Genomic DNA, 56,052 nt, shown 5'->3' on the forward strand with positions numbered 1-56,052 from the left:
TTCCTGCGTCTGGATGACAGCCGCACACGGGCGTCGGGCGGGCATGGGCTGGGTCTGTCGATTGTGCGGCGGATCATTCACTGGCATGACGGGCGGGCGCTGATCAACAAGAGCAAGAGTCTGGGTGGGGCCTGTTTCAGTCTGAGCTGGCCGAGGAATCAGGAACGCCGCTGAGTTTTGTGCTGGTTTTGCCGGCCCCCATCGCTGGCAAGCCAGCTCCCACACTGTCCGGGGGCAGCACAGATTTTGGATACACCCCTGAAACCTGTGGGAGCTGGCTTGCCAGTGATGGGGACTTACCGGCGCTGAAAAATCTTCAGGCAGGAATGCTGACCAGACTCAACAACTGCCCATCCTGCACCCCGAACTGCGCGTCCAGCTCGGTGCCATGACGCCATTCACCTGAAAGATCGGTCAGCAAGCGCAAGCGAACCTGACCCTGCTCCGTCCACTCCAGCACCTCGGCGTGCTCGAAATAAAAGCGCTTCTGCACAATCGGGTACAGCGCCTTGAACAGGCTCTCTTTTACCGAAAACGTCAGGGTCACCCACAACCCCAGTTGCTCTCGCGAGCCGGCGGCCATGCGCTGCAATTCCGCTGGCGTGAGGATCTCCCCGGCCAAGCGTTCGGCACGCTCGGTCTCGAGCAGGTTTTCCAGATCCATGCCCAAGCCGCGCCAGTGCCGCTTGTTGGCGACAATCGCCGCCGCGTGTCCGGTGCTGTGGGTGATCGAGCCGCAGATGTGCGCCGGCCACACCGGCGCCCGGTCTTCGCCAATCGCCGGAATCACATTTGAGCCTTCCAGTTGCTGCAGCGCAGCCCGGGCACAAATCCGCCCGGCGAGAAACTCGGCCTGCCGTTTGGCCACCGAGCGCTGAACGCTCGGCGGCGGCTCGATGGCGCTGCGCTGGAAGTCATCGCCGAGCAGTTGCTTCGGATCGAAACGGGTGCTGAGCAGGACAGTGTCGGGCAACACGTTGGGCAACGGCCAATGGGCGTCGAGCGGGGTGCAGCAGGCGGGGAGGGGCGGGCTGGAATTCATGACGAGCATTTTGCCGGTTGGCGCGGATGCTGGGTAGAGCCAAAACCTGTATCAGGCGTCGCTGACCCTGTAGGAGCTGCCGAAGGCTGCGATCTTTTGATCTTGCTTCTTAAGATCAAGAACAAAAGATCGCAGCCTTCGGCAGCTCCTACAGGGGGCGAAGTGGGTCAGCTGAAGATTTTCTGGAAGAACGCCTTCATGTCCGCCCAGGATTTTTCATCGGCCGCTTTGTTGTAGCCGATATCCGGGCCACCGTGATCGCCGTGGCTCAAGCGATCGGCATCCGGATTGGTGAAACCGTGCTTGGCGCCGTCGAGGCTGACGAATCTGTAGTCGGCGCCGGCCTTGTCCATTTCAGATTTGAACGCGGTGACGTTGTCGGCAGTGACCATGCTGTCCAGCGCGCCGTGTTCGACCAGAATTTTCGCCTTCACACTGCCGGGCGTCGCCGGGGTGGTGGTCGCCAGCGCACCGTGGAAACTCACCACGCCCGCCAGCGGCTCGCCCTGACGCGCCGCATTGAGCACCACGCCACCGCCGAAGCAGTAACCGATGGCGGCGATTTTATTGACGTCGGTCTGCGGCTGCTTTTTCAGCAGATTCAACCCGGCCTCGAAGCGCTTGCTGGAGGCCGCGGTATCCTGGGTCGCGGCCTGCATGAACGCCATCGCATCTTTCGGGTGCTCGGTGTTCTTGCCCTCGCCATACATGTCGATTGCCAGGGCGCTGTAGCCCAGTTCGGCGAGATCGCGGGCGCGGCGTTTGGCGTAGTCGTTCAAGCCCCACCATTCATGCACCACGACGACTCCCGGGCGTTTGCCCTTGATCGCGTCGTCGTAGGCGTAGTAGCCGATCAGCCTGGTGCCGTCGGCACTCTGGTAGGGAATCTCCTGAGTCTTGATCGCGGCGTTGGCCAGACTGCTGGCGGCGAGCAAGGCGAGGGCGAGGAACAGGCGCATGGTCGGTCTCCTTATCGAAAGTGGTCAGGACAGCCTAGTCGATTTGATTCAGCGCAGGTTCAGAGAGTGTTCAGGGCAGGTACAGGGGCAGGTCAGTAACCTTGCGCCATACCCAAACAGCACTGTGATAGAGGAAACGCGATGAATCGTCTGAACAAACTGCTGCTGGCTTTTACCTTGTTGGGCTCCAGCCTTGCGGCACATGCCGATGACACCAGCAACTTCGCCGGCCTGACCTTTGGCCAGACCAGTGACAAGGTCAAAAAGTCCCACGCGCTGAACGACAACCTTGGCCACCCGGACGCCAGCGGTGCAATCGACGGCAACAACACTTACGGCGTGCGCCTCGGTCAGCAAAACTCGCAAGGTCGCTACTACGCCACCTACGACAACGTGTCCGGTTCGCACAATGGCATTAAACTGCGCCAGGAAAATCTGCTGGGCAGTTACGATCTGTTCTATCCAGTGGGCGGCAGCACCAAGCTGTTCGGCGGCGCCACGGCCGGTTTGACCAAGCTGACTCAGGATTCGCCAGGCTACAGCCGTGACAGCGATATCGGGTACGCCGTCGGTGGCCAGTTCGGTGTGCTGCAACAGGTGGCGCAGAATGTGTCGGTCGAACTCGGCTACCGTTACCTGATGAGCAACGCCAGCACTGAAATGAAAGAGAGCGGTGGCAGCAAGCAAGGCTCGCTGGACTTGACCAGCAGCGCCCAGACTTACCTGTCGGCGAACTACGCTTTCTAAAGCGCGGTTCGTTCTAGACCCTGTGGGAGCGAGCTTGCTCGCGAAAGCGGTCTATCAGTCGACAACACTGTTGGCTGATACATCGCCTTCGCGAGCAAGCCCGCTCCCACACATGCGTTGTTGGAGTTTTTGATTTACCCGGGAGAGCGTTATGAAGCTGTTGGTCGTCGAAGATGAAGCGCTGTTGCGCCATCACCTGCAAACCCGCCTGACGGAGAGTGGCCACGTGGTCGAGTCCGTGGCCAATGCCGAAGAGGCGCTGTACCAGACCGGACAGTTCAACTTCGATCTGGCGGTGATCGACCTCGGTCTGCCCGGCTTGGGCGGTCTGGACCTGATTCGCCAGTTGCGTTCGAGCGGCAAGACCTTTCCGATCCTGATTCTCACTGCCCGTGGCAATTGGCAGGACAAGGTCGAGGGCCTCGCCGCCGGTGCCGACGACTACGTGGTCAAGCCGTTCCAGTTCGAAGAACTCGACGCGCGCCTCAACGCCTTGCTGCGTCGCTCCAGCGGCTTCACCCAGTCGACCATCGTCGCCGGGCCGTTGTTGCTTGATCTCAATCGCAAACAGGCGTCGCTGGATGAAGAGCCGCTGGCGCTGACCGCCTACGAATACCGCATCCTCGAATACCTGATGCGCCACCACCAGCAAGTGGTGCCCAAGGATCGCCTGATGGAACAGCTCTATCCGGACGACGACGAGCGTGATCCGAACGTGATCGAAGTGCTGGTCGGCCGCTTGCGCCGCAAGCTTGAAGGCCCGGGCGGGTTCAAGCCGATCGATACCGTGCGTGGTCTCGGCTACCTGTTCAATGAGCGCTGCACTTGATTCGTTCTCTTCGCGTTCGCTTGATGCTCGCCGCCACCACGTTGGCGGTGTTGTTCATGCTCGGCTTGCTGCCGGCCATGCAGGGCGCGTTCAGCCTGGCACTGCAGGACTCGATCGAGCAGCGCCTGGCGTCGGACGTCACCACGCTGATCTCGGCGGCACGCGTCGACAGTGGTCATCTGGTGATGCCGGCGCAACTGCCGGATGAGCGCTTCAATCTCACCGACAATCGCTTGCTCGGCTATATCTATGACCGCGAAGGCAAACTGGTCTGGCGCTCGAAAGGTACGCAGGAAGAGCAGATCAACTACAAGCCGCGTTACGACGGCATGGGTAACGAGTTCGCGCGGATCCGCGAGAGCAACGGCCAGGAGTTTTTCGTCTACGACGTCGAAGTCAAACTGCTCGGCGGCAAGAGCGCAGCTTTCAGTATCGTTGCGCTGCAACCGGTGCGCGAATATGAAAACACCCTTGAAGGCCTGCGCGAAAACCTCTATCTGGGCTTCGGCGCTGCCTTGTTGGTGCTGCTGGCGCTGTTGTGGATCGGCCTGACCTGGGGCCTCAAGGCGCTGCGTCGGCTGAGTCAGGAACTCGACGAAATCGAAAGCGGCACCCGCGAAAGCCTCACCGAACAGCACCCGCGCGAACTGCTGCGCCTGACCGGCTCGCTCAACCGTTTGCTGCACAGTGAACGCCAGCAACGCAGCCGTTACCGCGACTCTCTCGATGACCTGGCGCACAGCCTGAAAACCCCGTTGGCGGTGTTGCAAGGGGTCAGTGAAGACATGGCCCAACGCCCGGAAGATCGCGATCAAGCCTGGGTGCTGCAAACCCAGATCGAACGCATGAGCCAGCAAATCAGCTATCAACTGCAACGGGCCAGCCTGCGCAAAAGCGGTCTGGTGCGCCATCAGGTGCGGCTGCGGCCGGTGCTCCAGAGCCTGTGCGATACGCTGGACAAGGTTTACCGCGACAAACATGTTCGAGTGGCGTTCGACCTGCCGGAGCAATGTTATGTGCCGATCGAACAGGGCGCGTTGCTGGAGATGATGGGCAACCTGCTGGAAAACGCTTATCGCCTGTGCCTGAGCGAAGTGCGCATCAGCGTGCGCGAGAGCCTGACCGGTATCGAGTTGTGCATCGAAGACGACGGCCCCGGCGTGCCGCCGAATCAGCGCGCGCGAATCCTTGAGCGCGGCGAACGACTGGATCGTCAGCATCCGGGGCAGGGCATCGGGCTGGCGGTGGTCAAGGACATCATCGAAAGCTACAACGCCAAGCTGATGCTCGGAGATTCGCCGATGGGCGGGGCGGCATTCAGGATTCAGTTTCCTGCGGTTTAGGTGTTGGTCTTTCGGGCGCCATCGCTGGCAAGCCAGCTCCCACAGTGTCCGAGTCGTATACAAATTCCTTGAACGACATCAACACCTGTGGGAGCTGGCTTGCCAGCGATGAGGCCAGTCAAGGCGCCACAGACGGCGAGCAGATCACTGCTCCTGCGCCCGATAAGCCCCCGGTGTCAGCCCCGTCCATTTCTTGAACGCCCGGTGAAACGCCGACGGTTCGGAAAACCCCAACTGCTCGGCAATCTGCTGCAACGACAGATCCGCCCGGCCCAGGTGATAAATCGCGATGTCGCGGCGCAACTGATCCTTCAATTCCTGAAAACTGGTGCCTTCCTCACGCAAATGCCGACGCAGGGTTTGCGGGCTGATGTGCAACTGCGCAGCTACCGCTTCCAGGTCCGGCCAGTGCGCGCTGTCGCGGCTGAGCAAACGGCGCAGGCGGCTGCTGAGGCTGTCGCCGTCGTCCGGGCGCGACAACAGGTCGGCGGGGGAGCGTTCAAGGAAATGCTTCAAGGTGCGTTCGTCCTGCAACAGCGGCATGTGCAGGTAGCGGCTGTGAAACAGCAGGCTGCTCTGCTCGGCGCAAAACACCAACGGACAGGGGAACAGCAGGTCGTACTCGGCACCGTGCGCCGGTTTCGGGTAACTGAAGGTGGCCTGCTCCAGACGAATCCGCTGGCCGATCAGCCAGCTACCGAGGCGATGCCAGATCACCAGCAGGCTCTCGCTGAGAAAGTGATCCGGGTCCCATAACTGCGCATCATCGAGGCTCAGGCGCACCCATTCGTCTTCGCGGCTCAGGCTCAGGCGCGGGGCCGCGGGGAATAGGCTATAAAACAATAAACCGCGTTGCAGTGCCTTCTCCAGATTGCGGCAGTGGATCAGCGCGTGGCACATCATCGCGAAGCTGCCGGGTTTGCTTGGCGCGTTGCCAAAGCCCAGGTATTCGTCATCCAGCGCGAGCCACAGGCTCTGGATCAGTTGGGTGAATTGCTCCGGGGCGATGCGCGCCCGTGGCTCGTCGAGCAACTCGGGGCTGATGCCCAGTTGCTGCAGCAGCGGCGCATAGTCGAATCCCGAACGGCGTGCGCCACCGAGGGCGGCGCGGGCGAAATGACTGGCGATGGTGCGTTCGCGCATAAGCGGCTGATCCTTCCTCAGGCGCCGGATGGTAGCCGGGGCAAGCGCAGGGCAACAAGGCGGATTTCCGCCAAATTGTAGGACGGGATTCGCTGACTTGGCGGAAATCCGCCACGCCTGCGTCACCGGGCAGTGACAAAAAATACCCTGCATACCCTGATATCAAAAGGCTTGCAGCGATTCGCACCAAAGTGGCACGGCGTTTGCGATAAGAGCGACAGAAGTGTGCGTCTTTCCGCTGGAAAAGCGCTGCTCGACACAACAAATCCCTCCAGTGCAGGAGGGTTCGCAATTCAGGTTCTGCGCTCAACAGATGGATGTTGCCCGCGGGACGCTTGAGGACACTTGCAATGACGACTCGTCAGCCACTGTACAAATCCCTGTATTTCCAGGTGATCGTCGCGATCATCATCGGTATTGCCCTTGGTCACTACTACCCGCAGTTCGGTGTGGCGGTTAAGCCGCTGGGCGACGGGTTCATCAAGCTGATCAAAATGATCATCGCCCCGATCATCTTCTGCACCGTGGTCAGCGGCATTGCTGGCATGCAAAGCATGAAATCGGTCGGCAAGACCGGCGGTTACGCACTCCTGTACTTCGAAATCGTTTCGACCATCGCCCTGCTGGTCGGTCTGATCGTGGTCAACATCGTGCAGCCGGGCAACGGCATGCACATTGACGTCAGCACCCTGGACGCCTCGAAAGTCGCCACTTATGTGCAGCAAGGCGCAGACCAGAGCGTTGTCGGCTTCCTGCTCAACGTGATCCCGACCACCATCGTCGGCGCGTTCGCCACCGGTGACATCCTGCAAGTGCTGATGTTCTCGGTGATCTTCGGTTTTGCCCTGCACCGCCTGGGTGACTACGGCCGTCCGATCCTCGACTTCATCGATCGTTTCGCTCACGTGATGTTCAACATCATCAACATGATCATGAAGCTCGCGCCAATCGGTGCCTTCGGTGCGATGGCGTTCACCATCGGTGCCTACGGTGTCGGCTCGCTGGTGCAGTTGGGTCAACTGATGGCCTGCTTCTACATCACCTGCCTGGCCTTCATCCTGATCGTGCTGGGCGCCATCGCCCGTATGCACGGCTTCAGCGTGCTGAAGATGATCCGTTACATCCGTGAAGAGCTGCTGATCGTACTGGGCACTTCCTCGTCGGAATCGGTACTGCCACGCATGCTGATCAAGATGGAACGTCTGGGCGCGAAGAAATCCGTCGTGGGTCTGGTGATCCCGACCGGTTACTCGTTCAACCTCGACGGTACCGCGATCTACCTGACCATGGCCGCCGTGTTCATTGCTCAGGCCACCGACACGCACATGGACATCACGCACCAGATCACCCTGCTGGTGGTATTGCTGCTGTCGTCCAAAGGCGCCGCCGGTGTGACCGGTTCGGGCTTCATCGTGCTGGCCGCCACCCTGTCGGCGGTCGGTCACCTGCCGGTGGCCGGTCTGGCGCTGATCCTCGGTATCGACCGCTTCATGTCCGAAGCCCGCGCCCTGACCAACCTGGTCGGCAACGCCGTGGCGACCATCGTGGTTGCCAAGTGGGTGAAAGAGCTGGACACCGACGTGCTGCAATCCGAACTGGCTTCGGGTGGTCGCGGTATTGCTGACACCCGTCCGGAAGACGACCTGGGTGTGGCTGAAGGTGCTACCCCGAGCAACGTCAAGTAATCTGAATTGGCTCCAGTGTAATGCTGGAGCCTGATAACCCTTGTGGTGAGGGGATTTATCCCCGATGGGTCGCGAGGCGGCCCCTTCTTAGATAGAAGGGGACTGCTGCGCAGTCCATCGGGGATAAATCCCCTCGCTACAGGGGTTTTTTATTGCCTGCGATTTGAGCATTACGGTCACTGCCGCTGATGCATCCGGTGATTGCCGTGCGCGGCATCGCTGCCTAGTCTGAGTGCATCGCCCAAGGAGTTCGCCCATGTCCGCACCGCTGGCCTCACTGAAGATCCTGGATTTCTCGACCCTGCTACCGGGGCCATTCGCCTCGCTGTTGCTGGCCGACATGGGCGCCGAAGTGCTGCGCATCGAGTCGCCCACGCGCATGGACCTGTTGCGGGTGCTGCCGCCGCACGATCGAGGGGTGTCCGCCAGCCACGCTTACCTCAATCGCAACAAGCGCAGTCTGGCGCTGGATCTCAAGCAGCCCGAGGCACTGGAAGTGGTCAAGCAGCTGCTGACCGATTACGACATTGTCCTGGAGCAGTTCCGTCCCGGGGTGATGGAGCGTCTGGGTCTGGGTTACGAGGTGCTGAAGGCGATCAACCCGAAGCTGATTTACGTGTCGATCACCGGCTATGGCCAGACCGGCCCGTACAAGGATCGCGCCGGGCATGACATCAATTATCTGGCGCTGGCCGGGCTCTCCAGCTACACCGGACGCACCGACAGCGGGCCGTTGCCGTTGGGCATGCAGGTGGCGGATATCGCGGGCGGTTCGCTGCATGGGGTGATCGGCCTGCTGGCGGCGGTCATCGCCCGGCAGCAGAGCGGGCAGGGCACGCATCTGGACGTGAGCATGACCGATTGCGCCTTCAGCCTGAACGCCATGGCCGGTGCCGGGTATCTGGCCTGTGGCGAGGAACCGCACTGGGAAGACCAGATGCTCAATGGCGGCAGCTTCTATGACTATTACCGCTCGCGCGACGGGCGCTGGCTGTCGGTGGGCAGTCTGGAACCGGGGTTCATGCAGCAACTGTGCGCGGCGTTGGGCCGGCCGGAGCTGGCGGCGCAGGGCTTGTCGCCGAAACCCGAACACCAACGGTTATTGAAGGATGCGCTGAAAGTCGAGTTCGAGAGGCACGACTTTGCCGAGCTGTGCGAATTGTTCGCCGGAGTCGATGCCTGTGTCGAACCGGTCTTGAACCTGAGCGAGGCGGTGCAGCATCCGCAATTGCAGGCACGGGAGCTGGTGACCCAGGTGCCGCGTGGCGACGGTACGAAACAGGCGCAGATGGCCTGTCCGCTGAAATTTTCCGAGCCACTGCCGGCGCCGCGGCATGTTGGCGCGAAGTTGGGACAGCACACGGAGCAGGTGTTGGGGGAGTTGGGGTTTGATGCTGAGCGGATTGCTCAATTGCGGGCAGCCAAGGTGATTCTCTAGCGTTGGTGCTGGCCTCATCGCTGGCAAGCCAGCTCCCACAGTTTCTTTGGGGTGTTCACAGGCTCTGTGTTCGGCACAAAACCTGTGGGAGCTGGCTTGCCAGCGATGAGGCCCTCCAATGCAGCAACGAACCGCCTATTCCACCCGCATCTCACCACTGAACACCAGGGTGTTGCGACAACGCCGGCACAAATACCGCCGCCCCTGGCGCACCAGGCTATGACGTTGCGCCGAAAACGGAAAATCACTGTCGGCGCACGGGCATTTGTAAATATAGCGGGTCACGCTGCGGCGTTTCACGGCGTAGGTGTGGCAACGATCCGGTGGCAGTTCATAAACCCCGCGCATGATCAGTTGCCACTCCTCGCCGTGCGGCTGGATGCGGTCGCCGAACAGTTGATGGGCGATCAGGTGCGCGACTTCATGGGCCACGGTCTGCTTGAGGAAGTGTTCGGTGTTTTCCCGGTACAGCTGCGGGTTGAAGCGCAGCAGGTTCTCGTGCAGATGCGCGACACCGGCTTTTTGCCCGCGCAGCTTGAGGCTCACGACCGGGCGTTGGAAATGACGTTTGAAAAAGGCTTCAGCGAGTTGGTAACAGTCTTCGACGCGGGTATTGAGTTGCTCGGGCATGCTTGATGGATCTCCAGAGGCGTCGAGTATGCCGCAACCTCCAGGACTTGCGAATCGTTGACCTGCCGAATGGTCATGCGCGAAACGAGAAGGCCGCCTTGCGGCGGCCTGTATTGGCAGATCTTGTTTTTCTCGGGGGTTGAAACCTGTCAGTTGGTGTACACCGGTCCTACGCCCAGGCCCCAGACAATCACGGTGAACGCCATGATGGCCACCAGCACCACCAGACCCACCGCCAGCACCGAGCTGGAAAACAGGAAGCCTTCGTCCGACGGTATGTTCATGAAGGTCGGCAGCCCGACGTACAGCAGGTACACCGTGTAGCAGATGGCCGCCGTGCCGACGATCATCCCCAGCCACATATGCGGATACAGCGCCGCCAGCCCGCCGACGAACAACGGCGTCGCGGTGTAGGTGGCGAACGCCACGCAACGCGCCAGACTTGGATTGGCGTCATACGTGCGGGCCATCCAGTGCACAAAGGCGCCCATCACCGCGACCCCGCCGAGCATTGCCAGGTACGACATCACCGTCATCCAGATCGCGCTTTCGACGGTGAGCATCACCGGTGCGCGGTTGCCGATCACCCAGCCAACCTGAGTGGTGCCGATAAACGCCGAAACGGCCGGAATCGCCGCCAGGATCAGCGTGTGCGTCAGGTACATGTGGCTGATGCTTTCCTCTTGGTCGCCACGGATTTCCTTCCATTCCTGATCGGGGTGGGTAAACAGTCCCACTACGTGATGGATCATGCCAGTCACTCCTCTTGTTATTGCCATCGCCCCCCAGCGGAGCGCCTACGGGCCAAGGTGGCCGAGCAAATACAGGTCTTCAGATGTGTGCGACCTTATGTCGCAGTATAGAAAGGACTTAACCGCACAGGGACTAGGGGCTTAGAGCAAATTGCGCTGTAAACGGACGGGTTAATCGCAGTTATCTCTGTAGGAGCTGCCGAAGGCTGCGATCTTTTGATCCTGTTTTTAAAATCAAAAGATCGCAGCCTTCGGCAGCTCCTACAGGGTGCGTCCGTCAGGAGGCTGCGCCGCCGGTGGGTTTTTGCGTAAAATGCCCGCCTTTCGTCACACCTCACGGATTTCGCGTCATGGGCACTCTTACGGTCAACCAGAACAAACTGCAAAAGCGCCTGCGCCGCCTGGCCGGCGAAGCGGTCGCCGATTTCAACATGATTGAAGACGGCGACAAGGTCATGGTCTGCCTGTCCGGGGGCAAGGACAGCTACACCATGCTCGACGTGCTGCTGCACCTGCAGAAGGTTGCACCGATCAAGTTCGAGATCGTCGCGGTGAACATGGACCAGAAGCAGCCGGGCTTTCCCGAGCACGTGCTGCCGGCCTACCTGAAAGAGCTGGGCGTCGAGTACCACATCGTCGAGAAAGACACCTACTCGGTGGTCAAGGAATTGATTCCCGAAGGCAAAACCACCTGCTCGCTTTGCTCGCGCCTGCGTCGCGGCACGCTGTACACCTTTGCCGACGAAATCGGCGCGACCAAAATGGCCCTCGGTCACCATCGCGATGACATCGTCGAGACCTTCTTCCTCAACATGTTCTTCAACGGCACCCTCAAGGCGATGCCGCCAAAGCTGCGCGCCGACGACGGGCGCAACGTGGTGATCCGTCCGCTGGCCTACTGCAACGAGAAAGACATCCAGGCCTACTCGGACTTCAAGGAATTCCCGATCATCCCGTGCAACCTCTGCGGTTCGCAGGAAAACCTGCAGCGTCAGGTGGTCAAGGAAATGCTTCAGGACTGGGAGCGCAAGACTCCGGGCCGCACTGAAAGCATCTTCCGCAGTCTGCAGAACGTCGTGCCGTCGCAACTGGCCGACCGCAACCTGTTCGACTTCACCAGCCTGAAGATCGACGAGACCGCGGCTTCGCGCTTCGTTAACGTCGTCAACCTGTAAACCCCTTCCCTGTGGGAGCGAGCCCTGTGGTGAGGGGATTTATCCCCGATGGGGCGCGAAGCGTCCCCAGAAAAGCTGGGGCTGCTGCGCAGCCCATCGGGGATAAATCCCCTCACCACAGGGCCTGCCCCCACATGGGGTTTTTCGTTTCATTCAATAGGAGAGGGCATGCGCGATTACAAGTGGCTGCACGAATACTGTCTGAACCGCTTCGGTTCGGCGGCTGAACTGGAAGCCCATCTGCCCGTTCCCAAGACCCCCGCGCAATTGCGCAAAATCAGCGACGACCGCTACCTCTCGACCATGGCCTTGCGCGTCTTTCGCGCCGGCCTCAAGCACAGCCTGGTGGACGCCAAGTGGCCGGCTTTCGAAGAGGTGTTCTTCAAGTTCGACCCGGAAAAAGTCGTGCTGATGAGCGCCGAACATCTTGAACGCCTGATGCAGGACGCGCGGATCATCCGCCACCTGGGCAAGCTCAAGAGCGTGCCGCGCAATGCGCAGTTCATTCTCGATGTCGAGCAGGAGAGGGGCAGTTTCGGCGCGCTGATCGCCGACTGGCCGGTGACCGATATCGTCGGTTTGTGGACCTACCTGAAAAAACACGGGAGTCAGTTAGGTGGGCTGTCGGCACCGCGCTTCCTGCGCATGGTCGGCAAGGACACCTTCGTGCCGAGCTATGACGTGGTCGCGGCGCTGAATGCGCAGAAGATCGTCGACAAGGCGCCGACCAGTCTGCGCGATCTGGCGATTGTGCAGAACGCGTTCAATCAGTGGCATGAGCAGAGTGGCGGGCGGCCGATGAGTCAGATTTCGATGATGCTGGCGTACACCGTCAATCATTGACATCGAGTTGCTTCAATCGCTGGCAAGCCAGCTCCCACAGGATCCTTGTTGAAACATAATTTTGTGATCGACACAAAAACGGTGGGAGCTGGCTTGCCAGCGATAGCGATCTGTCAGGCGACAGAGACTTCGCCCTCGCCAGCCAGCTTGCGATTCAACTGATACCGCCACCGCACATACAGCAGCGCCGAGCAGAACAGCGCCAGGCTCGCGGCCATCTCCAGCACGCCGAACAGTTGCCGGTTCGGGTCATAGGCCGCCAGTGCGCCCTTGATGAAATACAGATTCACCACAAAGCACATCCACGAGTGCGCACGTGCGTTGCCCATCAGCATCCCCGGCGCAAGGATCAGCCACGGGATCAGTTCGACCAGCAAAATCACCCACGGTCGGGCGCCATGCAGGTCGGCGAACACCAGGTAGTAAACGGCGAGCAGCCCGGCGAGGCCGAAGAAGCACAGCAGGCTGACGACCCGCATCGCCTTGACGCGGGGTTCGAGCCACTCGACAGAGGGCAGGACTTTCGGCTTCTTCGCCACCCTCAGCCCTCCAGTTTCTGCGCGGTCTTGGCCAGACGCAGGCCAAGGGCACGACACAGCGCCATCTCGTGCGCATCCAGACCTTTTTTGCCATCGGCCCCGGCGTGATGACTGGCGCCATACGGCGTACCGCCGCCCTGGGTCTCCAGCAGCGCCGACTCGCTGTACGGCAGGCCGGTGATCAGCATGCCGTGGTGCAACAACGGCAGCATCATCGACAACAAGGTGGTTTCCTGGCCGCCGTGCAGGCTGGCGGTGGAGGTGAACACGCCAGCGGGCTTGCCGACCAGTGCACCGGTCAGCCACAGATTGCTGGTGCCATCGAGGAAATACTTCAGCGGGGCGGCCATGTTGCCGAAGCGCGTCGGGCTGCCCAGCGCCAGACCGGCGCAGTTCTTCAGGTCATCGAGCGTGGCATACAACGCGCCCTCATCCGGGATGTCCGGCGATACGGCTTCGCATTCGGTGGAAATGGCTGGCACCGTACGCAAGCGCGCTTCGAGACCCGCCTGTTCGACACCGCGCGCAATCTGCCGCGCCATTTCATTGGTCGCGCCGTTGCGGCTGTAATACAGAACCAGAATATAGGGCGCGCTCACGGCAATAGCTCCAGCACATTTTCCGGTGGACGACCGATCACGGCCTTGTTGCCGACTTCAAGAATTGGCCGCTCCATCAGTTTTGGGTGCTGGGCGATGGCGTCGATCAATTGCGCTTCGCTGAGGCTTTCGTCAGCCAGCTGAAGCATTTTGTATTCATCTTCTCCGGTGCGCAGCAACTGACGCGCGCTGATCCCGAGCTTGCCGAGCAGTGCCTTGATTTGCACCGCATTCAGCGGGGTTTCGAGGTAACGCACCACGTTCGGGGTCAGGCCACGGGCCTCAAGAAGTTCCAGCGCGCCGCGGGATTTCGAGCAGCGCGGATTGTGATAAAGCGTCAGATCGGTCATGGCAGGTCGCTTCTGGCGTAAAGTGGCGGCTATTCTAACTGTGCAGCGCGCAATCCAGAACCTTCAGAGGCAACGGGTCGCAGGCGCCTTCAATTTTTGACCAGGGAACATGACATGACACGGCGATTGGCAGCGGCATTGACGATAATCGGGGCGTTGATGCTGGGGGGCTGCGGCAACGACTACGGCATTGACCAGAATGGTCAGAAAGTGGCGTCCGAGCGCCTGGACAAGCAATGGGTAGTGCTCAACTACTGGGCCGAATGGTGTGGCCCGTGCCGCACTGAAATCCCGGAGCTCAATCATTTGGCGGACGAACTGAAGAACAAGAATGTCGGTGTGTTCGGGGTCAACTTCGACAACGTCCAGGGTGAAGACCTGAAGAGCGCCAGCGAAAAACTCGGCATCAAGTTCACCGTGCTGGCGCAGGATCCGGCCGACCTGTTCGACCTGCCGCGCAGTGAGGCCTTGCCGGTGACCTACATCATCGACAACAAGGGCAAGGTGCGTGAGCAGTTGATGGGTGAGCAGACGGCGGCGGGGGTGATGGCGAAGCTGGAGGCGTTGCAGGCGACAAAGTAGGGCAAGTGAGGTTTTGTGGTGAGGGGATTTATCCCCGATGGGCTGCGCAGCAGCCCTGAAACCCGAGAGCTCGGTTTACCCTGACCCTCCGAAGGGGGGGCGCTCCGCGCCCCATCGGGGATAAATCCCCTCACCACAGGGTAGTCTCAGCAGCAGGAGGGGGTTAACCCTCTTCCAGCCACCAACGCAACGGCTTGCCTTGCGCCGGCCAGAAGCGCATCTGCTCGATCGGTGAGATGTCCCAGCGCTCAACGCCTTGCAGGGCCTGCAGGAAGCGTTGTTCCTGCTCCATCAGCGCCGGGGCGCAGAGTTTGCGGGTCTTGCCGATCGGGCCGAAGCTCAGCTTGTCGCCTTCGAGGGTGTACGGCGCGAACCAGTGGTTGCAGCCGCCGTTGCCGTAAGCACGACCATCGTCGCCGAGGGTCACGGTCAGGTGGCTGTAATCCATCAAGGGCCGCTCGCCGATCCACTCCAGAATGTAGCTGCGGTTCTGCTGCAATTGCACAGGCTCTGCGGCGCAGCCCACCAGACCGGCACCGACCAACAGCGGCAGGGCGAGGCGTTTCATCACGCAGGCTCCTGGCATTTCGGGCACAAGTGCTTGTCGCCAACGGCTTTCCAGCCCAGCTCGGCGATGCGTGCGGTGGCGGCCGGCTTCTCGGCGCTCTTGCCCAGCTTGGCGTCCACGGCGAACTCGAAGTTCAGCTCTTTGGCGCAGCTGTCGCAGTTGACCTGCCAGGTGTGGATCGCCAGTTCGCCGAATACCGGGCCCGTGGTCATTGCGGTCCATTGCCCCGGCGGATTGATCAGGTGGCGCACGGTGTCGACGGTCAGGCGCATGGACAAGTCCTTGCTGCCTTTGAGCGTGACCAACAGGACATCACCGTTGCGGATCGAGCCACCATTGCCGGTGACCTGATAGCGGCCCGGTACGAGGGCGCGGCATTCGGTGAGGGTGTGTTGCGGGTTCATCAGGGTGTAGCGGAAATCGTGTTCGACCATGGGTCCTCCAAATCTGCGCGACATGCTAGCACGGGCTTGATTGCAGGATGGCGTACGTGTGCGACCTTCGATCCGGTTCAAATCGGCTGGCGCTCATGGCAAACTGCCGCCCTTCAATCTGAGGGAACGGAACATGGCGTTGATCGAATGTTATGAATGCAAGCGCAGCATCAGCTCCGAAGCCAAGGCGTGCATTCATTGTGGCGCTCCGATGGCGGAGCAGCATGACCACAACCCGCCGCAGGCGACGGCAGCCGCCGCGACGATTTCATTCGGCAGCCTGCCGCGCAACAAATCCGTGCCCGACGCCTTTGTTCCGCCGCCAGCTCCGGAGCCGGCGCCGAAAGTGACACCGGCCGCTGTCGGCCGGCGCCGTCGGCAGCCCGAGCCCGCGCCGCAGCCTCAGGCCAACGCTGATGGTTCGCGTCCGGTGGAAGGCTGGTTGAAGATCATGGTGTTTCTGTTGCCGATGGTCTTTGTCTGGTTCCTGTTGCGCAACGGCCACTCGATGAAACAGCGCTTTTTCGGGTTTGGCTGGCTGGCGCTGCTGATTCTGGCCTCGTCGCTGTCGCCCAAATAAGCCGCCAATCCTCAACCTTCGACCTGGTTCTGCGGCGTGCCTGCGGCCCAGGTCGCGATGTTGTGCAGGGTGGTCGCGGCAATCGCACCCAAGGCTTCATGGGTCAGGAACGCCTGATGCGCAGTGATGATCACGTTCGGAAACGTCAGTAACCGCGCCAGCACGTCGTCCTGCAGCGGCAAGTCGCTGCGATCCTCGAAAAACAGCTGCGCCTCTTCCTCATACACATCCAGTCCCAGATAGCCCAATTGGCCGTCCTTCAGTGCATCGATCAACGCCGGTGTGTCCACCAGGCCGCCGCGCCCGGTGTTGATCAGCATCGCCCCCGGTTGCAGATGGGCCAGTGACTCACGGTTGATCAAGTGTTTGCTTTGCGCATTGAGCGGGCAATGCAGGCTGATGATCCGCGACTGTGCGAGCAGCTCCGGCAGGCTCAGATACTGCGCGCCCAAAGCCACAACCTCCGGATTTGGATACGGATCGTAGGCCAGCAACTGACAACCGAAACCGTGCATGATTTTCGCGAACGTCGCGCCGATCTGCCCGGTGCCAACGATGCCGACCGTTTTGCCCACCAGATCGAAACCGGTCAGGCCGTGCAGGGTGAAATCGCCTTCGCGGGTGCGGTTGTAGGCGCGGTGCAGGCGCCGGTTGAGCGCCAGAATCAGCGCCACCGCATGTTCGGCCACCGCATGTGGCGAATAGGCCGGCACCCGCACCACGGCCAACCCGAGGCGTTTCGCCGCGAGCAGATCGACATGGTTGTAGCCCGCCGAACGCAGGGCGATCAGGCGCGTGCCCCCGGCCGCCAGACGCTCCAGCACTGGCGCACTGAGATCGTCATTGATGAAGGCGCAGACCACCTCGTGGTGCTCGGCCAGGGCGGCGGTGTCGAGACTGAGCCGGGCCTGCTGAAAGTGCAGTTCTATCCCGCCCGGGCAATCGACGGCGAGGAAACTGTCGCGGTCGTAGGTCTGGCTGCTGAAAACGAGCGTGCGCATGTAGTCCTCCTGGAGCGGGGTGGCGAGTCAACGTTGACCACCACCACTTTAACGGCGGTTGCGAACGCCGGTATTGCCATGGGTCAGGCGCTGATTCTGGCCTGGGTCGCGAGACGATTGATTGCCCGCTCCAATTCTTCCAACGCCGCCGGTGCTTTCGGATCGCCCTGTTTGAGCAGGGTTTCACTGCGCTGACAGGCCGCGCGCAATTGCGGTACGCCGCAATACCGGGTCGCGCCGTGCAGGCGATGCACGCGCTCGATCAGTGCATTGTGATCGCGGGCTTCACTGGCGGCGCGAATCGCTTCGCGGTCGGCTTCCAGCGAGGCGAGCAGCATCGCCAGCATGTCCGCCGCCAGATCGGCCTTGCCAGCGGCCAGGCGCAAGCCTTCTTCGTGGTCGATCACGGGCAGTTCGTTGCTGCCCGTCGCACTCTCGCTGGCGCGCTCCGCGCCTTGATTGCGCAAGGCCAGCCCCGTCCATTTCAGCACCACTTGCGCCAGTTGCCGCTCGCTGATCGGTTTGGTCAGGTAGTCGTCCATGCCACTTTGCAGCAAGGCGCGTTTTTCGTTGGCCATGGCGTGGGCGGTGAGGGCGACGATCGGCAGCGGTGTGCAATGCCGTTCGCTTTCCCACTGGCGGATGGTTTCGGTGGTCTGGCGTCCGTCCATGCCCGGCATCTGCACGTCCATCAGCACCAGATCGAAGGATTCGCTCTGCACTGCCTTGACCGCCGCGTACCCGCTTTCCACGGCCAGCACCTTGGCGCCCATGTCTTCGAGCAGGGTCTGCACCAGCAACAGGTTGGCTGGGTTGTCGTCGACGCACAGCACTTTCGGAGCACGGCTCGACAGCGGTTCGCCCGGCTCACTGCGCGGCTGGCGCGGGTTGGCCAGATCCGCCAGCGCCCGACGCAATTTGCGCGTGCAGGCCGGTTTGGCCTGGAGCTGACTGTGCGGGTTGGGCACCGAGAGATGGAACAGCGTCTGTTCGGTGGTCGGGCACAACACCAGCACTTTGCAACCGAGGTGTTCGAGATCCCAGATGTGCTGGTTCAGGCGCTCCGGGAGCATGTCGTTGCTGGTGATGCCGAGCACCGCAAGATCGATCGCCTGATCGGTCTGGTGCGCGCCGGTGACCCCGTTGGTCAGGCTCTCCAGCGTATTGAATGGCGTGACATCGAGGCCACAGTCTTCCAGTTGATGCTGCAAGGCCTGGCGCGCCAGTTCGTGATTTTCCAGCACCGCCACGCGGCGTCCGAGTAGCGGTGGGGCCGGCAAATCTTCGGTGTCGTCGCGAGTTTTCGGCAGGCTCAGGCTGATCCAGAACTCCGAGCCTTCGCCCGGGGTGCTGTCGACGCCGATTTCGCCGCCCATCTGTTCGATCAGGCGCTTGGAAATCACCAGACCCAGACCGGTGCCGCCGGGCTGGCGCGACAGCGAGTTGTCGGCCTGACTGAATGCCTGGAACAACGCGCGCACATCCTGACTCGACAGGCCGATGCCGGTGTCCTGAATGCTGATGCGCAGTTGCACGCTGTCTTCGTGTTCTTCCTCAAGCATGGCGCGCGCGACGATGGTGCCTTCGCGGGTGAACTTGATCGCGTTGCTGACCAGGTTGGTGAGGATCTGCTTCAGCCGCAGCGGGTCACCGACCAGCGACAGCGGCGTGTCGCGATAGACCAGACTCACCAGCTCCAATTGCTTGGCATGAGCCGCCGGCGCCAGAATCGTCAGGGTGTCCTGCAACAGGTCGCGCAGGTTGAACGGGATATGGTCGAGCACCAGCTTGCCGGCCTCGATCTTCGAGAAGTCGAGGATCTCGTTGATGATCCCGAGCAGGCTGTCGGCGGACTTTTCGATGGTACCCAGATAGTCGAGCTGGCGCGGGGTCAGCTCGCTTTTCTGCAACAGATGCGTGAAGCCGAGAATGCCGTTGAGTGGCGTACGGATTTCGTGGCTCATGTTGGCGAGGAACTCGGATTTGATCCGGCTCGCCTCCAGCGCTTCTTTGCGCGCCAGGTCCAGTTCGATGTTCTGGATCTCGATGGTTTCCAGGTTCTGCCGCACGTCTTCGGTGGCCTGATCGACGCTGTGCTGCAGTTCTTCGCGCGCGTTCTGCAGGGTCCCGGCCATGCGGTTGATGCCCGAGGCCAACTCGTCCAGTTCCTGACTGCCGAGTGGTGGCAGGCGGGTTTCCAGATGACCGTCCTTGAGTTGCGCAACGGCGTGTTTGATCTGGCTCAACGGGCGGTTGATGGTGCGGCCCATGCGCAAGGCGAGCAGGGCCGCGCCGGCGAGGCCCGCGGCGATCAGCAGCAGACTGGCAAACAGACTGCGATAACCGCGCAGCAGCATGCCGTTGTGCGACAGCTCCAGTTCGACCCAGCCGAGCAGGCGCTCGGATTCTTGCGGGATCACGTCGCCGGCGAGGTTGCGATGCTTGCCGAACACCGGCATCAGATAACGTGTGGCGTCATTGCCGCTGCGCCGTTGCAGTTGTGCGCTGTCGCCACTGGGCGCCTGATTGAGCATGGTCGGACCGGCGTGCGCCAGCGGTGTGCGATCAGGGGCGAGGAAGGTGACGGCGCGCACGTCAGGCTGTTCCAGCGATTGAGTGGCGATGCGCTCCAGCAGATCGGTGTTGCCGTGGCCCATGGCGGGCGCCACCAATGGCGCCAGTTGCTCGGCGATCATTTCACCGCGCTGCATCAGTTGGGTCTGCAAATCGGACTGTTGCATCCAGGTGAAATAGCCACCGAGCACCAACGCCATCAGGCTGGTGGGCAACAGGGTCAGCAACAATACGCGACCTTTGATTCCCAGTTTCTTGAGCACACCCATCTCCTGCATCCCGCTGAACTGTTGACTCGCACGTGCGTCCGGCACGCGCCATTGGCGCAGTGTAGCGATTTGCAGGCAGGCAATCTTCGGAAAAATCATCTCGCCCTCGGCCGCCAGGGCGAGGCGCGTTTGTCCGGCCGGTCAAGCTTGGGTTGCCCGATGGCGGGCAATCTTGAATAATCGGCCAACTGAGAATTATTTGCAGATACTCATGACTCCTGTTTCCACCGACCTGCCACGCATTCTTGCCATCGAGGACGACCCGGTGCTCGGTGCCTATGTTCACGAACACCTGGGCCGGAGCGGCTTTGCGGTGACCTGGTGCCAGAACGGGCAGGAAGGGCTGAACATCGCCCGCCATCAGCCGTTCGACGTGGTGCTGATGGACATTCTGTTGCCGGGGCTCGATGGCCTGAAGGTGCTGACGCAGTTGCGCCAGAGCCATTCGACGCCGGTGCTGCTGATGTCGGCGCTGGGCGCCGAGGCCGATCGCATCAGCGGCTTTCGTCTGGGCGCCGATGATTACCTGCCCAAGCCGTTCAGCATGGCCGAGCTGCATGTGCGGATCGAGGCGATCCTGCGCCGGGTGGCGCTGGATCGGCGTCCGGCAGCCATTGCACCACCTGCTGCCAGTGGCGCACTGCGCTTCGACGATGAGCAGTGCGAAGTCTTCCATAACGCGCAAGCTGCCGGTTTGACCCGTAGCGAATACCGCTTGCTGGAAACCCTCAATCGCAACGATGAAGAAGTCCTGAGCAAGGCCTTCCTCTATCAGCACGTGTTGCAGCGCGGCTATGCGGCCCACGACCGCAGCCTCGACATGCACATCAGCCAGATCCGCCGCAAACTCAAGGCCATCGGTTACACCGAACGAGAAGTGCGCACGGTATGGGGCAAGGGGTATGTGCTGAGTGCGCCCGATGAAAGTCTCTGACTTGCCGGGGCGGCATTCGCTGTTCTGGAAACTGGCGTGTCTGCTGGTGGCGTTCTGTCTGCTGATGATCTGGCTGAGCTGGTCGTGGGGGCGCTATATGGAAGAGCGCAACCAGTTCCTCTCCGACGAGGCGCGCGGCACCCTCAGCCGTTATGCCGGCGAGGCCGAGCGGGCGTGGCAGCGCGACGAGCGCGACGGGGTCGATAACTGGTTGCAGAGCATGGAATTGCGCGAGGCGGCCTGGGTCGGGGTGATCGACCGCAATCTGCAATCGTTGAGCAGCGAGCCGCTGAATGAACAGGAAATCCAGCACCTGACCTTTTTGCGCGGCCTCGACTGGCCGATCCACAAAAAGGGCCGGCCGTGGTTGCGCGTGCCGTTTCCGAAGAACCCGTCCGCCGGCAGTCTGGTGATTGAGTTGCCCGAGCGTTTCCTGCCGGGGAAATACCGGGTGTTCTGGCGGGTGATCACCAACGGCGTGATTCCGGGGCTGTTCACCGTATTGCTGTGCATTGGCCTGTATCGCTTGCTGGTAGTGCCGTTGAATAACTTGCGTGAGCAAGCCAACGCCTGGCGTGCCGACCAATTGCATGTGCGTCTGTCGAGCGGCATCACCCAGCGCCCGGACGAACTCGGCGAGCTGGCGCGGGCCTTCGACTCAATGTCCGAACGCCTGCAATCCACCGTCGCCCTGCAACAGCAGCTGCTGCGCGACCTGTCCCATGAATTGCGTACGCCGCTGAGCCGGCTGCGGGTGGCCAGTGAAAGCGAACAGGATCTGCGCCAACTGCGCGAGCGCATCGGCCGTGAAGTCGACGGCATGCAGCGGCTGGTCGAAGACACCTTGCAACTGGCCTGGCTCGACACCGAACGCGCGCCGCTGCCTAACGAAGCGATCCAGATCCAGGCGCTGTGGGAAATGCTCACCGACAATGCCTGTTATGAAAGCGGCTGGCCGAGCCTGCAATTGCAGTGCGCGGTGCCGGCGTCATGCTGGGTGCGCGGTAACCTCAATACTTTGGCGCAGGCGCTGGAAAATATTCTGCGCAATGCCATTCGTCATTCGCCCGAGGGCGGCATCGTGCGCCTTGATGGACGGCGTGACGATGATTATTGGCATTTGTGGCTGGAGGATCAGGGCGGCGGGGTGGCCGAGGGGGATCTGCAACGGATCTTCTCGCCGTTCACCCGCCTCGACGGCTCACGCCCGGGGGATGGCGGGTTTGGGTTGGGGTTGAGCATTGCCAGGAATGCGGTGCAGCGCCAGGGTGGGATGGAGTGGGCGGAGAATGCCGGGGCGGGGTTGCGCCTGAATTTGCGCCTGGTGGCTGACGTTGATGTCGCATCGACTGATGCTATCGCGAGCAAGCTCGCCCCCACAGTGGATGTCGGTCGTCCGCAGATTGTGTGAATAGCAAACGCCATCTGTAGGAGTGAGCCTGCTCGCGATGGGGAGTTTCGCTTCACCGCTGTCAGCCCGTGCGGGAGTGGTCGCGTATTTTTGTACGACCTTTCCTAAAGGACTTTATCGACGTTTTAACCCGTCCTTGACCATTTACTCTCGGGGCTCCGCTCGTCCTCAAGGAACTGGTCATGACTGCAACTGACATCCCCGGCAATGCCTCCGATAACCGATTCAATGAAGTACTGGCGCTGATTCAGAGCGCCAGGCAGCAAGCCGTGCAAGCAGTAAATACTCAACTGATCGAGTTGTACTGGCAGGTGGGGGGTTACATCAGCCGCAAGATCGCTCGCGCTGAGTGGGGCGATGCGGTGGTTAGGCAACTGGCCGAACATCTGGCTCGAACGCAGCCAGGGCTGCGTGGGTTTACCCGTTCGAACTTGTTCCGCATGTGCCAGTTCTACGAGACTTATCACGCTGAAGAAAAAGTCGCACCACTGGTGCGACAATTGTCTTGGTCTCACAATTTGATCATTTTCAGCCAAAGCAAACGTCCAGAAGAACGCGAGTTCTACGTCCGCATGGCTATTCAGGAAAAGTGGTCAAAGCGCGAACTCGAACGCCAGCTCAAGGCTGCGCTTTTCGAACGCAGCATCACCCAGCCCGCAAAGGTTTCTGCTGTCCTCAAACAGACTCATCCCGCCGCACTCGAGATCTTCCGTGACGCCTACATGGTCGAGTTTCTCGACCTTCCCGGCGTGCACGCCGAAACCGATCTGCATCGAGGTTTGCTGGGGCGACTGAAGGAATTTCTGATCGAGTTGGGGCGCGATTTCTGCTTCGTCGGTTCGGAGTATCCGGTACAAGTTGGCGGCCGTGATTTCGCCCTTGATCTGCTGTTCTTCCATCGCGGGCTCAACTGTCTTGTCGCCATCGAGCTCAAGGTCGGACGTTTTGAGCCTGAATATCTGGGCAAGCTGAATTTCTACCTTGAAGCGCTGGATCGCGGTGTTCGCAAACCTCACGAGAATCCGGCCATCGGCGTATTGCTGTGCGCCAGCAAGGAGGATGAGGTCGTCGAGTACGCCCTCAACCGCAGCTTGTCTGCGGCGCTGATTGCGGAATATCAGGTGCAGTTGCCAGACAAACAATTGCTGCAAGCCAAATTGCACGAGTTCTATGCGATGAATGTCGCAGGGGAAGAGGAAGGCTGAGACATCTGCTTATTCCCATAAACCATAAGCACCGCACTTTGCGTGATATGGCCTGCGAACGTTTGCCGGTATGATAGGCGCCCCCGCACGTCTGGATTGCGAATACGCCATGACCCTGCAGTACCCAACCATCGCCGATTGCGTCGGCAACACGCCGCTGGTGCGTTTGCAGCGCCTGCCCGGTGCTACCAGCAACACCCTTTTGCTCAAGCTTGAAGGGAATAACCCGGCGGGTTCGGTCAAGGACCGTCCGGCGTTGTCGATGATCACTCGCGCCGAGTTGCGCGGGCAGATTCACGCTGGCGATACATTGATCGAAGCGACTTCGGGCAACACCGGCATCGCGCTGGCCATGGCTGCCGCGATCAAGGGTTACAAGATGATCCTGATCATGCCGGACAACTCCAGTGCCGAGCGTAAAGCGGCGATGACCGCATACGGTGCCGAGCTGATTCTGGTCAGCCAGGAAGAAGGCATGGAAGGCGCGCGCGATCTCGCCCAGCGGATGGAAGCCGAAGGCCGTGGCAAGGTGCTCGATCAGTTCGCCAACGGCGACAATCCTGAAGCGCACTACACCACCACTGGCCCGGAAATCTGGCGTCAGACCCATGGCACCATCACCCATTTCGTCAGCTCGATGGGCACCACCGGCACCATCATGGGCGTCTCGCGCTACTTGAAAGAGCAGAGCGACAGCGTGCAGATCATCGGGCTGCAGCCGATGGAAGGCTCGGCCATTCCCGGCATCCGCCGCTGGCCGCAGGAATACCTGCCGAAGATCTATCAGGCCGACCGCGTCGACCGCATTGTCGACATGGCGCAAAGCGAAGCCGAGGACGTCACCCGGCGTCTGGCCCGCGAAGAAGGCATCTTCTGTGGCGTGTCATCGGGCGGTGCGGTGGCAGCGATGCTGCGCCTGTCCAAAGAAGTTGAAAACGCGGTGATCGTCGCGATCATCTGCGACCGTGGCGACCGTTATCTGTCGACCGGCATTTTCGACGCGGCCAACTGATGGCCAGGCATGAGAGAGGCTTGCGCTTCCAGCCCACCGGCGGCAGCAAGGCCGCGCAAATCCCGACCGGCAAAAAGCAGCGCCTGAGCATCGAGCGCCTGGCCAATGACGGTCGCGGCATCGCGTTTTTCGAAGGCAAAACCTGGTTCGTCCTCGGCGCCCTCGCCGGTGAAGAAGTCGAGGCGCGGGTGCTCGGTACCCACGGCAAAGTGGTCGAAGCGCGCACCGAGCGCGTGTTCAAGGCCAGTGAACTGCGTCGCCCGGCTGCCTGTCAGCACGCCGGCCGTTGCGGTGGCTGCAGCGTGCAACACTTGCCCCATGCCGAACAGCTTGCCCTGAAACAGCGCATGCTCGCCGAGCAGCTGTCGAAGGTTGCCGGGGTCGCGCCTGACGAATGGGCGGCGCCGCTGACCGGAGCGGAATTCGGCTATCGCCGCCGCGCGCGGATCGCCGTGCGTTGGGACATGAAAGCCAAGCAGCTCGAAGTCGGTTTTCGCGCCGCCGGCAGTCAGGACATCGTCGGTATCAACGAATGCCCGGTGCTGGTACAGCCCTTGCAGCCGATCATGACCCGTTTGCCGGAGATGCTCCGTCGTTTGAGCAAACCGCAAGCGCTGGGGCACGTCGAGTTGTTCAGTGGTTCTTCGCTGGCGGTGTTGTTGCGACACATGGCGCCGTTGTCTGAAGCCGACCTGACGATCCTCAAGGAATTCTGCCAGTTCCATGACGCGCAACTGTGGCTGCATGGCGACGGCGAGCCGCAACCGGTGGATGCCACGCAGTCGCTGGGTTATCGCCTGGAACAGTGGGATCTGGATCTGGCCTGGCGGCCGGGGGATTTCATCCAGGTCAACGCCGGGGTCAACGAGGCGATGGTGGCGCAGGCACTGGACTGGCTGAAGCCGACCGGTGACGAGCGCGTGCTTGACCTGTTCTGCGGCCTGGGCAACTTCGCCTTGCCATTGGCCAAAAGCGTGCGCGAAGTGGTGGCGGTGGAGGGCGTGCAGGCCATGGTCGACCGTGCCGCTGCGAATGCCGCTAGCAACAATTTGCATAACACAAAGTTTTTTCAAGCCGATTTATCCCAGCCTTTGACCGATGTCGAATGGATCGGAAACGGCTTTTCTGCGGTACTCTTGGACCCACCGCGTGACGGTGCTTTCGAGGTGGTGCGCAAGCTCGCGACCCTGGGTGCCGAGCGGTTGGTTTATGTGTCGTGCAACCCTGCAACTCTGGCGCGCGATACGGTCGAATTGATCAAGCAGGGCTACCGGTTAAAACGTGCCGGGATTCTCGATATGTTTCCTCAGACGGCGCATGTCGAGGCCATGGCGTTATTTGAAGCGAGCCAGGATGGCTCGTCTGAATCCGTCTGATCTGTCCGCGCAGCGCTCGCTTCAGCCCCGCGAGCGCAAACGGGCATTAGGGATCAGCGATTTGACGCATTGAATCTGCGTCGTAGGGAAGGTAAAGCAGCATGGTACAGGTGAGAGCACACCAGCCGATCAACACCGACGGCAGTATCAATCTCGAGGCTTGGCTCGATCACGCGGTCAGTGTCGACATGGCACTGGATCGCGAAGCCTTGAAAGAAGCCTGCGAGTTCGCTCGCGAGGCCGAACAGCAGTCCAATGCCAAGAAGAACCTGTGGGCCGAGGGCAGCGGCAGTTTCAGTACGGGCCTGGAGATCGCCGAGATTCTCGCCGACCTCAAGCTCGACCAGGATTCGCTGGTCGCGGCGGTGCTGTACCGCGGCGTGCGTGAAGGCCAGATTGAACTCGCGGCCGTCAGCCAGCGTTTCGGTCCGGTGGTGGCCAAGCTGATCGACGGCGTGCAGCGCATGGCGGCGATCAGTGCCAGCCTCAGCCCGCGCCAGTCAATGGTAATGGGCACTCAGGGCCAGGTGGAAAACCTGCGCAAGATGCTGGTGGCGATGGTCGACGACGTCCGCGTCGCGCTGATCAAACTGGCCGAACGTACCTGCGCGATCCGTGCGGTAAAAACCGCCGACGACGAGAAGCGTAACCGTGTCGCCCGGGAAGTCTTCGACATCTATGCGCCGCTCGCGCACCGACTCGGCATCGGCCATATCAAGTGGGAACTGGAGGACTTGTCCTTCCGTTACCTCGAACCCGATCAATACAAACAGATCGCCAAGCTGCTCCACGAGCGGCGGCTGGATCGTGAGCGCTTCATCAGCGATGTGATGACCCAGCTCAAGGATGAATTGCAGGCCACCGGCGTTGACGCCGACATCAGCGGCCGGGCCAAGCACATCTATTCGATCTGGCGCAAAATGCAGCGCAAGGGTCTGGAGTTCAGCCAGATCTACGACGTGCGCGCGGTGCGCGTGCTGGTGCCGGAAATGCGCGACTGCTACACCGCGCTCGGCATCGTCCACACCCTGTGGCGGCACATCCCGAAAGAGTTCGACGACTACATCGCCAACCCGAAAGAGAACGGCTACCGCTCGCTGCACACGGCGGTGATCGGTCCGGAGGGCAAGGTGCTTGAGGTGCAGATTCGCACCCACGCCATGCACGAGGAGGCCGAGCTGGGCGTGTGTGCGCACTGGCGCTACAAGGGCACCGACGTCAAATCCGGCTCCAATCACTACGAAGAGAAAATCTCCTGGCTGCGTCAGGTCCTCGAGTGGCATGAAGAGCTGGGTGATATCGGTGGTCTGGCCGAACAGCTGCGGGTCGATATCGAACCGGATCGGGTCTACATCTTCACCCCGGACGGCCACGCCATCGACTTGCCGAAAGGCGCGACGCCGCTGGACTTCGCCTACCGCGTGCACACCGAGATCGGTCACAACTGCCGTGGCGCGAAGATCAATGGTCGCATCGTGCCACTCAACTACAGCCTGCAGACCGGTGAACAGGTCGAGATCATCACCAGCAAGCACGGTACGCCAAGCCGCGACTGGCTGAACCCGAACCTGGGCTATGTCACCACCTCCCGGGCGCGGGCGAAGATCGTTCACTGGTTCAAGTTGCAGGCCCGTGACCAGAACGTCGCGGCGGGTAAAACCCTGATCGAGCGCGAACTCAATCGCCTCGGTCTGCCGGCGGTGGATTTCGACAAGCTGGCCGAAAAGGCCAACATGAAAACCGCCGAAGACATGTTCGCCGCCCTCGGTGCCGGCGACCTGCGTCTGGCGCAACTGGTCAACCTGGCGCAGCAACTGGTCGAGCCGGAACGCGGTAACGAACAGCTGGAGCTGATTCCGCGCAAGGCGACCGGTTACAAGCCGGGCAAGCGCGGCGACATCCAGATTCAGGGCGTCGGCAACCTGATGACGCAGATGGCCGGCTGCTGCCAGCCGCTGCCGGGCGACGCGATTGTCGGTTACATCACCCAGGGCCGCGGCGTGAGCATCCACCGTCAGGACTGCGCCTCGGTGCTGCAACTGGCCGGGCGCGAGCCGGAGCGGATCATCCAGGTCAGCTGGGGTCCGGTGCCGGTGCTCACCTATCCGGTGGACATCGTCATCCGCGCCTACGACCGTTCCGGTCTGCTGCGTGACGTCTCGCAGGTGCTGCTCAACGAGCGGATCAACGTGCTGGCGGTCAACACCCGTTCGAACAAGGAAGACAACACGGCGCTGATGTCGCTGACCATCGAGATTCCGGGGCTGGATGCGCTGGGGCGTTTGCTGGGGCGGATTTCGCAGTTGCCGAACATCATCGAAACGCGGCGTAACCGTACCCCATAACGCGGTCCCCTGTAGGAGCTGCCGAAGGCTGCGATCTTTTGATCTTGAAAATCAAAATCAAAAGATCGCAGCCTTCGGCAGCTCCTACACGGTTGAGTGAGATTTTGTATGTACAGCCTTGAAGACCTGCTCCACCTGATGAACCGTCTGCGCGACCCGCAGTACGGTTGCCCGTGGGACATCAAGCAAACCTACGCAACCATCGTTCCGCACACCCTCGAAGAAGCCTACGAAGTGGCTGACGCCATCGAGCGCGGTGACTTCGACCATTTGCAGGGCGAGCTGGGCGATCTATTGTTTCAGGTGGTCTATTACAGCCAGCTGGCCCGGGAAGAAGGGCGCTTCGAATTCGCCGGGGTGGTCGACAGCATCACCCGCAAGCTGATCCGCCGTCATCCACACGTCTTCCCCACCGGCGATCTGTATGCGCCGCTGGATGTGCCGCGCCTGAGCGAAGAACAGGTCAAGCAGCGCTGGGAAGAGATCAAGGCCGAAGAACGTGCCGAGAAATCTGCCGCGCCCGAGCAGCTGTCACTGCTCGATGACGTGCCCGCTGCATTACCGGCGCTGTCGCGCTCGGCCAAATTGCAAAAGCGTGCCGGACAGGTCGGGTTCGACTGGCCGGATGCCTTGCCGGTACTGGACAAAGTGCGCGAAGAACTCGATGAAGTGCTCGAGGCCATGTCCGAAAATGATCCCCAGGCGGTGGCCGACGAGATCGGCGATCTGCTGTTTTCCGTGGTCAATCTGGCCCGGCATCTGAAGGTCGATCCGGAAACTGCGCTGCGTGGCGCCAACGCCAAGTTCGAACGACGTTTCCGTTTTATCGAACAGGCATTGCGCGACACCCGTCGTCCCATGGAAGATTGCACCCTCGAAGAGTTGGACGCCCTGTGGGGTGAAGCCAAACGCCAGGAAAAGAATCTGCCCAGCTGCGGCTGAGCCGTTGCCCAAGTGAGTAAGCATTAATGAGCCTTTCCCTTCGCGACCAGTTGCTCAAAGCAGGCCTGGTCAACCAAAAGCAGGCCAAGCAGGTCAGCAAAGACAAGCAGAAGCAACAGCGCCTGGCCCACAAAGGTCAGGCCGAACTGGATGATTCGCAGCAGCGCGCCGCTCAGGAAGCCATGGCCGAGAAGGTCAAGCGCGACCAGGAGCTGAACCGTCAGCAGCAGGAGAAGGCCGAGGCCAAGGCCCGTGCCGCGCAGGTCAAGCAGTTGATCGAAGTCTCGCGTCTGCCCAAGCTGACCACCGAGGACTACTACAACTTCGTTGACGACAAGAAGGTCAAGCGCATCTCGGTCAACACGCTGATGCGCAACAAACTCAGCAGCGGTTCGCTGGCGATCGTGCACCATGCCGGCGGTTACGAAGTGATCCCCCGTGAAGCGGCCCTGAAGATCCAGGAGCGCGACCCGCAGCGTATCGTGCAGCTCAACGTGCAGACCGAAGAGGTCAATGCCGAGGACGATCCGTATGCGGCCTATCAGATCCCTGATGACCTGATGTGGTAAACCGATAAAGCTGTAATAACGACAAACTGTGGCGAGGGAGCTTGCTCCCGCCGGGGCGCGGAGCGGCCCTTGTTTTAAAGCAGGGCCTGCTGCGCAGTCCAGCGGGAGCAAGCTCCCTCGCCACAGGTTCAATATCGCCTAAGCGGATTTCAGATCCCGCTGCTGTTCCTGCAGTTCAAGTTCGGCCTTGTAGTTGTGGGCATCGATCTCGTTGTGGAACATGCCGACCAGCAAGTCTTGTTGATGCACATCCCAGATCCGTACACCGGCGGCTACGCCTTCATGGGACATGTGTGAATCGTCGCGTTCAGTTACTTTTACAGTCATCTGCTAGCTCCAATCTCTGTTATCTGCAGCAAGGCGTGTGCAGGCCTCTTTTATAGAATTTGTTAGCCTGCTAAGTAAACGCTTGATTTGCGCAAGGTGTTGTTGCGGTTTTTGCAACAGTGCTGCAGCCCGCTAAATCCGCGACATTCGGTCGCAGGGCGGGAAGTTGCATGACAGAAGTTTCATCTTGGAGGCTACTGATGTCCTCTGTAGGAGCTGCCGCAGGCTGCGATCTTTTGACTTTGATTTTTAAAAGACAAAATCAAAAGATCGCAGCCTTCGGCAGCTCCTACAGGGCTTATGCATTACTCAGTCATTTCTGCAGGCCAAAAAAAACGCCCCGAACCAGTCGGGGCGTTTTTATGTGCGGCTCAGCAGAAGGAAATTACTTGCCTTCCCAGCGCTTCAGCACGAGGGTGGCGTTGGTGCCACCGAAGCCGAAGCTGTTGCTCATCACGGTGTTGATGGTGGCGTTCTCGCGGGTCTTGGTCAGCACCGGCAGATCGGCCACTTCAGGGTCCAGCTCGTCGATGTTGGCGGAGCCGGCGATGAAGTTGCCTTCCATCATCAGCATGCAGTAGATCGCTTCGTGAACGCCAGCGGCGCCCAGGGAGTGACCGGACAGGCTCTTGGTCGAGCTGATCGCAGGCGCCTTGTCGCCGAACACTTCGCGCACACCTTTCATTTCCGCGACGTCGCCGACCGGAGTCGAAGTGCCGTGGGTGTTCAGGTAGTCGATCGGGGTGTCGACGGTGGACATTGCCATCTGCATGCAGCGGATCGCGCCTTCGCCGCTTGGGGCAACCATGTCGTAGCCGTCGGACGTCGCGCCGTAGCCAACGATTTCGGCGTAGATCTTGGCGCCACGGGCCAGCGCATGTTCCAGCTCTTCAACCACGACCATGCCGCCACCGCCAGCGATGACGAAACCGTCACGGTCGGCGTCGTAGGCGCGGGAGGCTTGTTCCGGGGTGTCGTTACGCTTGCTGGACAGGGCGCCCATTGCGTCGAACAGGAACGACTGGCTCCAGTGCTCTTCTTCACCGCCACCGGCGAAGACGATGTCCTGCTTGCCCATCTGGATCTGTTCCATGGCGGTACCGATGCAGTGAGCACTGGTGGCGCAGGCAGACGCGATGGAGTAGTTCAGGCCCTTGATCTTGAACGGCGTGGCCAGGCATGCGGAAACGGTGCTGCTCATGGTCCGCGTTACACGGTATGGGCCAACGCGTTTCACGCCTTTCTCGCGCAGGATGTCCAGCGCTTCCATCTGGTTCAGGGTCGACGCGCCGCCCGAGCCGGCGATCAGGCCGGTACGCGGGTTGGACACTTGCTCTTCGGTCAGGCCGGAGTCAGCAATGGCGTCTTTCATGGCCAGGTAGGCGTAAGCCGCTGCATGGCCGACGAAACGATAGATCTTGCGATCGATCAGTTCTTCAAGGTTGAGGTCGATGGAGCCGGAAACCTGGCTACGCAGACCCATTTCAGCATATTCCGGGTTGAACCGGATGCCAGGGCGGCTTGCACGCAGGTTAGCGGAGACGGTCTCTTTGTCATTGCCCAGGCACGAAACAATGCCCAGACCAGTGATAACGACGCGGCGCATGCGAATAACCCTTAGAAGTTGTCAGTGGAGGTGAACACGCCGACGCGAAGGCCTTCGGCGGTGTAGATTTCGCGACCGTCGACAGTCACCGAACCGTCGGCGATGGCCAGGTTCAGCTTGCCCTTGAGGACGCGTTTGATATGAATGTTGTAGGTGACTTTCTTGGCGGTCGGCAGGACCTGGCCGAAGAATTTCACTTCGCCCGAACCCAGCGCACGGCCACGGCCCGGCAGGCCTTGCCAGCCCAGGAAGAAGCCGACCAGTTGCCACATGGCGTCCAGACCGAGGCAGCCCGGCATCACCGGATCGCCTTCGAAGTGGCACGCGAAGAACCACAGGTCAGGGTTGATATCCAGCTCGGCGACCAATTCACCTTTGCCGTACTTGCCGCCTTCTTCGCTGATCAGGGTGATGCGATCCACCATCAGCATGTTCGGGGCGGGCAGTTGCGCGTTACCTGGGCCGAACAGCTCACCGCGACTGCAGCGCAGCAGGTCTTCCCGAGTAAAGGCGTTTTGTTTGGTCATGCGAGCTCCTCAATAATCCCATGCGGCAGGTGGGGCAAATCTTCCCGGCCGATCGACGCGTTCATGCCTCGTACCGGCAGCCTACTCATAGACTATTGCGTTGTGGTGAAAGTCACAGCACCAAGGACATGAATGTACACTTGTGCACTGAAATTTTTATTCAAGCCTCTTTTGAGGCTCGTTCGGGTGCCTAAGACTGCCGCACTTTCGCTTTTCACGCCAGTCGCAGATGGTCGAAAAACCGTCACTACTGCACCCAGCGCTGCAGAATCTGTTGTAGGTCATTGCGTTTGAACGGCTTCGCCAGGTAATCGTTCATGCCCGCCGACAGGCAGGTTTCGCGGTCGCCCTGCAGCGCGTTGGCGGTCAGCGCAATGATCGGCACCCCGCCGCGCCCGGGCAGTTGGCGGATCTGCCGGGTTGCCTCATAGCCGTCGATGATCGGTAGCCGGCAGTCCATCAGAATCACTTCGAACTCATTGCCCTCAGCGCTGCGTACCGCCTGCGCGCCATCGGTGGCGACGCTGACGGTGAAGCCAAGGCTGCGCAGCATCGCCTCGATCACGGTCTGGTTGACCGGATTGTCCTCCACCAGCAACACATGGCGCCCCTCGCCATGCCCGTTGCCATTGGCCGCGCGCGGTGCCGCCAGCGGCGGCAATGTCTGCTTATATAAGGCCAGCGGGATTTCCAGGGTGAACACCGAGCCCAGGCCTTCTTCACTTTGCGCGCGCAACGTCCCGCCCATGCGTTCGGCCAGGGTGCGTGCGATCGGCAGGCCGAGGCCGGTGCCGCCATAGCGCCGGGAAATCGAACTGTCAGCCTGCTGGAAGGCGTTGAACATCAACTCCAGACTTTCCGAGGAGATGCCGATGCCGCTGTCACGCACCGAACAGGTGAACCACAGCAGTTCGTGATCCAGCGACTGCCATTGCGCTTCGATACTGACCCGGCCACGCTCGGTGAACTTCAAGGCATTGCCCACCAGGTTAACCAGAATCTGCCGGATCCGCGTCGGGTCACCTTGCACCTGCAAGTCGCGCATGTCCTCGGGGATCCGCAGGTTCAGGGCCAGGCCGCGCTGCACCGCGCTGTGCTGGAACGACTGGGCGCAAGCGCCGATCAGGTCGGCCAGGTTGAATGGAATGTGCTCAAGCTCCAGCTCCGAACGTTCGATCCGCGAGAAGTCGAGGATGTCGTTGATGACTTTCAGCAGATGTTCGGTCGACTCCGAAGCGAGCGCCGCGTACTCGATCTGCTCCTCGGTCATGTCCGTGGTTTCCAGCAACTGCAACATGCCCAGCACACCATTCATGGGCGTACGCAGTTCGTGGCTCATCATCGCCAGGAAATCGGATTTGGCGTTGTTGGCCTTTTCCGCTTCCTCGCGGGTCTGGATCAGTTGCGCCATCGCCTGATGCTGTTCGCGACTGGCCTGTTCCAGTGCCTGGGCGAGGTTGTTGATGTGCTGCGACAGGGCGCCCAGTTCCGTGTCATCGACAATCGGCAGCGGAGTCTTGTAGTCGCCTTGCTGAATCGCCTTGACCGCGTTGCCGATATCGCGGATCGGCGCCGACAGGCTGCCGGCCAGACGCCGCGCCAGCACAAACGTGAAGAGCAGGGCGAACAACGCCAGAATCCCGGCCTTGAACAGAATTTCCTGCTGACGCTGACTGAAGGCATCGTTGGACAGGCCGACGATCACCCGACCCAGATAGTCCTCGCTGGTCACGTTATTGCTGGCTTTGGCGTCGTGGAAAAAATCACTGTTGAGGGCGATCCGTTGCAGGCGCACCGGAGCCTGGAACACCTCGACCTGATGCGGGCGGTTGTGCGCGTCGGCGGCCTGTTCTACGTAGGCCAGGATCCGGTTGGCGCTGTCCTGTACTTCCAGAAAACGCACGTTCGGTGTCGCCAGGGTCGCTTTGAGCAGGCTTTCCAGCACTTCGTTGTTGCCGGAAATCACTCCGTACTCGGTGGCGGGCGCCAGTTGGTTGGCAATCAGTTGCCCGGTGTGATTGAGCTCCTGCCGCAAATCCTGAATCCGCACGAAGGTAAAGAAACTGATCAGCAGCAGCGTAAGCAGCAGGGCCGGGCCGAGGCTGATCAATTGCGTGCGGGTGTTGATGTCCCAGCGGCGACGCAGATTCATGGGTGGCTTTCTCCTTCAGCCAACTGGCGGGCGACAGACGCTTCATCGATTGGCTCGATACCCAGGGAACGAGCGACCTGCGCATTACTTGAGACCTTGAAGCGATCGGGGTAGAGCGCGCGCGGCCATGTTGCCGGGGGACGGTCCAGCAACCCGTCAAGGATCGCCAGCCAGTCGGGCTGATCGCTGTAAGTGCTGGCGAGGCTGCCGGCACGCACGAACGCAACGTTCGGCCCGATCAGTGCCACTTGCCGGGAGTAACTGCTGAGCAACAGGTTTTTTACGGTTTTCGGGTTGTACAGGTCGGGGTCGTCGAGGCCCAGCAGCACCTCGCTGTTTCTCAGCACGCTTTGCAACGGGCGACTGTCCTGGGTGTTGTCCCAGCGCTGGCTGACGATTTGCAGATTCAGCGGCGCTGCGGCCTGATGCAGCTCCTTGAGCAGGAATTCGCTGTGCTGGTCGAACAGCACGCCGACCCGCCGCACCTGCGGCAGAATCCGCCGGATCAGTTGCAGCTGCCGCCCCAGCGGCGGATCGCTCCACAGCAGACTCAAGTGCGGCGGTTGTGCGCCACCCAGGCGTTGCCGCGCTTGCAAACGGCTGATGCGCAACACCAGCGTCGGCGGCCCCTGGGACTCCTGCAGGCGCCAGTCGAGGCTGGGCAGATCGAGCAGAATCATCCGCAAATTGCCCGGCAACTTGCCCGGCGCCGGCAGGCTGGCCAGCGGCTGAAACCGCACGTTGTCAGTGGGGCGCAGCTCGCTCAGGGCCTGGACGAAGGCTTGCACCCCGGGGCTTTCTTCGGCGCCGGTCAACAGGATATCGGCGGCTTGCACCGCCACGCCGTGCAGCCACGCGGTCAAGAACAGACAGGCACCCGCCAGCCAGTGGCCAAGGGTGGGCGTCTTGTTTGCCGTGGCGTAGCGCACCCTAGAACTCCAGCTCGGCGCTGAAATACAGCACCCGGCGCTCGTCGTACTGGTTGTCGACGAAAGTGGTCGGTTCGTTGTCGAGCCGCTGCTGCAGCACGCCGGCCAGTTGCAGTTGGGCTTTGCCCAGCGGGATGCGTTTGGCGATGCGCGTGTCGACCCGCTCGAAACGATAGCCGTTAAGCGCGTTGTCGCCGTAATAGAAGAGGGCGCTGTTCCAGCCATGGCCCCAATCGCGCAGCCAGCCGGCAGAGCCGCTGTTGCGTGAGGTGAATTGCTGATCCAGCGGATTGCTCGCTTCGGCATCGACGTAGGCATAAGTAAAGCGCAGGCGGTCGATCAGGCTCAGGCGCCAGTCGAGCTGGGTTTCAGTGCCGCGAAAGCGCGAGCTGTTGGCGTTGCTGGCGATGTACTGGTTGTTACGCAGCGGCTCGCTGATCATTCCGGTGATTTCGTCGTAGAACAGCTTCACGTCCACGGCCAGCCCCCACTCGGCGAAATAGCCGTTGTAGCCCAACTCGCGCGAACGCATGTGTTCCTGATCGAGATTGCCCGGGCCACGGGTCTTGACGAAGTAGCGCGCCGAAGACTGGCCATAGGCGGACGGCCGCAGGTTGCTCACCTGATAGCTCCAGTTGACGTTGTTCTCGAACATGTCCGGCGAGCGGATCGCCTCCGAGTACACCGCGCGCAGGCCATGGCGTGGGTTGATCAGGTAGTTGACGGCGAACCGGGGCGTCAGCGAACTGCCGATCAGTTGGGTGTTTTCAAACATGGCGCCGCCCTGCAACAGCCAGTGTTCACTGGCACGCCACTCCAATTGGCCGAACGCACGCCAAGTGGTGTCGTCCAGCGTGCCGTTGAAGTAGGTCTCGGAGTCGGCCCGGTCGTAACGATAGTTCATGCCGCTGACCAGCCGCAGCGTGTCGGACAGGCTGAGAGTGTCCTGCAATTCCAGATCGTAGCGCGACTCGCGGGCGCTTTGGTCGATGTCGCCACACAAGGTCTGGCTGGCACCGTTGCGCCATTGATCCAGCACTTGATTGGCCAGAGCCATTTCCTGTGGCGTTCCGGCTTCCGGACCGGGGCCGGTGAAGCGGGTGATGTTGCGCGCCAGGCGTTCGGTGTAGTTCGGGTTGAGCTGCCACAGCTGTGTCAGTTGCGGGCTGAACGACACTTCGGCATCACAGGCGCGCCATACTTGCTGGCGATCCCAGTGCTGCGCCGAGCCTTGTATATAAAGGCTGTGTTGCGGATTGATGTCGAGACTCCAGCGCACCGAGCCGGCGTAATCCTTGGCGACCACGTCGGAATTGTTCCCGGCAGCGGTAATCCCCGAGAACACCGGGCGGTAGGTATAAGGGCGCTGGTTGGTACCGTCCTTGGCATTGACCTGCCAGTCGAGGCTCTGGTTGTCGCTCAGGGTCTGGCTGACGGCGAGGCTGAAGCGGTTCAAACGGCGGCTGTCGCGGTAATCGGCGCCGGTGCGGTCGCTGTCGAAGCCATCGTCTTCCTGGCCGGACAGCGACAGGCGCAAGTCGCCGCCGTTCCAGCCCGTACCCTGGCTGGCATAGAAATCGTTAATGCCGCGCTGGCCGCGGGTGTACTTCAGGCGTGTGCCGTGGCTGTCTGCCGGGTTGCGGGTGATGATGTTGACCACCGCCATCAGCGCGTTGGCGCCGTAGCTGACCGTGTTCGGCCCACGGAAAACCTCGATCCGCTCGATGTCTTCCATGGCCACCGGAATATCACTCCAGTCCACCGTGGCCAGGCCTGCGCGGTACACCGAGCGGCCATCGATCAGCACCTGCATGCGTCGCGCTTCGCTGGCATTGGTCCCGTGATAGTTGACCGCCGCCTGATTGCCGCTGATGTTGCCGACCATCATTCCCGGCACCAGCCGCAGCAACTCACTGATGTCGCGGGCGCCACTGGCGTTGATCAGTTCACTGTCGAGTACGGTCATGCTCCCCGGCACTTCCGCCGGTGTCTGTTTCAGGCGTGTGGCCGTCAGCACCTGCGGCAGCGTTTCGCTGTCGACAAACAGGTCGTCCGCCTGCAACACCGGGCTGAACAGCAGCGCCAGCAACAGGGATGAACGTGAAGGGGGAGAGCCAAAAGACACGACACAGCCTTGATCACAAAGAATTGGCGCGCATGTTAACCGAGGACAGTGACTTTTCCAGTCACGATGCTGGCATTTTCCTAGGTTTTATTGGTCTTCTTCCTACAAGTGCCGGTAATTGACGCAGGGGCTGGCCGCGCTCCGGTCGCCCCGTATAATGCCGGCATCGCCACTGGTATGGATTAACGGATTGCATATGACTGAACAGCGCCCGATTGCGGTCCTGGGAGGCGGAAGTTTTGGTACCGCCGTGGCCAATCTTTTGGCCGAGAACGGCCATCAAGTCCTGCAGTGGATGCGCGACCCCGAGCAGGCCGAGGCCATCCGGGTCAATCGCGAGAATCCGCGTTACCTCAAAGGCATCAAGATCCTGCCGGGGGTGACGGCGGTCACCGACCTGCAGGCCACCCTCGACGCCTGCGAGTTGTGCTTCGTCGCGCTGCCGTCGAGCGCCCTGCGCACGGTGCTGGCTGCTCATGCCGAGCGCCTGAGCGGCAAGATGCTGGTCAGCCTGACCAAGGGTATCGAAGCCCACACCTTCAAACTGATGAGCCAGATCCTCGAAGAGATCGCCCCGCAGGCGCGCATCGGCGTGCTGTCCGGGCCGAACCTGGCGCGGGAGATCGCCGAGCACGCGCTGACCGCCACGGTGGTCGCCAGCGAAGACGAAGAACTCTGCAAAGCGGTACAGGCTGCGTTGCATGGTCGCACCTTCCGCGTTTACGCCAGTGCTGACCGTTTCGGTGTCGAACTGGGCGGCGCGTTGAAAAACGTCTACGCGATCATTGCCGGCATGGCGGTAGCGCTGGAGATGGGCGAGAACACCAAGAGCATGCTGATCACTCGCGCCCTGGCCGAGATGACCCGGTTCGCGGTGAACCAGGGCGCCAATCCGATGACCTTCCTCGGTCTGGCCGGGGTCGGTGACTTGATCGTGACCTGCTCGTCACCCAAGAGCCGCAACTATCAGGTCGGGTTTGCCCTCGGTCAGGGCTTGAGCCTTGATGAAGCCGTGTCGCGCCTGGGCGAAGTCGCTGAGGGGGTCAACACCCTGAAGGTGCTCAAGGCCAAGTCCCAGGAGGTTGGCGTGTACATGCCGCTGGTCGCCGGGCTGCATGCGATCCTGTTTGAAGGACGCACGCTGGAGCAGGTGATCGGTCTACTGATGCGGGCCGAGCCGAAAACCGACGTCGACTTTATTTCCACCAGCGGTTTCAACTGATTCAACAGGAAGCGAGCCATGAACGATCCGAAAACCGAAGCCAAGTACGAATCCATCCTCCTGCGGGTGCTGTGGATGATCGTCTACGTGCTGGTCTGGCAAGTGGCGCAGTTCATCCTCGGCGCGGTGGTGCTGGTGCAACTGATCTATCGTTTGATTTACGGCGCGCCGAGCGCCAGCCTGATGAATTTCGGCGACAGCCTGAGCCAGTTCCTTGCGCAGATCGGCCGCTTCGGCAGCTTTCACAGCGACCAGAAACCCTGGCCGTTCGCCGACTGGCCGACCCCGCGTGCCCCGGAAGGCGAGACGCCGCACGCCGTGCCGCCAGCCCCGCATCCGGCCCGCGATGAGGAACCCAAGCTATGAAACTCTGGGTATTACGTCACGGTGAGGCCGTGCCTTATGGCTCGTGCCCCGACTCTGAACGGGAACTGACCGCGCACGGTCGCCAAGAGGCCTTGAGCAGCGCAGCCCGATTGATCGGTCAGCCGCTGACGGCGATTTACGCCAGCCCTTATCTGCGCGCACAACAGACTGCGCAGATCGTTCGCGAGGCTCTGGGTTTCGAGCCGGAGATCCGCACCGTCGATTGGCTGACGCCGGAAACCGATCCGGACAAGGTCACCGATCAACTGGTGTCGGTGAGCAACGTGCTGCTGGTCAGCCATAACCCGTTGGTGGGCAACCTGCTGAGCTATCTGCAGCATGGCGCCGGGTATCCGCCGGAGAAGGTCAGCACCGCTGGCCTGGCCGAACTGGAAAGTCCTGAGTTGTTGATAGGCTCGATGACCCTCAACAGCCTCAAGCACCCCTAAAAGCAAAAGATCGCAGCCTGCACAGGTCTCTGGTGGAGCTGCCGCAGGCTGCGATCTTTTGATCTTGTTTCTTTTGGTAAAAAATCCAACCAAGCACTTGCTTGGTTGACTACGCTTGCTCCAGACCCAAAAAACAGGAGCGAGTCGCATGTCTGTCGCCTTCCGTTTACCGCTGGACGTATTCTACGAGCGTGAGGCCCGGCACCCGCGCCAGCGTTTTCTGGTGCAGCCCATCGGTGGCGGGCAGGTCGAGACGCTGACCTGGGCCGACGTCGGCCATCAGGCCCGTTGCGCCGCGCACTGGCTGCGCGCACGGGAATTGCCGCAAGGCAGCCACATTGCACTGATCTCGAAAAACTGCGCGCACTGGATCATTGCCGATCTGGCGATCTGGATGGCCGGACACGTCTCGGTGCCGCTGTATCCCAACCTCACGGCAGACTCGGTGAATCAGGTCCTGACACATTCGGAAAGCGTGCTGGCGTTCATCGGCAAGCTCGATGACTGGCCGGGCATGTCGGTCGGTGTGCCGGCGGATCTGCCAACCATCAGTCTGCCGCTGCATCCGTCCGGCGAGTTTGATTTCAGTTGGGATGACCTGCAAGGGAGCTCGCCGATCCAGGACGATCCACGCCCGGCGGCCGAACAACTGGCGACCATCATCTACACCTCCGGCACCACCGGGTTGCCCAAAGGCGTGATGCACAGTTTTGCCAATCTGGGGTTTGCCACGACTCGCGGCACGCAACTGTTCGGGCTCAACGAGCAAGACCGCCTGCTGTCGTACCTGCCGCTGTGCCATGTCGCCGAACGAATGTTCGTTGAACTGGCGGCGATTTATACCGGGCAAACCGTGTTCTTTGCCGAAAGCCTCGACACCTTCATCACCGATCTGCAGCGGGCGCGGCCCACGGCGATGTTCGGGGTGCCGCGCATCTGGACCAAATTCCAGATGGGCGTGTACGGCAAGATCCCGGCCAGGCGCCTGGATTTCCTGCTTGGCCTGCCATTCATTGGCAAGCGGGTCGGGCACAAGGTGTTGGCCGGGTTAGGCCTTGATGCCTTGCGCGTTGCCCTGTCCGGTGCGGCACCGGTGCCGCAGACCCTGCTCAGCTGGTATCGGAAACTCGGCCTCGATGTGCTGGAGGTGTATGGCATGACCGAGAGTTGCGGCTATTCGCACATCTGCCTGCCGGGTCAGTACAAGCAAGGCTGGATCGGCAAGCCGTGCCCGGAGGTCGAGGTGCGGATCGACGAGTCCGGTGAGGTGCAGGTGCGCAGTCAGGCGAACATGCTCGGCTATTTCAAGGAACCGCAGAAAACCGCCGAGACCCTCACCGAGGACGGCTTCCTGCGTACTGGTGACAAGGGCGAACAGGATGCCGAGGGGCGCTTGCGCCTGACCGGCCGACTCAAGGAAATCTTCAAGACCAGCAAGGGCAAATACGTGGCCCCGGCGCCGATTGAAAACCGGCTGGCGGTGCATTCGCGGATCGAACAGGTCTGTGTCGTCGGTGATGGCCTGAGTGCCCCGCTGGGCTTGTGCGTGCTGTCGAACGTCAATCAGGAGGAGGCGCGGGCGAGTCTGCATTCGAGCCTGGAGAAGCTGCTCGAAGAGGTCAACGCCGTGCTCGACAAGCACGAACGCCTGCGCCGGCTGGTGGTGGTCAAGGACAGCTGGGCGGTGGAAAACGGCTTTCTCACGCCGACCTTGAAGATCAAGCGCAACGTCATCGAAGACACCTATGGCGCGCGGTTTGAAGAATGGAGCGCGCGCAGCGAGGCGGTGCTGTGGCAGGATTGAGTGACGATCAAAACAACAAAGGAAGCCTGCGATGACCTTGTGGCGCACCACTCCGAACATCGAGCAGTTGAACGCAATCCAGAAAAACACCATCGGCGAAGTGCTGGATATCCGCTTTGAGTCCTTCGACGAAGCGTCGTTGACGGCGAGCATGGTCATCGATCACCGCACCCATCAGCCTTATGGTCTGCTGCACGGCGGCGCTTCGGTGGTGCTGGCGGAAACCGTCGGTTCCATGGCCAGTTACCTGTGCATCGATGCCAGCAAATTCTATTGCGTGGGGCTGGAGATCAATGCCAACCATCTGCGCGGTTTGCGCAGCGGGCGGGTGACCGCAGTGGCCTCGCCAATTCACATCGGTCGCACCACGCATGTCTGGGACATTCGCCTGACCAGCGATGAAGGCAAGGCCAGTTGCGTCTCGCGTTTGACCATGGCGGTGGTGCCGTTGGGCGAGCAGCCGCCGGTGCGTTGAAGTCCGATGCGCCACTGCCATGACCGGACTGTCATCATTCCTGGCAGTTACGGTCATTGCTCAGCGCCGCGCTCTTGCGGACAATCAGCGGCATGTTTCTGCTCATGGATAAACCTGCATGTCGCAACCGATCTTTTTCGCCCACGCCAACGGGTTTCCCTCGGGCACCTATGGCAAGTTGTTCGCGGCGCTGGCGCCCGAGTACCGGGTTGCGCATCTGGAGCAGCATGCCCATGACCCGCGTTTCCCGGCGGACGACAACTGGTACAACCTGGTCGACGAACTGATCCACCATTTGCAGCAGCAGGATCAACCGGTGTGGGGCGTCGGCCATTCCTTTGGCGGCGTGTTGCACCTGCACGCCGCATTGCGCTGCCCAGAGCTGTATCGCGGCGTGGTCATGCTCGACTCGCCGGTGCTGACCCGCACTGACCAATGGGTGATCCGCGCGGCCAAGCGTTTCGGCTTCATCGACAGGCTGACCCCGGCCGGACGTACGTTGGGGCGGCGCGAAGAGTTCGCCGACCTCGACACGGCGCGCAGCTACTTTGCCGGCAAGACCCTGTTTCGCGGTTTCGATCCGGAATGCTTCGATGCCTACCTGCAACACGGGTTGCAGACGGTCGGCGACAAGTTGCGTTTGCGCTTCGACCCGGCCACCGAAATCAGCATCTATCGCGGCGTGCCGCACACCAGCCCGGGCCGTACGCGCCAATTGCAGGTGCCGCTGGCCGTGGTGCGCGGGCACAAGAGCCGGGTGGTCATGCGTCATCACACGCGGTTCGTCGGGCGCCTGCCCCAAGGGGAAGCCCTGAGCATGCCCGGCGGACACATGTTCCCGCTCGAACGTCCGCAAGACACCGCGCGCCTGCTCAAAGAGCTGTTTACGCGTTGGGAGCGCCGCCAACAGAAGGACTGCGCATGAGCCCGACCTTCGAAGAAGTGCGCCTGAGCCTGCCGCATATCGAACTGGCGGCGCACTTGTTCGGCCCCGAGGACGGTCTGCCGGTGATCGCCCTGCATGGCTGGCTCGACAACGCCAACAGCTTCGCGCGCCTGGCGCCGAGGCTCAAAGGCCTGCGCATCATTGCCCTGGACATGGCCGGGCATGGGCATTCCGGGCATCGCCCGAACGGCGCCGGTTATGCGCTGTGGGACTACGCCCATGATGTGCTGCAGGTCGCCGAGCAATTGGGCTGGAAACGCTTTGGCCTGCTCGGGCATTCGATGGGTGCCATCGTTTCGCTGGTGCTGGCCGGTTCGTTGCCGGAGCGCATCAGCCATCTGGCGCTGATCGATGGGGTGATTCCGCCTACAGACAAAGGCGAAAACGCCGCCGAGCGTATGGGCATGGCCCTGCAGGCGCAGCTGGATCTGCGCGAGAAGCGCAAACCGGTCTACAACACCCTCGATCGTGCCATCGAAGCGCGGATGAAAGGGCTGGTGGCGGTCAGTCGCGAAGCCGCCGAACTGCTGGCGCAACGCGGTTTGATGCCGGTGCCCGGCGGTTATACCTGGCGCACTGATAATCGGCTGACTCTGCCATCGCCGTTGCGCCTGACTCAGGAACAGGCGATGGCGTTCGTCCAGCGCATCGCCTGTCCGGCGCAACTGGTGGTCGCCGCCGACGGCATGCTGGCCAGACATCCGGAGTTGCTGGAGCGTCTACCCTTTAGCCAGGAACAGCTGGCGGGCGGGCATCATTTGCACCTGAACGATGAGTCCGGTGCCGACCTTGTCGCAGACTGTTTCAATCGCTTCTTCGCCATTCCTTGACTTGCACCGGGCAACTGTCGAGGCTGGGCGGGTTGAAATGGGAGACAAACACGATGGATTTCTATACCGCTGCGACCCCGACCCGCCAAGCCATGCCGATCCGATGAGCCTGACTATGCGGTCACTCAGTCTGTTGGCGCTGTGCTGTTTCAGTCCCGTTCTCTTCGCTGCCGATGTGCCAGGCAGCCAGGATCTGCAGATCGTGCCGCGCCTGGCCGATGCGCAGATTGTCGACTATCGCCCTCCGGTGGAGCTCGAGCGGATCTATCCGCTGGGCTCGATTCGCAAGATCAGCGGCCAGTTGCGCTTCGACGGCCAGGTCACCGCGCGCGGCCAGACCACTTCGGTCACCTATGAATTGCCCCCGGAGCACTCCGCCACCGAAGCCTTCACTGCTGCTCGCGAAGCCCTGCAAAAGCAGGACGCCGAGTTGCTGTTCTGGTGCCAGGCCCGCGACTGTGGCGAAAGCAGCCTGTGGGCCAATGAAGTGTTCGGCAATGCCAAGCTGTACGGTGCCGACGAGCAACAGGCCTATCTGCTGTTGCGTCTGGCCGCACCGAAGGACAACACCCTGGTAGCGCTCTACAGCATCACCCGTGGCAATCGCGAAGCCTACCTGCATGTCGAACAGTTCGAAGCGGGCGCGCCGTTGGGCGAGTTGCTTCCGACGTCGGCGACGCTGTTGCGACAGCTCAAAAGCACCGGCGAACTGGACTTTCCCAAGCTGACCGGGGACCCGGATGACACCTGGCTACGACTGATTTCCCGCGGCTTGAACCTCGACACCACCCAGCGCGTGACGATTTCCGGGCCGAAGGCCGAGGCCTGGCGTCAGGCATTGATCGGTCAGGTCGTGCGCGCGGCGCGGATGGAGGCGGGGAGCGCCGATGGCGCTGGCCTGCGCGTTGATCTGTTGCGATAAGCTGCATCGTACGTGCACGCGGGGCGTGTTCGCCTACGCTTTGACCGACTGACTTCTTCGAGACTTTACATGCTCAATAATGATCGGCTGTTGGTGCAGATTCTCCTGCTGGTGCTGTTTGGTGCCAGCCTGTGGGTGATGGCGCCGTTCTGGTCGGCGCTGTTCTGGGGGGCGGTGCTGGCGTTCGCCAGTTGGCCGCTGATGCGTCTGTTGACCCGTTGGCTCAATGGCCGCGAATCACTTGCTGCGGCTATTTTGACCCTTGGCTGGATGCTGCTGGTGGCGGCGCCACTGGTGTGGCTGGGGTTCAATCTGGCCGATCACGTGCGCGATGCCACGGCGTTCATCAAGGATGTACAGGTCGACGGCCTGCCGGAAGCACCGGCCTGGCTCGGCAGCGTGCCGCTGGTCGGCGAGCGGCTGGTCGGGGTCTGGAACAGCATCGATCAGCAGGGCGCCGCGCTGATGGTGTCGATCAAGCCGTATCTGGGGCAGGTCGGCAACTGGTTGCTGGCGCGCAGTGCGCAGATCGGCGGCGGGATCCTCGAGCTGACCCTGAGCATTGTCTTCGTGTTCTTTTTCTATCGCGACGGGCCGCGACTGGCGGCGTTTGTGCACGGTCTGCTGGAGCGGCTGATTGGCGAGCGTGCCGGGTATTACATCGAGCTGGTGGCCGGCACTGTGCAGCGGGTGGTCAACGGGGTGATCGGTACGGCGGCGGCGCAGGCGATTCTGGCGTTGATCGGGTTCCTGATTGCCGGCGTTCCGGGGGCGCTGGTGTTGGGGATCGTGACGTTCCTGTTGAGCCTGATTCCGATGGGGCCGCCGTTGGTGTGGATTCCGGCGACGGCCTGGCTGGCGTGGAAGGGCGAGTACGGGATGGCGGTGTTTCTCGGGATCTGGGGCACGTTCATCATCAGTGGCGTGGATAACGTGTTGAAGCCTTATCTGATCAGCCGGGGCGGGAATCTGCCGTTGGTGATTGTGCTGCTTGGGGTATTTGGCGGGTTGATTGCGTTTGGGTTTATCGGGCTGTTTATCGGGCCTACGTTGTTGGCGGTGGCTTATAGTTTGTTGACGGATTGGAGCAAGAGTCAGGCTCGGGTTTAGATTTGGCTGGGGTGGTTTGACTTGGCGGCCTTTGGGCCGACCATGCTCCTGGGGTTTTGGGTGTTTATCCGTTGCTTCGGGTGTTGCGGCTGGCGGTTTCGCCCTTACGGCGAGTCACTTTTGCAGACGCCCAAAAGTAACCAAAACGCTGGGCCCCGGCGTTCGGCCCTCGCTTAGGCTCGGGTTCCTTCGCTCCGGGATTCATCCGGGGGCATCGCCTCCGGTTTGCTTCGCTGCACCTCCTCTCGATGTGTTCGACTGCGTCGAACGGTCGCTGCGCTCCCACCCCCGGATAAACCCCTCCACTCAGCCTGCCGACGGGGCCGGTACGGCAAGATCAAGAGCTGCAGCCGAGCTTGCGCTCATCCTGTGTAGGAGCTGCCGAAGGCTGCGATCTTTTGATCTTGATCTTGATCTTGATCTTGATCTTGATCTTGATCTTGATCGTGATCTTGACCTTGACCTTGACCTTGATCTTGATCTTGTGGGAGCTGGCTTGCCAGCGATGGCGGCCTGACAGCCGACCAATCTCTAACTGAATGTCCTCAATGGCAGCCAGCTCACCCCCCACAAAAAAGCCACCTCTCGGTGGCTTCTCTTAACTCTCGACACTCAGTCGTAGATCACTTTCTTCTTCCAGTCCGCGTCGGCTTCAACTTCCTTGAGGCCTTCGGTCAACTGGTTCACTTCGCCTTCGACCGGTGCAATTTTGTCCATGACCTGAGCGTTGGCGCGGGCCAGCAGTTTTTCCAGGTATTGCAGTTGTTCCGAGTACATCTGCGGGTCTTGCTGTTTGCGCAGGTATTGCACGCCGCGTTCGAAGGCGAGGCGGGCCTGGCCTGGCTGGTTTTGTTGCAGGGATTGTTGGCCGAGGTTGTTGAAGAACTCGATGTGCAGCAGGACCAGGATGTGGCGGACTTCCTTGATCCAGTGTTTGGCTTCGTTCGGCGGCAGGAAGCCGTCGTGGGCGGCGCGGGTGATCTGGCCGTGAAGGGCTTCGAGCAGGAAGCGGACGTCCTTGGCTTTGGCTTCGGTCAGGATCGGTGCCGGCGGGTTGTTGACCGGAATCGATTCGCCCTGGGCTACCAGTGCGCTGAGTTCAGTGATCCGTGCCTTGATCGTGGCGCTGGTTTTTTCCAGGTTCAGCAGACGCTGGCAGACGTTCATTTCCAGACGCGTCAGCAGCAGCTTGAGTGCCGGCGTCATGAACTGACCGGGGAAGGTTTCAGTCAGTTCGCCGCAGCGGCGCAGGCGGTCGTTGAGTTCGACTTTGGTACGGGCCTTCTCCAGTTTGTTGTTTTCCACCACATGGTTCATGTAGCCAATGGCGATCAGAATTGCGATCCCGGCTACGACTAGCAGGGTGATCATGAGTGGTGTCACCGGTAAGACCTCTTTATAGGGTTCGCATGCGAGTGTAGTGGCTGGGCACTTGGGCGCCCAGCGCCGCTCGACGAGTTGATTCAGCAGCTTCTGTGTATATCGGCTGCACACTGCTTATATGAATGCTGGCGCAAGGTGCGCAGATTGCCATCATCGTGTTGCGGACTATAACGCCTTGGCGAGTGGCGGAATATAGGCGTCAATCGTCGGGCGACGGAAAAGCCCGAATGCTCTCGTAAAGCAGGTCGAAGTCATTGATTTAAATAAATTTATATTCGGGGGTTGACGACCTCTCAAACCATCCATAGAATGCGCGCCACTTGCAGCGTAAAGCACACAGCGAAACGCGGCAGGGAGTGAATGTTGTAGTGTGTCCCCTTCGTCTAGTGGCCTAGGACACCGCCCTTTCACGGCGGTAACAGGGGTTCGAGTCCCCTAGGGGACGCCAATGCGGGAATAGCTCAGTTGGTAGAGCACGACCTTGCCAAGGTCGGGGTCGCGAGTTCGAGTCTCGTTTCCCGCTCCAATTTTAAACAGCACTGCTTTCGGGCAGGGCTGAGTGAAACCAGAACCTGATCTTCGGAGACGGCTCTGGACACCGAAACACACACCATGTGTTCCGGGTAGCGTGTCCCCTTCGTCTAGTGGCCTAGGACACCGCCCTTTCACGGCGGTAACAGGGGTTCGAGTCCCCTAGGGGACGCCATTTGCGGGAATAGCTCAGTTGGTAGAGCACGACCTTGCCAAGGTCGGGGTCGCGAGTTCGAGTCTCGTTTCCCGCTCCAAATTCTAAAAGCGCCGCTCAGTGAGCGGCGTTTTTATTAGTGAAAGTTGTAGCCTGTCCCCTTCGTCTAGTGGCCTAGGACACCGCCCTTTCACGGCGGTAACAGGGGTTCGAGTCCCCTAGGGGACGCCATTGCGGGAATAGCTCAGTTGGTAGAGCACGACCTTGCCAAGGTCGGGGTCGCGAGTTCGAGTCTCGTTTCCCGCTCCAATTTCACAAAAACGCCGATCAGTGATGATCGGCGTTTTTGTTTGTGCAGCATTTTGCACGCAACAAAAAAGGACCTTCGGGTCCTTTTCTGTTTTCACGTCAGGCCCGCTGAATCACGGGCCTGTGTCTTGTCAGAGCTTCGGCAGCTGGCCGACACGACCCATCATCTCAGTGACGATCTGCAGGTCCAGCAGGAACTGGTCAACCGTCTTGAACTCACCGTCGGTATGGCCGGTGTATTTGACTTCAGGACGGGCCAGGCCGAATTGCACGCCGTTCGGCAAGTCATGCACCGAGGTCGCCCCGGCCGAGGTGCCGAACTCATGCTTCATGCCCAGGTTCTCAGTGGCCACCGCCAACAGTGCTTTGACCCATTCGCCTTCCGGGTTGCGATACATCGGTTCGTCGATCGAGTAGGTGAAGTCCGCGGCGACGTGGGTTTTCTTGCTCCAGGCGGCGAGTTTGTCAGCGATTTCCTTCTGCAGCACTTCTGGCGATTTACCCTTCGGTACGCGCAGGTTGACAGCCAGTTTGAAGGCCTTGTCGTCCACACCGACGTAGGTCAGCGAAGCAGTCAGCGGGCCCATGAACGAATCGGAGAAGCCGACGCCAAGTTTTTTCCCCAGATAATCCAGGCCCCAGTTGTTGGACGCATAGCGGGCAGCGTCGGTGATCTGGTTGTGCTTGAGCGCCACCTTGCCGTCGAGACCGTTGATGAAGTCGAGCATCCGCGCGACCGGGTTGACGCCGGACTCGGGTTCGGAGGAGTGCGCGGACACACCGGTGACGCTCAGCTTGACGTCTTTGCCGTCAACTTTTGCCGCCACTTTGAAGTCGCCACCGTGTTTTTTCGCGTACTCGTTGCCGGCCTTCTGCAGGCTCGCCGCCAATTGCTCCGGCTTGTCGGTGACGAGAGTAGCGACCGAAACCGACGGAATCTGGTTGGTCGCCAGGCCGCCGGTCATCGAAGTGATTTCGGCGCCACTGCCTTCAGCCTTGCGCAGCGGGAAATTGGCCATGACCGTGCCGTAGCCTTTCTCGGCGATGACCACCGGGTAACCGCCATCCAGCGCCATGTTGTAGTTCGGTGTCGGGTTGTGCTCGAAGTAGTAGGGGATCGCGTCACCCGTGGTTTCTTCAGTGGTGTCCACCAGCAGTTTGAAGTTGCGTGCCAGTGGCAGCTTTTCTTCCTTGATCACTTTCATGGCGTACATGGCGACGACGATGCCGTTCTTGTCGTCTTCGGTGCCACGGCCATACATGCGGTCGCCGATCAACGTCACTTTGAATGGATCGAGTTTGGTGCCGTCCTTCAGCACCCAGTTTTCCGGGGTGACCGGGACCACGTCGGCATGGGCGTGAATGCCCACGACGTCATCGCCGCTGCCGTCGAGGGAAATTTCATAGACACGGTTGTCGACGTTGCGGAATTTCAGGTTGAACGATTCGGCGAGGTTCTTGATCTTTTCGGCGATTTTGATGAACTCGGGATTGTCGTGCTGAGCCACGCCTTCTTTGCGGAAGGTCGGGATTTCCACCAGTTCGCGCAGCGTTTCCAGGGCGGCTTTGCCGTACTTGGCGCGGGTGTAGATGCCCAGCAGGCGATTGATCTCGTTCTGCTGCTCGGCGGTCAGGGTCTTGTTGTCGAGAAAACCATTGATCGCCGGGGCGAGGTTGTCGGTCTTGCCCGGATTGCTGCTCGCGACCGCACCGAGAAACTGACGAAAATCGCTGACCGTCGTATTGCTGAACGCCTTGAGGATCGCAGCACTTTGCTCGGGGCTGATGTTGGCTTGGGCCGGCAGGGTGAACGACGAAAGACTGGCCAGAACCAGGCTTGTGGCAGCCAGACGCTTGAGGGAAAAATTCATTGCAGTGGGCATTCCTTTGCAGGCATTTACAGGGGAAGTGTTTGAAAGTTGAAACAAATCTTTTCCAAGCTAACACCACGAAGGTGTTAAAGGGGAGTCCCTGAAGTGGGATCCGTCGCACAGAAATGCAAAAGCGGCGCACAAACGAAAAAGGCCCGATCGGTGTTGAACGGATCGGGCCTTTTGTTTTGGCGCAGCGTTTACATCGACAGCACCAGCCTGCCGGCGAACAGAATCAGGATCACGCCCATGCTGCGTTCGAACCAATGGCCCATGCGCATGAACAGGGACCGCACCCGGCTGCTGGAAAAAAACAGTGCGACGATCACGAACCATAGCGCGTTGACGAAGCACATCCACACCCCGTACAGCGCCTGGATGTTCAGCGGCGTAGTGGCGCTGATGATCGTGGTGAAGATCGCCAGGAAAAACAGCGTGGCCTTGGGGTTGGTCGCATTGGTCAGAAAGCCGGTGCTGAACGCCTTGAACAGTGACTGCGCGACCAGCGGCTCGTCGGTATTGTTTTCACCCTCGAGCGTGGACTTCGGTTTACTGCGAATCAGGCTGATGCCGAGGTAAAAGATGTACGCGCCACCGATCACCTTGGCCACGGTCAGCAACCACGGCGTGGTGTGCATGAGCGCGCCAACACCGAGCAAAGTATAGAGAACGTGCACCGAAATACCGGCGCCGATGCCCAGTGCGGTGCAGATGCCCACCAGTCGGCCGAAGCGTACGCTCTGGCGGATGGTCACGGCGAAGTCCGGGCCGGGAGCGACCACGGCCAGAAAGTGAATGGTGGCCAGTGCCAGAAACTCGCCCAGGTAGTTCGATAACATCTCAGCTCCAGAAGGTCAGGGGTGAAGCATTGCCGCGATAGCCGACAAAGAATGAAAGGCTCAGTCGCGGATCCGCTACGCCCGGCGTCACCGAGTGCATGCAGCGCGAATTGAACATGATGAAATCGCCCGGCTCCGGCCGCACTTCCAGGGTCGGTGGGCCGAGCAGCGCCGGGTCGATGCCGTAGCTGTCGCCGCGCATCTCGTCGAACCGGTCCGGGCTGATATCGTCGTCCCACATCTGCAGCGCACCGCCCTCGGTCGGCATGTTCAGGTACACGTTGCAGGCGAACTGCGCCTCCAGGCTGCGGGCCTGAAAGCTGTCCGGGGCGTCCTTGGCGAAAATGTCGTGATGAGCGAGGAAACACACACCGGGTTTGACCACCCGTGACAGGCCGACATACATCTTGCGGCCATAGAGGTTTTCCAGATGAGCGCCGGCCGGCCAGGACTCGTCGAGCATGCAGCGCAGGGTATCGACCGGCGAGGAGTAGGGGGCGCAACGTTCGCGCAGTTCAGCGATGTTGCGGGTGGCGCGTTCGAAGTAGTCCTCGATCAGCAGCGGCTGGTTTTCCGCCTCGTAAAACGCCATGCCGATGCGGCCGATGCTCGGCGCGTTGATGTAGCCTTCAAAGCCCGGAGCAAGAATCTTGTCGCCAAGCTGAACCGCCAGCGGCTCCGGCAGAAAGCCTTTGACGCGGATGGCGAGGACTTCTTCGTTGGCCAGTTTTTTTATGCACGTCTCATCGAGACGCTCGACGTCTAGCATCATTGTTTTAGGTCCATCTATCGATAGTCAACGGAACCGGCGAGTGCGGTTCCCCCGGCGCCGGACGCTGCGCGAGGCAGCGTCCGAGATGCTTAATCCACGCTGTAGTGGACGGATAACGTGCCTTTCTTCTGCGAAAGGGAAGCGATCTTGACTGTGCCCAAATCCTTCAGGCTGCGTACATGGGTGCCACCACAGCCGTAGGCCGGCAGCTCGCCAAAACCGATTTCCCGCGCGCCTTCACGCAGCGAGGTCAGGCGGGGCAGGTCGTGTTCGATCCACTCACGAATACCGTATTGAACGGTTGGCGCGTCGACTTCCTGAGCCGCATCGCCGGGTTTGAACTGCACCCGGCCTTCGTCTGGCCAGTGGTGCGCCTTGACCGGCGTCCAGCCCATGGCTTGCACGAAATGCCCGATCAGGTGCCCGGCTGAATGCATGCGGGTGTTGTAGCGGCGACGTTGTTCATCGACATGGATGCAGGTCATGCCGAGTTTCACCGGACGGTCGACGTAATGCACGATCCGATCCGGCTCCTGGATCACGCGCAGCACCTGGCTTTCGCCGATCATGCCGGTATCGCAAGGCTGCCCACCGCCTTGCGGATGAAACAGCGTGGCGCGCAACACCACGGCAAATTCGTTCTCGTGGGGCGTGCAGTCGAGGACTTCCACATTAGCCTTGAGGTCATCACTATGGAAAAAGAGGCGAAGCGTCATATTCCATGCCCTTATTAAAGTGTCTTTTTTTATTATATGAATCGTGCAATAACGTGATAATCCGTTCAAACATCAAAGGACTTGTGCGCTGTGAGCATCAATCTTCCGCTGCCGCTGCTCGGTGAAATGGCGATCTTCGTCAAGGTCGTGGAGACCGGCAGTTTCTCCGAAGCCGCCCGCCAGCTGGGTTCGTCGCCGTCGGCGATCAGTCGCAGCATTTCCCGACTGGAAAAGGCTCTGGCCACGCGTTTGCTGCAGCGCACGACGCGTAAATTGCGTCTGAGTGATGGTGGTGAAGAAGTGTTCAAGCGCTGTCAGGAGATGGTCAGCGCCGCCAAATCGGTGATGGAGATCAGTGGGCAGTTCACCCACGAGGCGGAAGGGTTGGTGCGGGTCAGCGTGCCGAAAGCGGTCGGGCGCTTCGTGATTCATCCGCACATGCCCGAGTTTCTGCGGCGTTATCCGAAAGTCGATGTCGAGTTGCTGCTGGAAGACCGCCAGGTTGATTTGATTGACGATCATGTCGACCTGGCGATTCGTATTACGGACCGTCCGCCGGCGGGGCTGGTCGGGCGACAATTGCTGACCATCGACCATTTGCTCTGCGCCACCCCGCAATACCTGGCCGACCACGGCACACCGACGCATCCGCATGATCTGCTCAATCACAGTTGTATCTATCTGGGAGAAACCCCGAGCGATGCCCGCTGGAAATTCAAGAAGGGCAGTAAAGCGGTGACGGTCGGTGTGCGTGGCCGCTATGCCGCCAACCACACCGGCGTGCGGCTCGGAGCCGTGTTGCAGCACATTGGTATCGGCAGCTTGCCGTACTTCACCGCGCGTTATGCGCTGGAGCAGAAACTGATTGTGCAGGTGCTGCCGGAGTGGACATTCCTCGCGTCCTATCACGGTGGGCTGTGGCTGCTGCATTCACCGACGCGTTATCTGCCGCCGAAGCTGCGGGTGTTCATCGATTATCTGGTGGAGTGTCTGGAGAAAGAGCCGACGTTGAGCAAGCCGGGGAAGGCGGGTGCGCCGAATAATCTGGCGATGGCGTATGAATTGCCGGAGAGTGAGGGCCTGCTTTAAAAGCAAAAGATCACAGCCTGCGGCAGCTCCTGCAGAGATCACATGTATTCCCTGTAGGAGCTGCCGCAGGCTGCGATCTTTTGATCTTCAAACCCTTAAATCAGTGCTTGCTGTCCTGGGCAGACATCGCCAGCAACTGTTTTTCCTGGTTCCAGTCGAACGGTTCGTCGTTCTGTTCGGCTTCGTAGCGACGTTCTTCCAGTGCCTGATACAGGTCGATTTCTTCATCGGACAGGTAGTGCAGGCAGTCGCCAGCGAAGAACCACAGCAGATCCCGCGGGATCAGGTGGGCAATTTGCGGATAGCGGGTAATCACTTGGGTCAGGATGTCCTGGCCCAGGTACTGGCTTTCGATCGGATCGATCGGCAGGGATGCCAGCAGTTCGTCAAAGCGCTCCAGGAACAAGGCATGGCTTTCTTCGGGAACCTGATCGGCCTCACCTACGGCGACCAGGATACTGCGCAGGTGGTCGAGCAAAACAAGATGATCGGCAACGACGTTGGACACGAGATAAGTCCTCAAGAGCAAAACGGGCGCGGGAGTATAAAGCTCTCGCGCCCGTTTTTCACAAATAAACAGCTACACGGTCGTCAGCATCAACGGACTTTGCCTTCTGCCTGTTTCAGTTCTTCCTTGTCGAAATCATCGACGTCGATCACCTTTCGCCGTGCCGCTTCAGCATCGCGCAGGGTTTGCGCCTCCGCCGCTTGCAACACCCCGGCCTCCAGTGCGGCGTCGATAGCGTGTTCGCCCGCCGCCGGTTTGACCTGGCCGCTTTTCAGCGCAGTGTGCAGTTTCTTGTGCAGGGGTTGCGCGGCACCCAGCAGATCGCTGGCGTGTTGCAGGGCACCCACGGCATCGTCGGCGGACTGCGGGCGATAGCAACCGGCGAGCAGTTCTTCGAGAGTCGGATCGCCTTTGGCGCGACCAATAACAGCTGCCACTTCGGCACCGAGCTTGTCCGATGGGCCTTTGTGGCGACGGCCGAACGGGAACACGATCACCCGCAGCAGGCAGCCAAACACTTTGTTCGGGAAGTTGCTCAGCAGCTCATCCAGTGCCCGTTCCGACTGACCGAGGCTTTCTTCCATCGCCCAACGGAACAGCGGCTCCATATGCGCGGGCGAATCCAGGTCGTGATAACGCTTGAGCGCGGCGGAGGCCAGGTACAGGTTGCTCAATACATCGCCGAGACGCGCCGACAGGCGTTCGCGACGCTTCAGTTCGCCACCCAGCAACATCATGCTGAAGTCGGCGAGCATGGCGAAAGCCGCTGCCTGCCGATTGAGTGCGCGGAAATAACCTTGGCTGATCCTGTCCCCTGGCGCATGTTCGAAGTGGCCAAAGCCCAGGTTCAGCACCAGGGTGCTGGCGGCGTTGCCGACGGCAAAACCGATGTGCTTGAGCAGCAGGCCATCGAATTCTTTCAGTGCCTGTTCCTTGTCTTCACGGCCGGCGAGGGCCATTTCCTTGAGCACGAAGGGATGGCAGCGAATGGCGCCCTGACCGAAGATCATCAGGTTGCGCGAAAGGATGTTGGCGCCTTCCACGGTGATGAAGATCGGCGCGCCGTTCCAGCTGCGCCCGAGGTAGTTGTTCGGACCCATGATGATCGCCTTGCCGCCGTGCACGTCCATGGCGTGGGTGATGCACTCGCGGCCGCGTTCGGTCAGGTGGTACTTGAGAATCGCCGACAGCACCGACGGTTTCTCGCCCAGATCCACTGCGTTGGCAGTCAGCATCCGTGCGGCGTCCATCATCCAGGCGTTGCCACCGATCCGCGCCATGGCTTCCTGAATGCCTTCGAAGGCCGACAGCGGGACGTTGAACTGCTCACGAATCTGCGCGTACTGACCGGTCACCAGACTGGTGAACTTGGCCGCGCCAGTGCCGACGGCTGGCAGCGAAATCGAACGCCCGACTGACAGGCAGTTCATCAGCATCATCCAGCCCTTGCCGAGCATTTCCTGGCCGCCGATGAGATAGTCCAGCGGGATGAATACGTCTTTGCCCGAGTTCGGGCCGTTCATGAATGCGGCGCCCAGTGGCAGGTGTCGACGGCCGATTTCCACGCCCGGTGTATCGGTGGGAATCAGCGCCAGGCTGATGCCGAGATCTTCCTTGTCACCCAGCAGATGCTCCGGGTCATAGGCTTTGAAGGCCAGACCGAGCAGGGTCGCCACCGGACCGAGGGTGATGTAGCGTTTTTCCCAGTTCAGGCGCAGGCCGATGACTTCCTGGCCGTCCCATTGGCCTTTGCAGATGATCCCGGTGTCCGGCATGGCGCCAGCATCGGAACCGGCCAGCGGGCCTGTGAGGGCGAAGCACGGAATGTCGTCGCCACGGGCCAGCCGCGGCAGGTAGTGATTGCGCTGTTCATCGGTGCCGTAATGCAGCAGCAGTTCGGCCGGGCCGAGGGAGTTGGGCACCATTACGGTGGAGGCGAGGTCGCCGCTGCGGGTGGCGAGCTTCATCGCCACTTGCGAGTGAGCGTAGGCGGAAAAGCCCTTGCCACCGAATTCCTTGGGAATGATCAGGGCGAAGAAGCCGTGTTCCTTGATGTGGCTCCAGGCTTCTGGCGGCAGGTCCATCGACTGGCCGATCTGCCAGTCAGTGACCATCGCGCAGAGCTCTTCGGTGGGGCCGTCGATAAAGGCCTGTTCCTCTTCGCTCAGTTGCGCTTTCGGGTAGGACAGCAGCTTGTCCCAGTCCGGACGGCCG

General features: G+C 60.9%; 54 protein-coding genes and 6 tRNA genes (1 of these 60 only partly in view). 34 read left to right on the top strand and 26 right to left on the bottom strand.

Annotation, left to right across the window (positions count from 1 at the left end; all coding sequences use genetic code 11):
* Positions 1–174: ATP-binding protein (locus tag L6D63_RS12170; protein ID WP_236170342.1), on the top strand; the 174-nt coding region annotated here is incomplete at its 5' end.
* Between the two features lie 142 nt (positions 175–316).
* Here L6D63_RS12170 and L6D63_RS12175 read toward each other — a convergent pair.
* Both L6D63_RS12175 and L6D63_RS12180 read right to left on the bottom strand, forming a co-directional pair.
* On the bottom strand, positions 317–1,042 hold the full coding sequence (locus L6D63_RS12175) for a 4'-phosphopantetheinyl transferase family protein (RefSeq protein ID WP_131671213.1): 726 nt from the start codon (positions 1,040–1,042) through the stop codon (positions 317–319).
* Positions 1,043–1,209: 167 nt separating this feature from the next.
* Positions 1,210–2,001, bottom strand: coding sequence for a dienelactone hydrolase family protein (locus L6D63_RS12180; protein ID WP_131671214.1), 792 nt, complete (start codon positions 1,999–2,001; stop codon positions 1,210–1,212).
* A 141-nt stretch (positions 2,002–2,142) separates the two neighbouring features.
* Between L6D63_RS12180 and L6D63_RS12185 the strand changes: the two genes are divergently transcribed.
* The 3 genes from L6D63_RS12185 (at position 2,143) to L6D63_RS12195 (ending at position 4,920) form a co-directional block, all read left to right on the top strand.
* Positions 2,143–2,748: a membrane protein gene (locus L6D63_RS12185; RefSeq protein WP_027612287.1), complete on the top strand. Its 606-nt coding sequence runs from the start codon at positions 2,143–2,145 to the stop codon at positions 2,746–2,748.
* A gap of 151 nt (positions 2,749–2,899) precedes the next feature.
* The gene (locus L6D63_RS12190; protein ID WP_095668553.1) at positions 2,900–3,577 is read left to right on the top strand and encodes a response regulator; all 678 of its coding nucleotides are present in this window, start codon (positions 2,900–2,902) and stop codon (positions 3,575–3,577) included.
* The gene (locus L6D63_RS12195; RefSeq protein WP_047295802.1) at positions 3,574–4,920 is read left to right on the top strand and encodes an ATP-binding protein; all 1,347 of its coding nucleotides are present in this window, start codon (positions 3,574–3,576) and stop codon (positions 4,918–4,920) included. The genes L6D63_RS12190 and L6D63_RS12195 overlap by 4 nt, the downstream gene beginning before the upstream one ends.
* A 144-nt stretch (positions 4,921–5,064) precedes the next feature.
* Here L6D63_RS12195 and L6D63_RS12200 read toward each other — a convergent pair whose 3' ends face one another.
* Positions 5,065–6,063, bottom strand: coding sequence for an AraC family transcriptional regulator (locus L6D63_RS12200; protein WP_047295800.1), 999 nt, complete (start codon positions 6,061–6,063; stop codon positions 5,065–5,067).
* A 350-nt stretch (positions 6,064–6,413) separates the two neighbouring features.
* Here L6D63_RS12200 and L6D63_RS12205 point away from each other — a divergent pair, with 350 nt between their 5' ends.
* On the top strand, positions 6,414–7,748 hold the full coding sequence (locus tag L6D63_RS12205) for a dicarboxylate/amino acid:cation symporter (protein WP_027612291.1): 1,335 nt from the start codon (positions 6,414–6,416) through the stop codon (positions 7,746–7,748).
* 256 nt (positions 7,749–8,004) lie between these two features.
* On the top strand, positions 8,005–9,186 hold the full coding sequence (locus L6D63_RS12210) for a CaiB/BaiF CoA transferase family protein (protein ID WP_131671215.1): 1,182 nt from the start codon (positions 8,005–8,007) through the stop codon (positions 9,184–9,186).
* Between the two features lie 135 nt (positions 9,187–9,321).
* Here the strand turns inward: L6D63_RS12210 and L6D63_RS12215 are convergent, their stop codons facing one another.
* Complete coding sequence (locus tag L6D63_RS12215; RefSeq protein WP_041067555.1) at positions 9,322–9,816, bottom strand: SprT family zinc-dependent metalloprotease; 495 nt, start codon at positions 9,814–9,816, stop codon at positions 9,322–9,324.
* A gap of 149 nt (positions 9,817–9,965) precedes the next feature.
* Positions 9,966–10,568, bottom strand: a complete 603-nt coding sequence (locus L6D63_RS12220; protein WP_007917515.1) for a Yip1 family protein — start codon at positions 10,566–10,568, stop codon at positions 9,966–9,968.
* A gap of 350 nt (positions 10,569–10,918) precedes the next feature.
* Between L6D63_RS12220 and ttcA the strand changes: the two genes are divergently transcribed.
* Positions 10,919–11,743 (top strand): tRNA 2-thiocytidine(32) synthetase TtcA, encoded by an 825-nt coding sequence (gene ttcA, locus L6D63_RS12225; RefSeq protein ID WP_041067551.1) that lies wholly within the window; start codon positions 10,919–10,921, stop codon positions 11,741–11,743.
* A gap of 168 nt (positions 11,744–11,911) precedes the next feature.
* Entirely contained in the window at positions 11,912–12,586 is a 675-nt protein-coding gene (locus L6D63_RS12230; protein WP_131671701.1) for a DNA-3-methyladenine glycosylase I, read from the top strand.
* A gap of 113 nt (positions 12,587–12,699) precedes the next feature.
* On the opposite strand, the gene L6D63_RS12235 is transcribed toward L6D63_RS12230, so the two are convergent.
* Genes L6D63_RS12235 through arsC form a run of 3 tightly spaced genes read right to left on the bottom strand, consistent with a single transcriptional unit; the run spans position 12,700 to position 14,074 of the window.
* On the bottom strand, positions 12,700–13,125 hold the full coding sequence (locus L6D63_RS12235; protein WP_095668556.1) for a DUF2069 domain-containing protein: 426 nt from the start codon (positions 13,123–13,125) through the stop codon (positions 12,700–12,702).
* Between the two features lie 2 nt (positions 13,126–13,127).
* Entirely contained in the window at positions 13,128–13,724 is a 597-nt protein-coding gene (wrbA, locus tag L6D63_RS12240) for an NAD(P)H:quinone oxidoreductase (RefSeq protein WP_095668557.1), read from the bottom strand.
* Positions 13,721–14,074, bottom strand: a complete 354-nt coding sequence (arsC, locus tag L6D63_RS12245; RefSeq protein ID WP_047295787.1) for an arsenate reductase (glutaredoxin) — start codon at positions 14,072–14,074, stop codon at positions 13,721–13,723. Before arsC ends, wrbA begins: the two co-directional genes overlap by 4 nt.
* A 114-nt stretch (positions 14,075–14,188) precedes the next feature.
* Between arsC and L6D63_RS12250 the strand changes: the two genes are divergently transcribed.
* The gene (locus L6D63_RS12250; RefSeq protein WP_131671700.1) at positions 14,189–14,656 is read left to right on the top strand and encodes a TlpA disulfide reductase family protein; all 468 of its coding nucleotides are present in this window, start codon (positions 14,189–14,191) and stop codon (positions 14,654–14,656) included.
* A 163-nt stretch (positions 14,657–14,819) separates the two neighbouring features.
* On the opposite strand, the gene L6D63_RS12255 is transcribed toward L6D63_RS12250, so the two are convergent.
* Together L6D63_RS12255 and L6D63_RS12260 are read right to left on the bottom strand one after the other, a co-directional pair.
* Entirely contained in the window at positions 14,820–15,224 is a 405-nt protein-coding gene (locus L6D63_RS12255) for an META domain-containing protein (RefSeq protein WP_108183526.1), read from the bottom strand.
* Positions 15,224–15,658: a hypothetical protein gene (locus L6D63_RS12260; protein ID WP_041067531.1), complete on the bottom strand. Its 435-nt coding sequence runs from the start codon at positions 15,656–15,658 to the stop codon at positions 15,224–15,226. Before L6D63_RS12260 ends, L6D63_RS12255 begins: the two co-directional genes overlap by 1 nt.
* Before the next feature lie 133 nt (positions 15,659–15,791).
* On the opposite strand from L6D63_RS12260, the gene L6D63_RS12265 reads away from it, so the two are divergent.
* Positions 15,792–16,238 (top strand): hypothetical protein, encoded by a 447-nt coding sequence (locus tag L6D63_RS12265; RefSeq protein ID WP_047295781.1) that lies wholly within the window; start codon positions 15,792–15,794, stop codon positions 16,236–16,238.
* A gap of 11 nt (positions 16,239–16,249) precedes the next feature.
* Here the strand turns inward: L6D63_RS12265 and L6D63_RS12270 are convergent, their stop codons facing one another.
* Positions 16,250–17,239, bottom strand: coding sequence for a 2-hydroxyacid dehydrogenase (locus L6D63_RS12270; RefSeq protein ID WP_121186698.1), 990 nt, complete (start codon positions 17,237–17,239; stop codon positions 16,250–16,252).
* 83 nt (positions 17,240–17,322) lie between these two features.
* The gene (locus tag L6D63_RS12275) at positions 17,323–20,076 is read right to left on the bottom strand and encodes a response regulator (RefSeq protein WP_095669292.1); all 2,754 of its coding nucleotides are present in this window, start codon (positions 20,074–20,076) and stop codon (positions 17,323–17,325) included.
* Between the two features lie 217 nt (positions 20,077–20,293).
* Here L6D63_RS12275 and L6D63_RS12280 point away from each other — a divergent pair, with 217 nt between their 5' ends.
* The 8 genes from L6D63_RS12280 (at position 20,294) to L6D63_RS12315 (ending at position 29,876) form a co-directional block, all read left to right on the top strand.
* Entirely contained in the window at positions 20,294–21,016 is a 723-nt protein-coding gene (locus tag L6D63_RS12280; RefSeq protein ID WP_047295777.1) for a response regulator transcription factor, read from the top strand.
* Positions 21,003–22,427 (top strand): sensor histidine kinase, encoded by a 1,425-nt coding sequence (locus tag L6D63_RS12285; protein ID WP_236170334.1) that lies wholly within the window; start codon positions 21,003–21,005, stop codon positions 22,425–22,427. Before L6D63_RS12280 ends, L6D63_RS12285 begins: the two co-directional genes overlap by 14 nt.
* A 182-nt stretch (positions 22,428–22,609) precedes the next feature.
* On the top strand, positions 22,610–23,632 hold the full coding sequence (locus L6D63_RS12290; RefSeq protein ID WP_131671699.1) for a PDDEXK nuclease domain-containing protein: 1,023 nt from the start codon (positions 22,610–22,612) through the stop codon (positions 23,630–23,632).
* 109 nt (positions 23,633–23,741) lie between these two features.
* Positions 23,742–24,644: a cysteine synthase CysM gene (gene cysM / locus L6D63_RS12295; protein WP_047295773.1), complete on the top strand. Its 903-nt coding sequence runs from the start codon at positions 23,742–23,744 to the stop codon at positions 24,642–24,644.
* Positions 24,644–26,020: a 23S rRNA (uracil(1939)-C(5))-methyltransferase RlmD gene (gene rlmD, locus L6D63_RS12300; RefSeq protein WP_131671697.1), complete on the top strand. Its 1,377-nt coding sequence runs from the start codon at positions 24,644–24,646 to the stop codon at positions 26,018–26,020. Before cysM ends, rlmD begins: the two co-directional genes overlap by 1 nt.
* 101 nt (positions 26,021–26,121) lie before the next feature.
* Positions 26,122–28,365 (top strand): GTP diphosphokinase, encoded by a 2,244-nt coding sequence (relA, locus tag L6D63_RS12305; RefSeq protein ID WP_041067509.1) that lies wholly within the window; start codon positions 26,122–26,124, stop codon positions 28,363–28,365.
* 108 nt (positions 28,366–28,473) lie between these two features.
* A complete protein-coding gene (gene mazG, locus L6D63_RS12310; RefSeq protein WP_047295769.1) occupies positions 28,474–29,307 on the top strand; it encodes a nucleoside triphosphate pyrophosphohydrolase in 834 nt (277 codons plus the stop codon).
* 26 nt (positions 29,308–29,333) lie between these two features.
* Positions 29,334–29,876, top strand: a complete 543-nt coding sequence (locus tag L6D63_RS12315) for a DUF2058 domain-containing protein (protein WP_007968960.1) — start codon at positions 29,334–29,336, stop codon at positions 29,874–29,876.
* Positions 29,877–30,014: 138 nt separating this feature from the next.
* Here the strand turns inward: L6D63_RS12315 and L6D63_RS12320 are convergent, their stop codons facing one another.
* The 6 genes from L6D63_RS12320 to L6D63_RS12345 all read right to left on the bottom strand — a co-directional run bounded on the left by L6D63_RS12320 (position 30,015) and on the right by L6D63_RS12345 (position 37,542).
* Entirely contained in the window at positions 30,015–30,203 is a 189-nt protein-coding gene (locus L6D63_RS12320; RefSeq protein WP_003227153.1) for a hypothetical protein, read from the bottom strand.
* Positions 30,204–30,588: 385 nt separating this feature from the next.
* Entirely contained in the window at positions 30,589–31,809 is a 1,221-nt protein-coding gene (gene fabB, locus L6D63_RS12325; protein WP_003227152.1) for a beta-ketoacyl-ACP synthase I, read from the bottom strand.
* An 11-nt stretch (positions 31,810–31,820) separates the two neighbouring features.
* The gene (gene fabA / locus L6D63_RS12330) at positions 31,821–32,336 is read right to left on the bottom strand and encodes a 3-hydroxyacyl-[acyl-carrier-protein] dehydratase FabA (protein WP_003227150.1); all 516 of its coding nucleotides are present in this window, start codon (positions 32,334–32,336) and stop codon (positions 31,821–31,823) included.
* A 247-nt stretch (positions 32,337–32,583) separates the two neighbouring features.
* On the bottom strand, positions 32,584–34,488 hold the full coding sequence (locus L6D63_RS12335; protein ID WP_131671696.1) for a response regulator: 1,905 nt from the start codon (positions 34,486–34,488) through the stop codon (positions 32,584–32,586).
* The gene (locus L6D63_RS12340) at positions 34,485–35,417 is read right to left on the bottom strand and encodes an ABC transporter substrate-binding protein (protein WP_047295764.1); all 933 of its coding nucleotides are present in this window, start codon (positions 35,415–35,417) and stop codon (positions 34,485–34,487) included. Before L6D63_RS12340 ends, L6D63_RS12335 begins: the two co-directional genes overlap by 4 nt.
* A 1-nt stretch (position 35,418) precedes the next feature.
* Entirely contained in the window at positions 35,419–37,542 is a 2,124-nt protein-coding gene (locus tag L6D63_RS12345; RefSeq protein ID WP_131671695.1) for a TonB-dependent receptor plug domain-containing protein, read from the bottom strand.
* Between the two features lie 196 nt (positions 37,543–37,738).
* On the opposite strand from L6D63_RS12345, the gene L6D63_RS12350 reads away from it, so the two are divergent.
* From L6D63_RS12350 to L6D63_RS12390, 9 genes are all read left to right on the top strand, one after another.
* Complete coding sequence (locus L6D63_RS12350) at positions 37,739–38,764, top strand: NAD(P)H-dependent glycerol-3-phosphate dehydrogenase (RefSeq protein ID WP_047295760.1); 1,026 nt, start codon at positions 37,739–37,741, stop codon at positions 38,762–38,764.
* Between the two features lie 18 nt (positions 38,765–38,782).
* Positions 38,783–39,130, top strand: a complete 348-nt coding sequence (locus L6D63_RS12355) for a DUF4389 domain-containing protein (protein ID WP_047295758.1) — start codon at positions 38,783–38,785, stop codon at positions 39,128–39,130.
* On the top strand, positions 39,127–39,579 hold the full coding sequence (gene sixA, locus L6D63_RS12360) for a phosphohistidine phosphatase SixA (RefSeq protein WP_047295756.1): 453 nt from the start codon (positions 39,127–39,129) through the stop codon (positions 39,577–39,579). Before L6D63_RS12355 ends, sixA begins: the two co-directional genes overlap by 4 nt.
* Before the next feature lie 148 nt (positions 39,580–39,727).
* Entirely contained in the window at positions 39,728–41,383 is a 1,656-nt protein-coding gene (locus L6D63_RS12365) for an AMP-binding protein (protein WP_131671694.1), read from the top strand.
* 31 nt (positions 41,384–41,414) lie between these two features.
* A complete protein-coding gene (locus L6D63_RS12370) occupies positions 41,415–41,858 on the top strand; it encodes a hotdog fold thioesterase (protein WP_047295752.1) in 444 nt (147 codons plus the stop codon).
* A gap of 118 nt (positions 41,859–41,976) precedes the next feature.
* Entirely contained in the window at positions 41,977–42,783 is an 807-nt protein-coding gene (locus L6D63_RS12375; RefSeq protein ID WP_131671693.1) for an alpha/beta fold hydrolase, read from the top strand.
* Positions 42,780–43,634, top strand: coding sequence for an alpha/beta hydrolase (locus tag L6D63_RS12380; RefSeq protein ID WP_131671692.1), 855 nt, complete (start codon positions 42,780–42,782; stop codon positions 43,632–43,634). The genes L6D63_RS12375 and L6D63_RS12380 overlap by 4 nt, the downstream gene beginning before the upstream one ends.
* 115 nt (positions 43,635–43,749) lie before the next feature.
* Positions 43,750–44,556 (top strand): DUF4892 domain-containing protein, encoded by an 807-nt coding sequence (locus L6D63_RS12385; protein WP_236170335.1) that lies wholly within the window; start codon positions 43,750–43,752, stop codon positions 44,554–44,556.
* Between the two features lie 69 nt (positions 44,557–44,625).
* Positions 44,626–45,666 (top strand): AI-2E family transporter, encoded by a 1,041-nt coding sequence (locus tag L6D63_RS12390; RefSeq protein WP_047295744.1) that lies wholly within the window; start codon positions 44,626–44,628, stop codon positions 45,664–45,666.
* A 337-nt stretch (positions 45,667–46,003) separates the two neighbouring features.
* Here L6D63_RS12390 and L6D63_RS12395 read toward each other — a convergent pair whose 3' ends face one another.
* Positions 46,004–46,237, bottom strand: a complete 234-nt coding sequence (locus tag L6D63_RS12395; protein ID WP_236170336.1) for a hypothetical protein — start codon at positions 46,235–46,237, stop codon at positions 46,004–46,006.
* Positions 46,238–46,278: 41 nt separating this feature from the next.
* The gene (locus L6D63_RS12400) at positions 46,279–47,037 is read right to left on the bottom strand and encodes a hypothetical protein (protein WP_183082861.1); all 759 of its coding nucleotides are present in this window, start codon (positions 47,035–47,037) and stop codon (positions 46,279–46,281) included.
* Positions 47,038–47,421: 384 nt separating this feature from the next.
* On the opposite strand from L6D63_RS12400, the gene L6D63_RS12405 reads away from it, so the two are divergent.
* The 6 genes from L6D63_RS12405 to L6D63_RS12430 all read left to right on the top strand — a co-directional run bounded on the left by L6D63_RS12405 (position 47,422) and on the right by L6D63_RS12430 (position 48,043).
* A tRNA-Glu gene (locus L6D63_RS12405) sits at positions 47,422–47,497 on the top strand.
* 2 nt (positions 47,498–47,499) lie between these two features.
* Positions 47,500–47,575: transfer RNA gene (locus L6D63_RS12410), tRNA-Gly, on the top strand.
* Between the two features lie 104 nt (positions 47,576–47,679).
* Positions 47,680–47,755 (top strand) — tRNA-Glu (locus tag L6D63_RS12415).
* A 3-nt stretch (positions 47,756–47,758) separates the two neighbouring features.
* Positions 47,759–47,834: transfer RNA gene (locus tag L6D63_RS12420), tRNA-Gly, on the top strand.
* A gap of 55 nt (positions 47,835–47,889) precedes the next feature.
* Positions 47,890–47,965, top strand: a tRNA-Glu gene (locus tag L6D63_RS12425).
* Between the two features lie 2 nt (positions 47,966–47,967).
* Positions 47,968–48,043, top strand: a tRNA-Gly gene (locus L6D63_RS12430).
* A gap of 131 nt (positions 48,044–48,174) precedes the next feature.
* Here the strand turns inward: L6D63_RS12430 and L6D63_RS12435 are convergent.
* The 4 genes from L6D63_RS12435 to L6D63_RS12450 form a co-directional block, all read right to left on the bottom strand.
* Entirely contained in the window at positions 48,175–49,914 is a 1,740-nt protein-coding gene (locus L6D63_RS12435) for a dipeptidase (protein WP_047295710.1), read from the bottom strand.
* A 200-nt stretch (positions 49,915–50,114) separates the two neighbouring features.
* Positions 50,115–50,753, bottom strand: coding sequence for a LysE family translocator (locus L6D63_RS12440; RefSeq protein ID WP_047295709.1), 639 nt, complete (start codon positions 50,751–50,753; stop codon positions 50,115–50,117).
* A gap of 1 nt (position 50,754) precedes the next feature.
* Entirely contained in the window at positions 50,755–51,525 is a 771-nt protein-coding gene (locus tag L6D63_RS12445) for a 2OG-Fe(II) oxygenase (protein WP_095668580.1), read from the bottom strand.
* Positions 51,526–51,614: 89 nt separating this feature from the next.
* Positions 51,615–52,241 carry an alanyl-tRNA editing protein gene (locus L6D63_RS12450; RefSeq protein ID WP_131671689.1) on the bottom strand — a complete coding sequence of 209 codons (627 nt, stop codon included), beginning with the start codon at positions 52,239–52,241 and terminating at the stop codon, positions 51,615–51,617.
* A gap of 90 nt (positions 52,242–52,331) precedes the next feature.
* Here L6D63_RS12450 and L6D63_RS12455 point away from each other — a divergent pair, with 90 nt between their 5' ends.
* Entirely contained in the window at positions 52,332–53,330 is a 999-nt protein-coding gene (locus tag L6D63_RS12455) for a LysR family transcriptional regulator (protein WP_041069083.1), read from the top strand.
* 100 nt (positions 53,331–53,430) lie between these two features.
* Here L6D63_RS12455 and L6D63_RS12460 read toward each other — a convergent pair whose 3' ends face one another.
* Both L6D63_RS12460 and L6D63_RS12465 read right to left on the bottom strand, forming a co-directional pair.
* Positions 53,431–53,838 carry a PA2817 family protein gene (locus L6D63_RS12460; protein ID WP_041069086.1) on the bottom strand — a complete coding sequence of 136 codons (408 nt, stop codon included), beginning with the start codon at positions 53,836–53,838 and terminating at the stop codon, positions 53,431–53,433.
* A gap of 89 nt (positions 53,839–53,927) precedes the next feature.
* A protein-coding gene (locus L6D63_RS12465) for an acyl-CoA dehydrogenase (protein ID WP_047295702.1) crosses the window boundary here: on the bottom strand, positions 53,928–56,052 show its 3' portion. 323 nt of this gene lie beyond the right edge of the window; 2,125 of the gene's 2,448 nt are visible here — the last part of the coding sequence; its start codon lies off the right edge, out of view — the gene reads right to left on this strand; the stop codon is at positions 53,928–53,930.

Source organism: Pseudomonas parakoreensis (assembly GCF_021602155.1).
Taxonomy (GTDB): Bacteria; Pseudomonadota; Gammaproteobacteria; order Pseudomonadales; family Pseudomonadaceae; genus Aquipseudomonas; species Aquipseudomonas parakoreensis.

Bases quoted from the DNA above. Each gene is read 5' to 3' on its own strand.
- sixA (WP_047295756.1), top strand. From the start codon at position 39,127: ATGAAACTCTGGGTATTACGTCACGGTGAGGCCGTGCCTTATGGCTCG.
- arsC (WP_047295787.1), bottom strand. From the start codon at position 14,074: ATGACCGATCTGACGCTTTATCACAATCCGCGCTGCTCGAAATCCCGC.
- relA (WP_041067509.1), top strand. From the start codon at position 26,122: ATGGTACAGGTGAGAGCACACCAGCCGATCAACACCGACGGCAGTATC.
- L6D63_RS12270 (WP_121186698.1), bottom strand. From the start codon at position 17,239: ATGCGCACGCTCGTTTTCAGCAGCCAGACCTACGACCGCGACAGTTTC.
- L6D63_RS12450 (WP_131671689.1), bottom strand. From the start codon at position 52,241: ATGACGCTTCGCCTCTTTTTCCATAGTGATGACCTCAAGGCTAATGTG.
- L6D63_RS12380 (WP_131671692.1), top strand. From the start codon at position 42,780: ATGAGCCCGACCTTCGAAGAAGTGCGCCTGAGCCTGCCGCATATCGAA.
- L6D63_RS12390 (WP_047295744.1), top strand. From the start codon at position 44,626: ATGCTCAATAATGATCGGCTGTTGGTGCAGATTCTCCTGCTGGTGCTG.
- L6D63_RS12260 (WP_041067531.1), bottom strand. From the start codon at position 15,658: ATGGTCGAACACGATTTCCGCTACACCCTGATGAACCCGCAACACACC.
- L6D63_RS12185 (WP_027612287.1), top strand. From the start codon at position 2,143: ATGAATCGTCTGAACAAACTGCTGCTGGCTTTTACCTTGTTGGGCTCC.
- L6D63_RS12440 (WP_047295709.1), bottom strand. From the start codon at position 50,753: ATGTTATCGAACTACCTGGGCGAGTTTCTGGCACTGGCCACCATTCAC.
- L6D63_RS12215 (WP_041067555.1), bottom strand. From the start codon at position 9,816: ATGCCCGAGCAACTCAATACCCGCGTCGAAGACTGTTACCAACTCGCT.
- L6D63_RS12370 (WP_047295752.1), top strand. From the start codon at position 41,415: ATGACCTTGTGGCGCACCACTCCGAACATCGAGCAGTTGAACGCAATC.
- L6D63_RS12180 (WP_131671214.1), bottom strand. From the start codon at position 2,001: ATGCGCCTGTTCCTCGCCCTCGCCTTGCTCGCCGCCAGCAGTCTGGCC.
- L6D63_RS12365 (WP_131671694.1), top strand. From the start codon at position 39,728: ATGTCTGTCGCCTTCCGTTTACCGCTGGACGTATTCTACGAGCGTGAG.
- fabA (WP_003227150.1), bottom strand. From the start codon at position 32,336: ATGACCAAACAAAACGCCTTTACTCGGGAAGACCTGCTGCGCTGCAGT.
- L6D63_RS12445 (WP_095668580.1), bottom strand. From the start codon at position 51,525: ATGATGCTAGACGTCGAGCGTCTCGATGAGACGTGCATAAAAAAACTG.
- L6D63_RS12200 (WP_047295800.1), bottom strand. From the start codon at position 6,063: ATGCGCGAACGCACCATCGCCAGTCATTTCGCCCGCGCCGCCCTCGGT.
- L6D63_RS12210 (WP_131671215.1), top strand. From the start codon at position 8,005: ATGTCCGCACCGCTGGCCTCACTGAAGATCCTGGATTTCTCGACCCTG.
- rlmD (WP_131671697.1), top strand. From the start codon at position 24,644: ATGGCCAGGCATGAGAGAGGCTTGCGCTTCCAGCCCACCGGCGGCAGC.
- L6D63_RS12190 (WP_095668553.1), top strand. From the start codon at position 2,900: ATGAAGCTGTTGGTCGTCGAAGATGAAGCGCTGTTGCGCCATCACCTG.
- cysM (WP_047295773.1), top strand. From the start codon at position 23,742: ATGACCCTGCAGTACCCAACCATCGCCGATTGCGTCGGCAACACGCCG.
- L6D63_RS12375 (WP_131671693.1), top strand. From the start codon at position 41,977: ATGTCGCAACCGATCTTTTTCGCCCACGCCAACGGGTTTCCCTCGGGC.
- L6D63_RS12350 (WP_047295760.1), top strand. From the start codon at position 37,739: ATGACTGAACAGCGCCCGATTGCGGTCCTGGGAGGCGGAAGTTTTGGT.
- L6D63_RS12335 (WP_131671696.1), bottom strand. From the start codon at position 34,488: ATGAATCTGCGTCGCCGCTGGGACATCAACACCCGCACGCAATTGATC.
- L6D63_RS12230 (WP_131671701.1), top strand. From the start codon at position 11,912: ATGCGCGATTACAAGTGGCTGCACGAATACTGTCTGAACCGCTTCGGT.
- ttcA (WP_041067551.1), top strand. From the start codon at position 10,919: ATGGGCACTCTTACGGTCAACCAGAACAAACTGCAAAAGCGCCTGCGC.
- L6D63_RS12255 (WP_108183526.1), bottom strand. From the start codon at position 15,224: ATGAAACGCCTCGCCCTGCCGCTGTTGGTCGGTGCCGGTCTGGTGGGC.
- L6D63_RS12320 (WP_003227153.1), bottom strand. From the start codon at position 30,203: ATGACTGTAAAAGTAACTGAACGCGACGATTCACACATGTCCCATGAA.
- L6D63_RS12285 (WP_236170334.1), top strand. From the start codon at position 21,003: ATGAAAGTCTCTGACTTGCCGGGGCGGCATTCGCTGTTCTGGAAACTG.
- L6D63_RS12280 (WP_047295777.1), top strand. From the start codon at position 20,294: ATGACTCCTGTTTCCACCGACCTGCCACGCATTCTTGCCATCGAGGAC.
- L6D63_RS12265 (WP_047295781.1), top strand. From the start codon at position 15,792: ATGGCGTTGATCGAATGTTATGAATGCAAGCGCAGCATCAGCTCCGAA.
- L6D63_RS12385 (WP_236170335.1), top strand. From the start codon at position 43,750: ATGCGGTCACTCAGTCTGTTGGCGCTGTGCTGTTTCAGTCCCGTTCTC.
- L6D63_RS12435 (WP_047295710.1), bottom strand. From the start codon at position 49,914: ATGAATTTTTCCCTCAAGCGTCTGGCTGCCACAAGCCTGGTTCTGGCC.
- L6D63_RS12355 (WP_047295758.1), top strand. From the start codon at position 38,783: ATGAACGATCCGAAAACCGAAGCCAAGTACGAATCCATCCTCCTGCGG.
- L6D63_RS12315 (WP_007968960.1), top strand. From the start codon at position 29,334: ATGAGCCTTTCCCTTCGCGACCAGTTGCTCAAAGCAGGCCTGGTCAAC.
- L6D63_RS12400 (WP_183082861.1), bottom strand. From the start codon at position 47,037: ATGATCACCCTGCTAGTCGTAGCCGGGATCGCAATTCTGATCGCCATT.
- L6D63_RS12175 (WP_131671213.1), bottom strand. From the start codon at position 1,042: ATGAATTCCAGCCCGCCCCTCCCCGCCTGCTGCACCCCGCTCGACGCC.
- L6D63_RS12205 (WP_027612291.1), top strand. From the start codon at position 6,414: ATGACGACTCGTCAGCCACTGTACAAATCCCTGTATTTCCAGGTGATC.
- fabB (WP_003227152.1), bottom strand. From the start codon at position 31,809: ATGCGCCGCGTCGTTATCACTGGTCTGGGCATTGTTTCGTGCCTGGGC.
- L6D63_RS12220 (WP_007917515.1), bottom strand. From the start codon at position 10,568: ATGATCCATCACGTAGTGGGACTGTTTACCCACCCCGATCAGGAATGG.
- L6D63_RS12250 (WP_131671700.1), top strand. From the start codon at position 14,189: ATGACACGGCGATTGGCAGCGGCATTGACGATAATCGGGGCGTTGATG.
- mazG (WP_047295769.1), top strand. From the start codon at position 28,474: ATGTACAGCCTTGAAGACCTGCTCCACCTGATGAACCGTCTGCGCGAC.
- L6D63_RS12290 (WP_131671699.1), top strand. From the start codon at position 22,610: ATGACTGCAACTGACATCCCCGGCAATGCCTCCGATAACCGATTCAAT.